The sequence below is a fragment of the Kitasatospora sp. NPDC001261 genome (assembly GCF_042896795.1).
Classification (GTDB): domain Bacteria; phylum Actinomycetota; class Actinomycetes; order Streptomycetales; family Streptomycetaceae; genus Kitasatospora.
In genome coordinates this window covers 1-55234 of record NZ_JBIAXP010000038.1, presented here as the reverse complement: position 1 = coordinate 55234, position 55234 = coordinate 1, and the positions used below count along the sequence as shown (strand labels likewise).

Genomic DNA, 55234 nt, shown 5'->3' with positions numbered 1-55234 from the left:
CGCGGCCGACGCCGGGGCGGCGGACGGCAGCCGCACTCCGCGGTGCTCCGCCAGCACCTCGGCGTAGTGCCGCAGCAGCAGGTCCCCGACCGCCTCCCAGGTGCGCGCGGTCACCTCGGCGCGCCCGGCCTGCCCGTACCCGGCCCGCCGTGCCGGGTCGGCGGCCAGCTCGGCGACCGCCCGGGCCACCGCCGCGGCGTCCCGGGGCGGCACCAGCAGGCCGGTGCGGTGGTGGGCGACCAGGTCCAGCGGGCCGCCCGCCGCGGGGCCGATCACCGGCACGCCGCTGGCCATCGCCTCCTGGATGGTCTGACAGAAGGTCTCCAGCGGACCGGTGTGCACGAAGACGTCCAGGGTGGCGAAGCAGCGCGCGAGCTCGTCCCCGGTGCGCCGGCCGAGGAACACGGCGCCCGGCATCGAGGCCTTCAGCCCGGGCGCCGAGGGGCCGTCCCCGACGACCACCACCCGTACCCCGGGCAGCGCCGAGGCCGGCGCCAGCAGGTCGACCCGCTTCTCCGGCGCCAGCCGTCCGACGTACCCGACCAGCACCTCCCCGCCCGGGGCCAGCGCCCGGTGCAGCGCCTCGTCCCGGTGCCGGGGGTGGAACCGCACCGAGTCCACTCCGCGCGGCCACAGCTGCACCCTCGGCACCCCGTGCGCGGTGAGGTCCTGGGCGGCGGGGGTGGAGGGCGCCAGGGTACGGGCGGCCGCGCGGTGCACGGCCCGGATCCGCCGCCAGGCGGCGGCCTCCCCGAGCCCCCGCCCGGCCCGGTAGGCGTGCGCGTACCCGGCCAGATCGGTCTGGTAGACGGCGACGGCGGGCACCCCGAGCCGCGCCGCGACCTGCATCCCGCGCGCGCCGAGCACGAACGGGCTGGCCAGGTGGACGAGGTCCGGCCGGTGTCCGGCGACGGCGGCCGCCAGCTGCCGACTGGGCAGGGCGATCCGTACCTGGGGGTATCCCGGCAGCGGCACCGACGGGATGCGCACCACGGGAATCTCCGGCGCCGCGCCGCCGCCGAAGGTCTCCGGCGGGCACTCGGCGCCCCGCGCCGGCGAGGGGGTGACGACAAGGGGCCGGTGGCCCCGGCGGACCAGGTGCTCGGCCGTCCGCAGCACGCTGTGGGCGACTCCGTTGACCTCGGGCGGGAAGGATTCGGTGACGATGACGACGCGCATGCCAGTGTTCTGTCCGCGTCCGGCGTGCACCCGGCCAAAGGGATCTGTCGTAGAGGCGAACGCGGGTCGGCGATTTGCACCGCCGACCCGCGCTCCGGAGCCGGGCCCGCCACACCGTCCCGTGCATCGGATCCCGGCCTGTCACACCGTCCCGCGTCCTGGCCCGTCACACCGTCCCGTGCGTCGGGGCCCGGACCGTCACACCGACCCGGCGGTCTCCTTGAGTTCCGCGTACGGCGCGAGCTTGCGGATCGACGCGATGCTCCTCAGGCAGTCGTCCTTGCTCTCCTGCGGGTCGCCGGTGACCACGATCGTCCCGTTGCTCGCCTTGAGCCGGAACCGGTGCATGCCGCCCTCGTCCACGTACAGTTCGAATTTCCCGGCCATGCCAGATACAGCCTTCCGCTCGGATGACCCCCTGGCACCGCAACCTAGGGCCCACCCCACCACGCCGCCCGCCGACCGGACCCGTTCGGGTCACACCGCCGCGCGGCGTCGCCGACCGGCCGCGCTCCCGGGCCCCGCCGGGCGACCGGGCGAGTAGGCGAACGGCCCACGCGCGGAGGCGACGGGCCGGTCCCGCCTCACCCGCGCGTGGAGTCTCCGGCCCGGGGTCCGCCACCCGACCGGAGCCGTCCGCGTCGTCAAGTGTCTTTGACGACACCTCGGTTCTCCGTGTCCGTACCGTCGGGCGCACCGCTCCTCGGGAGCCGCCGACGGCGATGACGGTGATTCGTCAACAAGTCGGGCAGTCGATAAGGTGCGTAGTCAACTGCCGCGCCTCGCACCTGAGGCCCGGTCAGGATGCGCGCCCTGGTGGGGCGGAGCTCCGCCGTGCCCGTCCGTGAACCTGACCGGTCGAGCCGTCGGGCACGGGCGCGGTCTTCGCGGTCGGGCCGACCGGCGCCGCCCGCTCGGGATCAGGAGGAATGCATGGCACAGATCATCGCCGAGGTGTCGCGGACGTTCAACGAGTACCTGCTGCTCCCGAACCGGACTCGGACCGACTGCGGGCCCGCGGCCGTTGATCTTCGGACGCCCCTGGTGCGGCACCGGGTGGGCGAGGCCTCGGCGATCGAGCTGCACGCCCCGTTCGTGTCGGCGATCATGCAGGCGGTCAGCTCCCCGGAGCTCGCGATCGCGCTGGCCCGCAACGGCGGTCTGAGCTTCATCCACCACAACCAGCCGGTCGAGGAACAGGCGGCGGCCGTCCGGAAGGTGAAGAACTTCAAGGCCGGTTTCGTCACCAGCGACACCAACGTCCGGCCCGACGACACCCTCCGCGACCTGGTCGCGGTGATGCGCCGGACCGGCCACAGCACCGCCGCCGTCACCCACGACGGGACGGCGACCGGGCGCCTGCTCGGCCTGGTGACCTCGCGCGACTTCCACCCCCAGCGGCACGACCTCGACGGCCCCGTCAGCGGCCGGATGACCCCCCTCGGCGAGCTGCCCCACGCGGGCGGCGACGTCACCCTCTCCGAGGCGAACGCGAGGCTGTGGGAGGAGCGGCTGGACTGCCTCCCGGTGCTGGACGGAGAGGGGCACCTCCAGCACCTGGTGTTCCGGTCCGACTACGCGGACAACAAGCGCTTCCCGAACCAGGTCGTGGACGGCGGCAAGCGCCTGCGCGTGGGCGCGGGCGTCAACACCCACGACTACCGCGAGCGGGTTCCGGCCCTGTTGGAGGCGGGCGTGGACGTCCTGTGCTTCGACTCGTCCGACGGCTACAGCGACTGGCAGGCGGAGGCGCTGACCTGGACGAAGAAGAACTACCCGGAGATCCCGATCGGCGGCGGCAACGTGGTGGACGGCGAGGCGTTCACGTTCCTCGCCGAGGCCGGCGCCGACTTCGTGAAGATCGGTGTGGGCGGCGGCTCCATCTGCATCACGCGCGACCAGAAGGGCATCGGCCGGGGCCAGGCCAGTGCCGTCCTCGACGTCGCCGCCGCCCGGGACGCCTTCCTGGAGCGCACCGGCGACTACGTGCCGCTCTGCTCCGACGGCGGCCTGGTGGAGGACTACCACGTGGCCCTGGCGCTGGCGATGGGCGCGGACTTCGTCATGATGGGGCGGTACTTCGCCCGCTTCGACCAGGCGCCCGGCGCGAAGGTCCCGACCAGGGACGGCTTCGTCAAGGAGTACTGGGGCGAGGGCTCCAACCGTGCCCGCAACTGGCAGCGCTACGGCCAGGGCGGCCAGGGACTGGTCTTCGAGGAGGGGGTCGACGGCTACGTTCCCTATGCCGGCGACCTCAACGAGGGCCTGGCCACCACCATGGCGAAGATCAAGTCCACCATGGTCTCCTGCGGTTCCGTGACGCTGCCGGAGTTCCAGTCCACCGCGCGGCTGACCCTGGTGTCCGAGCAGAGCTTCCAGGAAAGCCATGCGAGCGTCACCCTGCGGGACACCTCCGGGACGGTCGCCTGAGCAACGGCGTGAGCGGTTGCGACGCGGAACCCCGCTGAAGGGACCCCGCGGGCGTACCCGCGACGAACGGGCCGACGACGAACGGCCCCGCGGGCGACCGGGCCCGTGCATGACCGGACCCGCGGGTGATCGAGAGCCGGGGGCTCGACCACCCGCGGGTCCGGTGCCGTCAGCCGGCGAGGTGGGCGTCGAGCCACCCCGGGAACTCGGTCAGGTCCTTCAGGACGACGTCGGCACCCGCCTCGCGCAGTTGGTCCGCGGTGAACGGCCCGGTGGCCACGGTCACCGCGAGGGCGCCGCCGGCCCGCGCCCCGGTGATGTCGCCGAGGTGGTCGCCGACGTAGACGGAGGCGCCCTGCTCCCGCAGGACGGCGCCCTTGCGGTCGGCGAAGACCGAGCCGAAGACGTCGTCGACCTTGATGCCGAGCGCGGCGAGGTTCAGCCGGGCGTTGGGCTCGAACTTGCCGGTGACGACGATCGTCCGACCGCCGTGCCGGTGGACGGCGGCGATCGCCTCCAGCGCGCCGGGCAGCAACTCGCCCACCGGGGCGCCGTATTGGGGGAACAGCGCCCGGTACCGGTCGGCGGCCGCGTCCACCTCGTCGGCGGGGAACCAGTTGGCCAGCTCCTCCTCGATGGGCGGGCCGACGCGGGTGATCGCCAGGTCGCTGTCGATGGCGACCCCCGTCTCGGCCGCCACCATGTCCAGCACCGCCTTGATGCCCGGCCGGCCGTCGGCCAGCGTCATGTCGAGGTCGAACCCTATGGTCAGTGCGGGTGCGGGGGACGCGTTCTCGGTCGTGTTCATGGCAGCAATGATCCGACCAAGCTTGTGGCGAAGCAAGTTTGAGACTTCGTCAGACATGAGGGGACTGATGTTTGGCGACAGGTCGGGTTCCCGCTGGGCGCGTCGGGGAGCCGCAGGCGGCCGACTCCGGCAAACCGCCCGCAATCCGGCAGACCCGATGATTTCGACGCCAATGCCGGTGCGGCCAGGGCATTTTCGGCCTGACTCACCGTCAATTGTTGTTTCCCTCTGGATGAAAGACCAGGCGATCTTGCCGAGGGGTCGCCCGCGATGTAGCTTCGTCTGTAGCGTCATGAACACGCCAGCTAGCGGTGCGGAATCAACCGGGGGGCTGTGTTTGCCGATGAAGTTCTGGTGTTGACCAGTGATCCGACTGCCACGGGCTGCGTGAACGTGCCCAGGGGGCTCCCGGCTCTGGAAGAGCCCGCCGATGAGATTTCCGGCGTAGGAGAACCGTTTCCCCGGGCAGGCGCATCGGCCGCTTCGGCACGATGGCGGATCGTCCCCCTCACTCTGCAAATCCGGAACCACTTTCAGTAGCAGGCCTTTCCTGGCGTGCCCGCGTGCTCACGTACCCGCGTGCTCACGTGCTCACGTGCCCGACTGCTCACGGGCTCGAGCGCTCGCCGGGACCTTTCACTGTCGTACGGCAGCAAGGAGGACTCATGAAGACCGGTCATCAGCGGGACGGCGAATCAACGGTTCCAGTGTTCAAGGACTTCCGGGCCGGTGTGGCGTTTCGCGACGTCATGCCCGTCCTGGCCAGCCGGGAGTCCTTCGGTGCGGCGATCGACGGCCTCACGGAGTGGTCGACTCCACTCGCCCCGGACTACGTCGCCGGCATAGACGCGCGCGGCTTCATCCTCGGTGGGGCCCTGGCGGACCGCCTGGGCTGCGGCTTCCTGGCCATTCGCAAAGAGGGGAAGCTGCCGGGCGAGACGGTGGGGCGGACGTTCTCCGGCGAATACTCGACCGACCGGATCGAGATTCGCAAGGACCTGGTGCCGCCCGGTGCCCGGGTCCTCATCCATGACGACATCGTCGCGACCGGGAACTCGGTGGCGGCCGCCGTGGAAATGCTCGAGGAGCTGGGCGCCACGGTGGTCGGAATCACGTGCTTGATCGAGAAGTCGTTCCTGAAGGGAAGGTCGCGCGTGAGCGTGCCTCTCTTCTCGGTCTATTCCTTCGACGCGTAAGGGAGTTGCTCGTGGCAGTGGAAACAGCACGGCAGACGTCGGTCCAGGAACGCCTCACACAATTATGGGCCGCCCGGCTGGAGATCTCGTCGATCGGCCTGGACGAGGACTTCTTCGAACTCGGCGGCGACTCGCTGACCGCCGCGGAACTGCAGGGGGACATCGACCGGGAATTCGGGGTGGAGGTGTCGGCCACGACCCTCTTCCTGTCGCCCACCATCGCGGAGTTGACCCAGGTGATCGAAGAGGCGGTGGCGGCGGCCCGGCCCGGGACGGCCGAGGCGTACCCGGGAGGCCGGCAGTGAGCACCGGCACGGCGGGAGACCTCACCGATCCCGCGCTCTACTCCCAGGGCGAACCGCACGAGGTCTGGCGCCGCCTCCGCGAACACGACCCGGTCCACTGGCAGCCGAACTCCGGCCGTGGCGGCGGCTACTGGGTCGTCACCCGGTACGCCGACGTCGAGCGGGTGCTGCACGACTACTCCGCCTTCACCTCCGAGCGGGGCACCCTGCTCAACCTGCTCGGCCGAGGCGACCCGGCGGCCGGGAAGCAGCTGGCGGCGACCGACCCGCCGCACCACGACCGGGCGCGGATCCCGCTCAAGCAGGCCCTCGCCGTCAAGCCGCTCGCCTCGTTCTCCGACCGGATCCAGGCCGGCATCCGTGACCTGCTCGCCCCCGGAGCCGACGGGCAGCCCTTCGACTTCGCGGTCGCGATGGCCCGGCTGCCCCTGGTCGCCCTCAGCCCCATCCTCGGGCTGCCCGCAGAGGACCACGAGCGCCTCATCCGCCTGGCCATGATGTCAACGGCGGAGGAGGACCCGGAGTTCCAGCTGCCGGGCGGCGTGGAGCCGACCCTCAAGCGCGGCCACCGGGAGATCTTCGCCTACTTCTCGGACCTGGTCCGGGCCCGGCTGCGGGATCCCGGCGACGACCTGATCAGCGTGCTGGCCGAGACCGAGGTGGACGGCGAGCCCATCTCGACCGGCTCGGTGATCTCCAACTGCTACAGCATGTTGCTGGGTTCGGCCGGAACGCTGCCGCACGTCCCGATCGCCGCGATCGTCGAACTGGCCGGCAGCCCGCGGTACGAGGACTGGGCCTCGCACCCGGAGCTGCTGGACTCCGGCATCGAGGAGGCCCTGCGCTGGGCCACGCCGGCCAGCAACTTCATGCGTTACGCGCTCCAGCCGGTCGAACTCTCCGGCGTGCGGATCGCCGAGGGCGACGCCGTGGTCGCCTACCTCGCCTCGGCCAACCGGGACGCCGAGGTCTTCCCCGACCCCGACGTGTTCGACATCCGGCGCCGCCCCAACCGGCACCTCGCCTTCGGGGTCGGCCACCACTACTGCGTCGGCTCGCACCTCGCCCGGCTGGCCCTGCGCCTGCTGTTCACCGAGCTGTTCGCGACGTTCTCCTCGATCGAGGTGGTCGGCGGGATCGAGCGGATGCACTCGACGTTCCTGGCCGGCTTCAAGCGGGTGCCCGTCGCGGGCGTGCCCCGCGGGGCCACCGTGAAGGGCTGAGGCGGATGACCCACTGGGTACCGGACCTGCCGGTCGTGCCGCTCGACGCCCCGCCGCACATCCTCGACCTGGTCGAACCGTTCCGGGGCCGGGGCGCGGCGGTCGTGGACGCCGGGGGATCGCTCGACCACGCCGAGCTGGACGAGCGGTCCGCCGTGGTCGCCACCGCGCTGCGGGCCGCCGGGGTGGAGCCGGACAGCCCGGTCGTCGTGCACGCGCGGCTGTCCCGCTGGGCGGTCGTCGCCATGCTCGGGGTGCTGCGGGCCGGAGCGCGGTACGTCCCCGTGGACGCGGGGTTCCCGGTCGCCAGGCAGCGCTACATCGCGGAGGCCAGCGGCGCGCGGTTCGCGGTGTCGGAGCCCGGGCTGGACGTCCGGCTCGACGGCCTCCGCACGGTGCCGGCCGACACCGACGGCCCCCGGGGCGGGACCGTCCGCGGCACCCTGGCGTACACCTGCTTCACCAGCGGGTCGACCGGCCGGCCGAAGGGCGTCACGATCTCCGCCGCCGCGCTGGCGGCCTCGACCGCGGCCCGGCTCGCGTACTACCCGACGCCGGTCTCCACCTTCCTGCTCTGCTCGTCGATCTCCTTCGACAGCTCGGTCGCCGGCATCTACTGGACCCTGGCCTGCGGCGGCCGACTGGTCATCCCGAGCGACCGCCCGGCGGACCTGCTGGCGGTCGGCCGGGCCGCGCGGGACCACCGGGCGTCGCACCTGCTCATGCTCCCGTCGCTCTACGACATCGCCCTGCGCGGCGGCCTCGCCGAGCGGGCCGACACGCTCTCCACGGTGATCGTCGCCGGGGAGGCCTGCCCGCCCGACCTGGTCCGGCAGCACTTCGACGCGCTCCCGCGCACCCGGCTCTACAACGAGTACGGCCCGACGGAGTGCACGGTGTGGAGCGCGGTCCACGAGTGCACCCCGGCGGACGCGGACCTCCCGGACGTGCCGATCGGCGGCGCCGTCCCCGGGACCAGCCTCTACGTCCGCTCCGCCGACGGCGCCGCCGTGCCGCCCGGGGAGCCCGGGGAGCTCCACATCGGCGGCCCGGGCCTCGCCGAGCCGGCCCGCGAGCTCTACCGCACGGGGGACATCGTGTCCGTCACCGCCGGGGCCGAGCTGCGCTTCCACGGCCGGGCCGACCACCAGCTCAAACTCGGCGGGATGCGCGTCGACCGCTCCGAGATCGAACAGGCGCTGCGCACCCACCGGGACGTGGCGGCGGCCGCGGTCGGCGTCTGCACCGTCCAGGGGCGGAAGAAGGTGGTCGGCTTCGTCAGCCCGACCACCGGGGAGGTCGACCGGCGCAGCCTCCGGGCGCACCTCATCGAACGCCTGCCGGCCGTCGCCGTACCGAGCCGCATCGTGGCGCTGCCGCGGCTGCCCGTGCTGCCCAACGGCAAGGTCGACCACGGCGCGATCGACGAGCTGGCCCACGACACGCTGCTGCAGAAGAACTGACCGACGGAAGGAGGTGGGGACGACCGTGGCAGCACCCCGTTGGCTGATGTGCCGTCAGCGTCGCCCCGACGCCGCCCTGCGCCTCTACTGCTTCCCGCACAGCGGCGGTTCGCCCGGCGAGTACCTGCGCTGGGCGGACCGGCTGCCCGCCGAGGTCGAGGTGTGGGGTGTCCAACTCCCGGGCCGCGGAAGCAGGATGCGCGAGCCGGCCATGACCGACCTGCGGGAGCTGGTCGGCGCGTTGACGGAACAGGCCGAGTTCACCGGCCCGTACGCCTTCCTCGGGCACAGCCTCGGCGCGATCGTCGCCTACGAGACGGCCGTCGCGCTGCGGGCGCTCGGACGCCCGGAGCCGGAGCGGCTCATCGTGTCCGTGAACGGCCCCCCGCACCTGCACCGCCCCGGACTGCCGCTCCACCTCCTCGACGGCGTCGACTTCGTCCCCCGGGTCGAGGAGCGGTACGGGCCGCTGCCGCCGGAACTCGGGAACGACCCGCGGATGCGCGAGCTGTACCTGGCCAACCTGCACGCGGACCTGACCGTCGTCGCGACCTACCGGCACGTCCCGACCGCCCCGCTGAGCTGCCCCGTCCTCGCGCTCGGCGCCACCGACGACTGGGAGGACGAGGGCCGGCTGCGCGAGTGGGGCCGGCACACCACCGGCCCGTCCGACGTCCGGATCCTTCCGGGCGGCCACTTCTACTTCCGGGACCACCCGGACCTCTTCTTCGACTGCCTGACGGACAGCCTCGGCGCCCTCACCGGTGCCCCGGCCGTCCGTTCGGCACCCGACCCCAAGGGAGCGCCGTGACCAGCCAGACCATCGACCTGCGGAGCGACACCGTCACCAGGCCCAGCGCGGCCATGCGAGCCGCCATGGCCGCCGCCGAGGTCGGCGACGACACCCTCGGCGACGACCCCACGGTGATCCGGCTGGAACGGATGCTCGCCGACGCCTTCGGGTTCACCGGCGCGCTGTTCCTGCCCAGCGGGGTCATGGCCAACCAGCTCGCGCTCCGGCTGCTGGTGCCGCCCGGGCAGGAGCTGCTGGCCGACGCCGGCGCGCACTTCCTGCTCTACGAGGACGGCGGAGTCGCCTGGCACGGCGGGATCCTGACCCGGACGACGGTCTCCGAGGACGGCCTGATCGACCCGGAGGTGCTCGCCCGGATGATCCGTCCCGCCACCGCCTACGGCAGCGGGACCCGGGCGGTGGCGGTGGAGAACACCCACAACGCCGCCGGCGGCGTGGTGTACCCGCTGGCCGCGCTGGAGGAGATCCGGCGGGTCACCCGCGAGGCCGGGGTCACGGTGCACTGCGACGGCGCCCGGATCTGGAACGCCCACGTCGCCAGCGGCGTCCCCTTCGAGGCCTACGGAGCCTGTTTCGACACGCTGTCCCTCTGCTTCTCCAAGGGGCTCGGCGCGCCCGCCGGCACCGTGCTGCTCCTGGACGCCGACCGCGTGGAGGAGGCCCGGGTCATGCGGCACCGGATGGGCGGCTCCATGCGGCAGACCGGGATCCTGGCCGCCGCCGCCATCCACGCCTTCGAGCACAACATCGGGCGGATGGCCGAGGACCACGCGAACGCGGCCCTGATCGCCGGTCTGCTGCGCGACGGCGGACTGGACGTCCGGGAGCCGCAGACCAACCTGGTGTTCGTGGAAGTGCCCGACGCGGCAGGGGTGCAGGAGCTCTGCGCGGCGTCCGGCGTTAGGGTCTCGGTGATGGGACCGCAAACGGTCCGCCTGGTGGCCCACTTGGACGTCGACAAGCAGCAGTGCGAGCGGGCGGCACTGACGGTCGCCGAGGCTGTCGCCCAACTGGCCACGGGCAACTGAGCACGTGTAGGAGCAGCTTGAGATGTCGTTCCGAGTGTGGCTGTCGGCCAGGTTCTTCCTGTTCTTCCTGACCTGGAGCTCGTACCTCTCCTACTGGGGGGTCTGGCTGCTCGCTTCCGGTTTCGGACCGACGGAGGTCACCGCGGTCATCACCGCCGGTCTGCTGTCGCGCTCGGTCTCCATCGCCGTCGTCTTCCCGGTGCTCTGCCGGACGGTCCCGCTCCGGAGACTGTCGCAGCTGCTCGCCTGGACGGCGACGGCGCTCAGCCCGCTCTATCTGACGCACCCTCAGTTCGCTTCCATGATGGTGGTGTCGGTGCTCGTCGGCGTCAGCTACCCGCTGCTGATGCCGTTGAGCGAGACCCTCGCGACCATCGGCGCGGCGAACGGGCAGGTCGACTACGGGAGCGTCCGCTACTTCGGTTCGGCGGGGTTCCTCTTCGGCCTGGGCGTGTCCGGCGTGGTCGGGCGGACGGTCGGCAGCGGCGCGCTGGTGGGGGTCTTCGTCGTCGGGTGCCTGCTGCTAGCGCTGGCGGACCTGGCGCACCCCGTCGGGTTCCCGACGGTGGCGACCGTGGCCGGCGGCGGCCGAGGCCGCCTGCTGCGCAACCGCGTCTACGCGCTCGGCCTGGGCAGTTCCGTGCTGCTCCAGGGCGCGCACGCGGCCTACTACGCCTTCGGCGTCGAGTACTTCGGCCGGCTCGGCGTGTCGAGCATCAACGTCAGCCTCATGCTGGCGCTGGCCGTGGGGTGCGAGCTGCTCCTGTTCAAGTACGCGGGGCCGATGCTCGGCCGCTACCCGGTCCCGGTCCTCTTCGCCGCCGCCGCGGTGCTCTCGGTGCTGCGCTGGGGCCTGCTCGCGGTGCCGATGCCGCTGGTGTGCGTCGTGCTCACCCAGACGCTCCACGCGGGCACCTTCGCGCTGACCCACGTCGCGCACGCGCGCTGCGTGCAGGGCCACGTCCCCGAGGACCTCTGGTCGGACGCCCAGGCGCTCTACGCCGGGTTGGCCATCGGCCTCGGTGTCGCCGCCGTCACCGCCGTCACCGGCCCGCTCTACGCGGCCTCCCCGCACTGGGCGTTCCTGGCGATGGCCGCGGTCTGCCTGCCCTGCTTCCTGCTGGTCCGGTGGCAGGTCAGGCTGCTGCGGGACGGGGCGGAGGTTCCCGAGCGGGTCGCGTGAGCGCGCCGTCCGGGTGCCGCCGCGCCGCTGTACCGGCGTACCCGGGCGGGGCGCGTACGGCACCGCGGCCCGGCGCGGGGTGAGCGCCGGGCCGCGGGGGCCGCGGGGTTCAGCAGTTGGCGAGGATGCCGGTGAGCGCGTTCTTCTCGGCGCTGTCCACGCTCAGGCCGTAGTACTGCTTCACCTGCACCCAGGCGCGGGCGTAGGTGCAGCGGTAGGAGGCCTGGGGGAGCCACTCGGCCGGGTCGCGGTCGCCCTTGGAGCGGTTGCTGCTCGCGGAGACCAGCAGCAGCTGGGGGCGGGTGACGTCGTTGGCGAAGGCCTGGCGCTGGGGGGTGGTCCAGGCCCAGGCGCCGGAGGCCCAGGCCTCGGAGAGCGGCACCAGGTGGTCGACGTCGAAGGAGGAGGCGTTGGTGGTGGTCGCGCCGTCGTACGGCGAGGACCAGTTGCCGCTGGTGGCCTTGCAGGAGGTGTCGGTGGCGACGTTGCTGCCGTCCCGCTTGACGACCCACTCGCGGGTGTCGCAGGTGCCGCTGACGGTGATCCAGGTCGGGAACAGCGTGCGGTCGTAGGTGTCGCCGTGGGTCTCCGCGGTGGCGGGCATCGCGGCGAGGTACGTGCGGGCGGTGGCCGCGGAGATCGGGGTCGGCAGGGCGGCCTGGGCGGGGGTGCCGGCCGTGACGACGGTCACGGCGGCGAGGACGGCGGCCACCGGTATGCAGGACAGGAACCGGCGTGCGGGTGCGCTGGGGGCCATGGCGGACGCTCCATCATCAGATCGGATGAACTGCTGAATTGCGTGCGCCAGTGTGGCGATTCGATGACCTACGCGGGTAGACCCGGGAAGTGAAATCCTCGTGCACATCGGACGTGCACCGGACAAGTCCGGCGCGCGCCACGGAGGTTCACGAGGATTTCAGGGGATGTGTCGGCTTCTCCGACTGCCGCCGGGAGTTCAGTCGCGGCGCCGGCCCGCCATCCAGACGTAGACCAGGATGCCCGCGAACAGGAACAGGACGCCCTGGTAGACGGCGGCGTAGCCGGCCCCGGCGAGCAGCCAGATCGAGAAGGCGAAGGCGCCCAGGCCGAGGACGGCGTCGCGCACCAGCCGCCCGCCGTCGACCTTCTCGCCGGCCCCGCGCACCAGCCAGTACAGCTGGGCGGCGGTGGAGAGCAGGTACGGCACCGTCGCGGTGAAGGTGGTGACCAGCACCAGCATGTCGAAGGCGCCCTTCGCGCCGCTGGCGAAGTTGAGCACGGTCAGCGCCGAGGCCAGCGCCACGCTGACCAGCACGCCGAAGGTCGGCACCCCGCGCCGCTCCTTGCCGAAGGCGGCCGGGAACAGGCCGTCCTTGGCGGCCGCGTACGGGGCCTGGGCGGAGAGCAGGGTCCAGCCGTTGAGGGCGCCGGTCATCGAGACCAGCGCGGCGACGGCGATCGCCGTGCCGCCCCAGGTGCCGCCGAACATCGCGTTCACGGCGTCCGAGAACGGCGCGGCGGAGTGGACGAGCTGCTGGTGCGCCACGGTGCCGAACACCGCGAGGGTGCCGAGCAGGTAGACCACCGCCGCACCGGCCGTCCCGAGCACGCTGGCCCGGCCGACGTTGCGCTCCGGGTCGCGGACCTTGCCGGCGCTCATCGCCGCCGACTCCACACCCAGGTAGCTGAACAGCAGGATCGCCGCGGCGGCGGACATCCCGCCGGCCCAGCCCTGGCCGCTGGCGTCGAAGGGCCCGAGGTTCTTCGGGTCGAAGAAGAACAGCCCGCCCACCGCGACCAGCAGCAGCGGGACGAACTTCAGCACGGTGGAGACGAGTTGGACCGCCCCGACGTAGCGGGTGCCGGCCAGGTTGGCCAGCGCCGGCAGCCACTGGAAGGCCAGCGCGGCGGTGATCTCCAGCGGGATGGAGTGGTGCAGCGGCAGCAGCACGTCCAGGTACCCGACGGCGGCCACGGCGAGCGCGGCGTTGCTGACCCAGGTGGTGATCCAGTACGACCAGGCGGACAGGAAGCCGGCGAAGTCCCCGAAGGCCTCGCGGGCGTAGACGTACGGTCCGCCGGTGCGCGGGTTGCGGCGGGCCAGCTGCCCGAAGACCAGCGCCAGCGCGATCGCGCCCACGGTGAGCACCACGAAGGCGACCAGGCTGACCGTGCCGAACGGGGCCACGGCGGCCGGGATCATGAAGATGCCGCCGCCGATGATGTTGCCCATCACCAGGGCGGTGGCGGTCGTCAGCCCGAAGCGGCGGCCGCCCTTCCGCGGCGTCGGGCCGGTCGGTGCGGTGCCGGTGGGCGGGGAGCCGGCCGGCCCCGGGGTCTCCGGGCCGCTCGGTCGGGTCGCCTGCCGGGGTGCGGCGGGACTGGTCTGCATGAGGGTGGTGCGCCTTTCGTGGTGCTGCTCCTGCTGCCGCCGGGTTGCGCGGCCGCGCTCGCTGCTGCTCCCGCCCGGTGGAGCGGTGGAGCGCCATGGAGCGACCGTTCATGCTCGGACCGGGCGGCACTGTGCACCAAATCGACGGGATTTGTTCAGTTCGCCGGGTCCATCACCGCAAGACTTGCGGTCGCGGGGCGGCCGGACGGGTACTCGTCCGGCGCCCTCCTCGCGGCTGTTCGACCGGATTCACGGACGTACGCCCGGATTCGTCCGGTCGGGGGAGTTGCCTCACCCGATTGCCTCAGCCCGGTTGCGGCGCGCGCCCGAAGCCGTGCGTTCGTGTGCCAACGTGGGCGCGGCGCCTCCCCGGTGGGGCGCGCCCAGCCCGTCGGGCGGCCGAACCGGCCGGTCGGGGGCGCGGGTTGAGGACCAGAGACGAACCAAAGGACAGCAGATGTCGCTTCGTGGGAAGATCCGCAAGCTCGCCGTGATCGTCGCCGTGGCCGGTGCCGTGGTGGCGGTCCCGACCTCGGCCATGGCGGGGGGCTTCGCTCCGACGCAGTCGGAGGGGCAGAGCCTGGAGTCCGGCTCCGCGGGCGTCGGCCTGTTCGGCCCGCACGCCACCTGGTTCAACTTCGCCGAGCACGGCGAGAGCGACTGCGGCTGCTGATCCCCTCCGCACCCCGAGCCCGGAGGCCGTCCGTCGGCCTCCGGGCTCACCGCTGTCCGGCGACGGGAGGCCCCGGGCTCACGGCCGCCCGGCGGCAGCGGCCTCCAGCAGCCTCGCGGCGCGGGCCCCGGTGCCCCGGACCGCCGCCCGCTCCCGCAGCTCCTTCAGCACCGCGATGTCCATCGCGTGCCCGGTGCCGTCCCCGCCGTGCTTGCGGTCCGGGGTCTCCACCACCAGCGGCACCCCGGCCGTCTCCGGGTGCTCGAACAGCTCGCGGAAGGGCTCGGCGCCGATCATCCCGGCGCCGATGTTGGCGTGCCGGTCCTTGCGGGCGCCGACGACGTCCTCGGAGTCGTTGGCGTGGATCAGCCGCAGCCGGCCCGGCCCCGCGGCGGCGGCCAGGGCGTCCAGGGCGGCCGTCACCCCGCCCGGCTCCGCCAGGTCGTGCCCGGCGGCGAAGGCGTGGCAGGTGTCCAGGCAGACCCCCACCTTCGGGTGATGGTCCAGCGCCTCCATGTACGCGGCCAGCTCCTCCAGCCGCGAGCAGAGCGAGCTGCCCTGCCCCGCCGTCGGCTCCAGCAGCAGCCAGGGCGCGTCGTCGCCGAGCCCGTCCAGCTCCTCCAGCAGCGGCCGGACGTCCGACCGGACCTGCGCCATCGCCTCGGCCCGGCGCGAGCCGCCGCCGGGCGCGCTGCCGACCGCCGAGCCGGTGTGCAGGACGACGCCGAGCGCGCCGATGGCGTGGCCGCGGCGCAGCGAGTGCCGCAGCGAGTCGGCCGAGCGCTCCCGGGTGGCCGGGTTGTCCGAGCCGAAGTTGATCAGGTACGGGGCGTGCACCCAGGCCGGGACGCCCCGCTCGGCGCAGGCGGTGCGGAACTCCTCGTCCTGCGCCGGGTTGCCCGGGGGAGTGGCCCAGCCGCGCGGGTTGGCCACGAACACCTGGACCGTCTCCGCACCGACCCGGCCCGCGTACGCCAGGCCGGTGCCGGCCAGCCCGCGACCGGCCACCGGGACGTGCGCGCCGATCGGGTTGCGGAGGGCGGCGACGGACGGTACGGGTGCGGTGGTCATGGCCCCGAGCATGCCACGCGCCCGGCCCCGGTCGTCGGGCGGGCCGGTTCGGGAGGTCCGGCGGCCGGGCTCCCGGCGGCCCGAGGAAAAGGTTCTCTGTGCTCGATCGAGTGAATCCCGCCTGGAAACCGGGGACCGTGCCGTCCGCATCCGTCACGATCCGGGACCAGAGGACCGCACGACCACCGAGGAGGCAGCCGTGACCACCGCCGAGCCGGCCGAGACCGTCGACCTGCGTGCCGACCACCTGATCCGCGACCCCTTCGCCGCCTTCGCCGACCTGCGCGAGCGCGCCCCGCTCGCCCGCGCCACCATCCCCGGCGTGGAGCCGTTCTGGATCGCCGTCCGCTACCAGGACGTCCGCACCGTGCTGTCCGACCCGCGCTTCGTCAACGACGTGAACGCCGTCGACGGCCCCGTTCCCGACCACCTGACCGCAGACCGGCTCGCCGCCGACGGCCCGACTCCCGACGGGACCGCCACACCCGTCCCCGTGCACCGCACCGAGCAGGTCTGGCGCGCTCGGGGTATGCCGCCCGAGTGCGCGCAGTACCTGCGCGCCGGGGTCTTCGCCGCGGACGGCGCCCGGCACCGCCGGATGCGCGGTCTGGTGCACCCGGCCTTCACGGCCGGCGCCGTGGAGCGGCTGCGCCCCCGGATCGAACGGCTCGCCGAGGAGTACGCCCGGGCGCTGCCCGACCACGCCGACCCGGACGGCGTGGTCGACCTGGTCGCGCACTTCGCGTACCCGCTGCCCGTCACGGTGATCTGCGAGCTGCTCGGCATCCCCGAGTCCGACCGCCCACAGTGGCGCCGCTGGAGCTCCTACCTCGGCCGGGGCGCCGGGCCCGGCCTGGACGAGGCGTTGCGCGCCATGGTCGCCGCCGCCCGCTCGCTGGTCGAGCTCCGCCGGGGCGAACCCGCCGACGACCTGCTCTCCCGACTGGCGGCCGCGGAGGGCGACAGCCTCGCCCCGGTCGAGACCGTCTCGCTGATCCTCAACCTGGTCGTGGCCGGGCACGAGACCACCGCCACCCTGATCGGCAACGGCACGGCCGCGCTGCTCGCCCACCCCGAACAACTGGAGCTGCTCCGGGTCGACCCGGGCCGGCTGCCCGCCGCCGTCGACGAGCTGATGCGCTGGTGCGGCCCGACGATCGGTGGGGTGCCGCGCTACGCGACGGAGGACCTCACGCTGGCCGGCACCCTGGTCCGCAGGGGCGAGGCGGTGATGCCGATCCTGGCCGGAGCCAACCACGACCCGCGGGCCTATGCCGAGCCGGATCGCCTGGACATCTGCCGGGCGAGCACGCCGGACCGCGCCGGGCACCACGAGGCGCACCTGGGCTTCGGGCACGGCACCCATCGCTGCCTGGGTGCGGTGCTGGCGCACCAGGAAGCGGTGGTCGCCTTCGAGACGCTGCTGCGGACGTACCCGGAGTTGGCGCTCGCGGTCGGTCCGGAGGCCGTCGAGCGCGGACCGAACCCGGCCGCCTGGCACCTCGCCGCGCTGCCCGTCCGCCTCGGGCCGCAGGCCCCGGCCCGGGCAGCGGCCGCCGGCTGAGCCGGTCCACCGGGCCGCAGGTACCCGACGTACCCGCCGCCCGGAAACCCCCGAGACACACCCCGACGCGCCCGACCGCCGCCTGCGGTCGGGCGCGTCGCGCTGCCCGCCCCTCCCGACGTCCTCCCGCCGCCCGCGGTCGTCGCGCGCCCCGCCCGACCACCCGCTGCCGCGCCACGCCGGGCCCGTCCCACCCCTGGTCGACGCCCCGTCAGCCCCGCAGCCCAGCCCTGGTGGCGGGCCCACCGGGCCGCCCGTAGCGTCGACACGGCCGCATCCACCGGCCGTCACCGCCCGCGCACAGCGCGTCAGCCCCACCGCTGGACCGAGCGGAAGACCACCGCACCCGTACGAGCGCCGCGCGCGCCGAAAGGAAACAGGTCACCACTCATGCCCACGCGACGGGTCCACCACCTCGCCGCGGCCACCGCCGCCGCCACCGCCCTGACCACCGTCCTCACCTCGCTGGCCGCCGCTCCCGCGGCCCACGCCGCCCCCCGCTTCCCGCTGCACTTCGTCCAGCCCGGCGAATCGATTCAGCAGGCCGTCGACGCCGCCCGGCCCGGCGACACCGTCCAACTGCTCCCCGGCACCTACCAGGGCAGCGTCCGCATCACCACCCCCCGCCTCACCCTGCGCGGCTTCGGCGACGAGAGCGTGATCACCCCCGGGGACGGCGGCGAGAACGCCTGCGCCACCGCCGGGCACGGCATCTGCGTGGTCGGCACCGAGGAGGACCCGCTGTCCGACGTCAGGATCGACAGCCTCGCCGTCACCGGCTTCCGCAAGAACGGCATCGACGCCAGCGGCACCACCCGCCTGACCGTCCGCGGCACCTACGTCCACGACAACGGCCAGCAGGGCATCAGCCAGGAGATGTCCACCCGCGCCGTCATCCGCGGCAACCGCTCGGCCGACAACGGCCAGTCCGGCGTCTTCCTCGCCAACTACGCCTACCGCGAGGGCGGCTCGCCCGACACCGGCGGCACCGTGGTCGAGGGCAACGAGCTGACCGGCAACCGGGTCGGCGTCACCGTCCGCCGGCTGCGCGGGCTGGCCGTCCAGTCCAACGGGATCAGCGGCAACTGCGCCGGCGTCTTCGTGGTCGGCGACGAGGGCGTGCCCCGCGCCGGGGACCTCGACGTCCGGGACAACTCCGTCATCGGCAACAACAAGTTCTGCCCGGCCAACCCGCGCCTGGGCGCCATCCAGGGAGCCGGCATCGTCCTCACCGGTACCGAGGACACCCGGGTGACCGGCAACGAGGTGCGCGACAACACCGGCACCTCGGACTTCTCCGGCGGCATCGTCCTGTTCAAGAGCGTCGTCGGCGTCGCCAACGCCCGCGCCGTGATCGCCGACAACGAGCTGAGCGGCAACGGTCCGGCCGACCTCGCCGACCGCGACTCCGGCACCGACAACACCTTCGCCCGCAACACCTGCGGGCGCTCCGAGCCGGCCGGCCGCTGCTGAGCCCCGGTACCCCCTCGCCGCCCGCCGCCGCACCAGGAACTCCCTAGGACCCGAGGAAACCCAGCCATGACCACCGCACCCGTCCATACCAGCCCCCAGGCCGCGATGCGCCTGCGCGAGCTCGTCTTCGGCGCCGCCTGCGCCGCCGCCGTCCGCGCGGCCGCCCGGCTCGGCGTCGCCGACGTGCTCGGCGACACCCCGGCCACCGTGACCGACCTCGCCGTCGCCCTCGACACCGAGCCCCGCCAACTGCGCCGCCTGCTGCGCGCGCTCGCCTGCTACGGGCTCTTCGCGCAGAGCGGCGACGACCGCTTCGAGCACACCGAGATGTCCCGGCTGCTGCGCGAGGACGCCCCCAACTCGCTGCGCTACATCTCCCTCTGGTGCACCGAGCCGTGGACCTGGGAGGCCTGGCCGAAGCTGGACGAGGCGGTCCGCTCCGGCCGCAACGTCTTCCCCGACCTGTTCGGCAAGGAGTTCTTCGACTACCTGCACAGTGACGCGGGCGACTCGGCGAAGGTCTTCGACAAGGCGATGACCACCTCCAGCCGGCAGTCCGCCGAGGACTTCGCCGACTACCTGGACCTCACCGGCATCGACTCGGTGGCGGACATCGGCGGCGGCCAGGGCCACGTGCTCGCCAGCCTGCTGGAGAAGCACCCGGCGCTGCACGGCACCCTGCTCGACCTGCCCAAGGTGGTGGCCGGCGCCGACCCCCGGCTCCAGGACGGCGGCGCCTTCTCCGCCCGGGCCCGCCTCGTCCCGGGCGACTGCCGGACGGAGATCCCGGTCCGCGCCGACCTCTACATCATCAAGAACATCCTGGAGTGGGACGACGACAGCACCCGCCGCACCCTCGCCAACGTGGTGAAGGCGGCCGGCTCCGGCGCCCGCGTGGTGGTGGTGGAGAACCTGGTCGACAACAGCCCCTCGATGCGCTTCACCACCGCGATGGACCTGATGCTGATGCTCAACGTGGGCGGTGCCAAGCACTCCGAGGAGAGCATGGTCGGGCTGATGGCGGAGGCCGGACTGGTGGTCACCGCGGTCAACCCGGTCAACCCGTACCTGCACGCCTTCGAGGCCGTCGTGAGCGGCTGAGCCGACCCCCGCACACCTCCGTACGACGAGAACGGACCGTACGACCAGAACGACCGCCGGCCCCCGGACATCGGGGGCCGGCGGTCGTCGTGCGCGGGCCGGGTCAGGCGGGGTGCGAGGACTCCAGGTGGGCGAAGACCACCACGTTGTCCAGGTAGTCCCGCCGCTTCTTGTCGTACGCGCCGCCGCAGGTGATCAGCCGGAGCTGGGCGTCGGGGGTCCTGCCGTAGACCCTGGCGTCGGGGAAGGCGTTCTTGGCGAAGGTCTCCACCGAGTCCACCGAGAACACCGCGACCGTCCCGTCCGCGCGGCTCACCTCGACCTTGTTGCCCGGCAGCAGGAAACTCAGCAGCAGGAACACCGCCGGGCCCTTGGTGGTGTCCACGTGCCCGGCCAGCACCGCGCTGCCGCGCTCGCCCGGGGTGACGCCGTCCCGGTACCAGCCGACCAGGTTCTTGTCGTCCGGCGGCGGCGCGTCGAGCTGGCCCGCGGGGTTGAGGGCCAGCTCGGTGAACGGCGCGTCGACGGCGATCTGCGGGATCCGCAGCCGGGTCGGCTTGGCGCGTTTGAGCGCCGGCGTCCCCGGGGCGGCGGCCGGGGCCGCCGGGTCCGGGGCGCCGGCCCCCGCCGGCCCGGGGACGGCCGGCGCGGCGGCCGCCGGGGGAGCGGGCCTGCCGTCCTCCGCGCCCGCGTCCGACCGGGTGTCCACCGAGTTGTAGATCAGCAGCAGCCCGACCGCTGCCGTGCCCATCCCCGCGCGCAGCAGCCGGGGCATTCCAGAGGCGGGACCGCCCGTCATTCCTCTCCTCCGCTCAACCGGTTCCGCGACGGCCCGCCGCCCCCGGTGCGCCCGCCCCGTGCGGGCGGGCGCCCGGAGGCGGCGGAAGCAGGGTGCCCGGCGTCAGGCGACCGCGCCGGGGGCACGGCGGCCGCGGCGCAGGGCGTACGCGCCCGCCCCGAGGCCGCCGAGCAGCAGCACCGCGCCGGAGGCGAGCCCGCCACCGGACAGCGCCAGGCCGCCGCCACCGGTGTGCACGCCGCCGTGCGGGGACTTGTGGTCCTCGTCCCCCCTGGCCTCGCCGCCCTTGTGCTCGTCGGAACCCTTGTGCTCGTCGCCGCCCTTGTGTTCGTCGTCGCCCTTCCGATCGTCGGAGCCCTTGTGCTCCTCGGAGGCGCCGCCCTTCCTGTCGTCGTTGCCCTTGGAGTTGTCGGAGGCCCTCTCGGTCTTCTCCTGCTTCTCCTGCCAGGTCAGGTTCTTGCCCTGGTCGGCACCGTCGGCGAAGGCGATGGGGGTACCGACGGTCAGGACGGCGGCGACGGCCGCCCCGGCGAGCAGCGTGCGTGCAGAACGCATGAGGATGATCCTTCCGGCGCGCAGGACCGCGACTGCCGACACGGTGCCGGACAAGGGGACTCGCGGGGGGTGCGCCTGATCCACCGTCATCCACCGTGCGGCCGCCTGCCACCGGAGTGTGGCAGCGCCGGTGCGCGGCGTGCGCCCTTCGGGTGGAGTCCCGGGTGTGTTCACCCGGTTGGCCGGGTGATCCGGGTGAATCCACCCGGGGGGCCGTCCGGCCGGACGCACGTGGGCCCGCCCCCGGCGCACGGCCGGGGGCGGGCCCGTCGGGTAGCCGCGGGGGCAGCGGCCCCGTCGGGGAGCCGCCGGGTCAGCGGTCCCAGCGGTAGAACTCCCGTGCCATGGCGTCCTTCGGCTCCCGCCAGGTGGCCGGGTCGTACGCCTGCACGTAGGCGGTCAGGCGGTCGCTGACGGTCCGGAACTCCGGGTGCCCGACGACCTTGGCGACGGCGGGGCCCGGCGGGCGGTCGGCCTCGATCAGGTGGAGGTAGACGTCGCCGAACTGGAAGAGGCTGCGGCCGGTGACGCCGATCAGGTGCGGCAGTTCGCCCTGGTCGGACTCGGCGAACACCTCGGCGATGTCCGGCGCGGCCTCGGGCTTCATCCGGGCGACGATCAGCGCCCGGTGCAGGCCGGTCACAGCTCCGCCGCCCGCTTCTCGACCTTCTCCCGGATCAGCTGCATCTGGATCTTCGAGTTGCGGTTGATGTGGCCGGTCATGCCCTCGTCGTCGACCGGGGCGGTCGGCTTCATGGCGAAGTCCTGGATCCAGCGCATCCTGGTGCCGGCCGGCGCCTCCGCGTACTCCCAGCGGATCTCCATGAACTCGAACGGGCCGGGCTCGACCCGGCGGGCGCGCACCGCGAGCGCGTCCCGGTCGGTCTCCCGCTCGGAGACCCAGCTCCACACCTGGCCGTTCTCGTCCGGGTGCATGGTGAGCCGGAACCGGACGAGTTCGCCCTGCCGGTCCAGCACCTCCACCGAGGCGTACTCGCTGAACAGCTGCGGCCAGTTCTCCAGGTCGTTGGTCATCTCCCAGACCAGGTCGAGCGGGGCGGCGATGACGATCTCGTTGTCGGTGTGTCCGGGCATCTCAGGCACCAGCCTTCGTGGCGAGGGAGGAGTTGACCAGTTCCAGGAACTCGGCCGGGGTCTTGGCCGACTCGGCGCCCGAGGTGACCTTGAGGCCGTGCCGGTTCTCCAGCTCGCCGACCACGCCGAGCAGGCCGAGCGAGTCGACGCCGAACGTGTCGAACTCCGCGCCCGGCCGCGCCAGGTCGCCCGGGTCGACGGTGACGCCGGCCCGGGACTGGAGCAGGACGGCGAGTTCCGGATAGCTGAGGGTGTTGCTCACGGGTGTCCCTTTCGGAGGTGTGACGGGGTGGTGCGGGGCGGTGGTCCGGGCGGCGGTTCAGGGCCGCCAGCGCCGGACCACCAGCGCGGAGTTGGAGCCCATCAGCCCGCGGCTGACCACCAGGGCGGTGTTCAGTTCGGCCGGGCGGGCGCGGCCGGTCACCAGGGCGAGGTCGTGGCAGACCTCGGTGACGTTGGGGGTGGGCGGCAGCACGCCGTCCTCCATGGCCAGCACGGCGGCGGTCACGTCGAGCATCGGGGCGCCGCAGTAGGCGCGCCCCGTACCGGTCTTGGGCGCGGTGACCGGGACGCGTTCGGCGGCCGGGCCGAGCGCGTCGGCGAGCGCCAGGGCCTCGGCCCGGTCGGCCTCCGGCACCCCCAGGGCGTCCGCGAAGACCACGTCGATCTCCTCGGGCGCGATGCGGGCCTCGTCCAGCGCGATCCGGATGGCGGCCGCCAGCCCCTCCCGGGACTCCGCCCAGCGGGAGGCCCCGGTGAAGGTCGCGCCGTGGCCGACCAGTCGGGCCCGGATGCGGGCGCCGCGCAGGAGGGCCGCCTGCTCGTCCTCCAGCAGCAGCATCGCGCCGCCCTCGGCGGGGGAGAAGCCGCAGGCCAGCGCGGTGAACGGCAGGTACGCCCGCTCGGCCCGCCCGGCCAGGCTGACCTCGGGGTAGCCGAGCTGGCAGACCATCGAGTACGGCGCCAGCGGGGCCTCGGCGGCGCCGACCACCACCGCGTCGGTGCCGCGCTCGATCGTGCGGGCGGCGTGCGCGAGGGCGTCCAGGCCGCCGGCCTCGTCGCTGGCGACCACCCCGCACGGGCCCTTGTAGCCGCCGCGGATCGAGATCTGGCCGGTGCTGGCCGCGTAGAACCAGGCGATGGACTGGTACGGGCCGACGAACCGGGGCCCCTGGCCCCAGAGCTGCTGGAGCTCGCGCTGGCCGAACTCGCCGCCGCCGGAGCCGGCCGCGGTCACCACGCCGACCGCGAAGGGCTGTTCCGGGTCGGGCCGGAACCCGGCGTCCGCCACCGCCAGGTCGGCGGCGGCCATCGCGTAGTGCGTGAAGCGGTCGGTCTGCACCAGGAAGCGGTTGTCGATCGCCGACTGCGGATCGAAGCCGTTCACCTGGCCCGCGATCCGGAGCGGAAGCCCGGTGCAGCCCTCGCGGGATATCCGGTCGAGGACGCTCACGCCCTGCCTGGTGGCCTTCCAGAAGGCGTCGGCCCCGACCCCGTTCGGAGCCACCACGCCGAGCCCGGTGATCACCGCCCGGCGGCCCTGCTGACGTGACGTCATGGAACTCACCCCGTTCTGTTGAGCACGACGGCGGACTGGAATCCGCCGAATCCGCTGCCGACCGAGAGGATGCGGCTCAGCGGCAGCTCGCGCGCGGTGCGCGGCACGTAGTCGAGGTCGCACTCCGGGTCCGGAGTCTCGTAGTTGGCGGTCGGCGGCACGACCCCGTGGGCGAGCGCCAGGGTGCAGGCGACGACCTCGATGGCGCCGATCGCGCCGAGCGAGTGCCCGACCATCGACTTGATCGAGCTCATCGGGGTCCTGAAGGCGTGCGCGCCCAGCGAGCGCTTGACCGCGGCGGTCTCGTGCCGGTCGTTCTGCTTGGTGCCCGAGCCGTGCGCGTTGACGTAGTCCACCTCGGTGCGGTCCACCCGGGCGTGGGCGAGCGCGTGGTCGATCGCCCGGGACATCTCCAGCCCCTCCTTGGTGAGGCCGGTCATGTGGTAGGCGTTGCCGAAGGTGGCGAAGCCGCCGATCTCGCCGTAGACCCGGGCGCCGCGGCGGCGGGCGTGCTCCAGCTCCTCCAGGACCAGGACGGCGCCGCCCTCGCCGAGCACGAAGCCGTCCCGGTCGGCGTCGAAGGGGCGGGAGGCGTGCCGCGGGTCGTCGTTGCGCTCGCTGGTGGCCTTGATGGCGTCGAAGCAGGCGACGGTGATCGGCGAGATCGGGGAGTCGGAGGCGCCGGCGAGGCAGATGTCGGCGCGTCCCTCCTCGACCGCCTGGAAGCCGTAGCCGATCGCGTCCAGGCCGGAGGTGCAGCCGGTGGAGACGGTCTGCACGGGGCCGTGCGCGCCGGTCCGCTCGGCCACCGCGGAGGCCAGCGTGCTGGGCGCGAAGGCCCGGTGCAGCTGCGGTTCGGCCTGCCGGTGGTCCACGTCCCAGCGGGCGCCGGCCGCGCTCACCAGGGCGTAGTCGTGCTCCAGCCGGGTGGTGCCGCCGACGGCGGTGCCGAGCGAGACGGAGATCCGCCACGGGTCCTCGGCGGCCAGGTCCAGGCCGGCGTCGGCGATCGCCTCGTCGGCCGCGACCATCGCGAACTGCACGTAGCGGTCGGCCCGTTGGACGTCCTGCGGGCCCAGCCCGTGGGCCGCCGGGTCGAAGTCCACCTCGGCGGCGATCCGGGAGCGGAACCCGGTGGGGTCGAACAGCGTGATGCCCCGGGTCGCGGTGCGGCCGGAGGTCAGCAGCTCCCAGAACGCCGGGACGCCGACCCCGCCGGGGGCGACCACGCCGATCCCGGTGACGGCGACGCGCCGGGTCACGAGACCACCTTGGCGTGTTCCGGCGGGCCGGAGGCCGCGGTCCCCTCGGTGCTCACGTGGCCGAGGTCGGGGCGCGGGGCGAGCGGGCCGAGGTGGAAGACCATCCGGGCCTCGGTGTCGCCGACGTTGCGGAAGCGGTGGCGCATGTTGATCGGGATCATCAGGCCCTGGTCCGGCTTGAGCGGATGGGGCTTCCCGTCCAGGTCCACCTCCAGGTCGCCGCAGACGACGAACACGAACTCCTCGGAGTACGGGTGGTAGTGCTCGCCGATCCGCTCGCCGGGCCGGACGATCGCCAGGCCCATGAAGCCGCTGGTCGCGCCGCAGCTGGTCGGGGTGAGCATGGTGCGCAGCTCGGCGCCGTGGCGGCGGTTCTCCGGTGCCTCGTGGACGCTGACGATCCGTGGGGACTGCGTGGTCATGGAGATCTCCCGTGAGATGACGGAACGTCAGTTGTTGATCGGGTCGGCGGAACTGCGGTCGGTGACCGGGTTCATGGCGCGGGCCGCGAGGAAGGCGCCGAGCCCGGCGGCGGTGCGCAGGTCGCCCTGCGGGCCGAGGTCGAGCAGTCCGGCGAGCACGGCGGCCTGCCGGTCGTCGGCCACGCCGAGGGCGGCCGCCGGGTCGGCCTCGGCCGGCACCCGCAGGTCGACCAGGCGCACCACCACGTCCTCGCGGTGGAAGACGGTGGCCGCCGCGACCGGCCCGGTCGGGTCGGCGGTGGCGAGGTTGTCGTGCTCGGCCAGCAGCTCGGCCACCTCCTGCCCGCGGTCCGGGCGCACCGGGTAGAGCACGGCGTGCCGGTGCAGCCGGGCGGAGGCGGGGGAGCTGGCGATCGCCTGGTGCCGGGCGGGCAGCGCGGCCCTGGCGAAGAACGCCCGGGCGGCCTGCGGGTCGCCCAGTTGGCGGCTCTCCTCCAGGTGCGGGTTGAGCGCCTCCTCGACGGCCCGCACCTCGGGCTGCATCGCCACGTGGCGCAGCGCGTCGCCGAGGTTGCCGATCACCTCGACGGCGCGGACCACCCGGTTGCCGAGCATGAACAGCGAGGTGCGGCGCAGCCGGGTGTGCTCGTCCACCTCGGCCCGGGGGGAGGCGTAGCCGGAGAGGATGCGGGCCACCTCGGGCTCGCTGCCGGGCTTGACGGTGAAGGTCAGCGCGTGGCGCACCACCCCGTCCGGGCCGGGGTCGACCCTGGGCGGGCCGACGTGCCCGGCGGGAGTGGTGCGCGGCAGCCCGGGCGGCACCTCCATCGGGGCCCGGGTGCCGGTCGAGCCGGCCGCGGAGGTCTCGCGCAGCACGGCGTAGCGCAGCGAGCGGAAGTTGTCGCTGACGCAGCCGTGCATCGGCTTGACCATCTCCCGGTGGGCCGGGCTGTCCACCCACTCCAGGAAGGTCTCCTGGTCCTTCCACTCGCTGGTGATCAGCCACTGGCGCGGGTCGTTGATCGACTGGCACAGCTGGTCGCTGACGTGTCCGGGGACCGAGGCCACCTGGTGGCGCAGCTGCTCGTACACGTCGAGGAAGCGCTGCTGGGCGCCGTCCTGGATCTCCAGCATCAGCACGACCCGCAGCCGGGTGTCGGCCTCGTCGTGCTGCTTCGGCTGGGGTTCGGACAGAGTTGTCATGATCCACTTTCTGCTCTGGGCCGCACGCTGCGGGCCGTGTCGGCCGTGCCCGGCGGGTGCTCCCCGGCCTGGGAGGGCGGTGCGACGGCGGGTCGGCCGGGCGCGTCGGCGCCAGGCCTGAGGTCGATCGTGGGCGGCGCGGCGGGCGCGGCGCGAGATTTGCGGGCCATCCGGGCGAAGGGGCGCCACGGGCCCCCTCCGGCGGGGGATGGAAGAGCGGGGCCCCCGGTCGAGCGGGCCCGCCGAGGGCGGCGCCGAGCCCAGTCTCCGGGCCGCGGAATCCCCTGACAGGGTGGAGCAATTGATGAATCCGAAGGTTGACGACCGGGTGCCGGTCCTCATCGTGGGCGGCTCGCTGGTCGGGCTGTCGGCCTCGCTCTTCCTCGGGCGGCTCGGGGTCGGGCACCTGCTGGTCGAGAAGCACGCCGACACCTCGCACCACCCGCGGGGGCGCGGCAACAACGTCCGCACCATGGAGCTGTTCCGGGTGGCCGGGATCGAACCCGCGATCCGTGAGGCGGCCTCGATCCTGGCCCCCAACCACGGCATCCTCCAGGCGCCGTCGCTGACCGGCGCCGAGCAGGAGTGGCTGTTCCGGGAGATCGACCCGGGCGGCCGGCTGGCCCGGTTCAGCCCCAGCTCCTGGTGCCTGTGCAGCCAGAACGACCTGGAGCCGGTGCTGCGGCGAGCCGCCCGCGAGCTCGGCGGCGACCTGCGGTTCGGCACCGAACTGGTCTCCTTCGAGCAGGACGCGGAGGGCGTCACCTCGGTGCTGCGCAGCCGGGAGAGCGGCGAGCGGCGGGTGGTGCGCTCGGAGTTCCTGATCGCCGCGGACGGCCCGCGCAGCCCGGTCCGCGAGCGGCTGGGCATCGGCCAGTCCGGCAAGGGCGAGCTGTTCCACAACGTCAGCATCACCTTCCGGGCCAAGCGCCTGGCCGAGGTGGTCGGCGACCGGCACTTCATCGCCTGCTACCTGACCAACCCGGAGGCGGACGGCGCGCTGCTGCCGGTGGACAACCAGGAGGAGTGGGTCTTCCACGCGCCCTGGCACCCCGAGCACGGCGAGCCGCTGGAGGCCTTCACCGACGAGCGCTGCGAGCGGCACATCCGCACCGCCGTCGGCCTGCCGGAACTGGACGTCGAGGTCACCGGCCGGGCGCCCTGGCACGCCGCCGAGCGGGTGGCCGAGCGGTACGGCGCCGGGCGGGTCCTGCTCGCCGGGGACTCCGCCCACGAGATGTCCCCGACCGGGGCGTTCGGTTCCAACACCGGCATCCAGGACGCCCACAACCTGGCGTGGAAGATCTCCGCCGTGCTCTGCGGCTGGGCCGGGCCGGGGCTGCTGGAGACGTACGGGCAGGAGCGCCGCCCGGTCGCCCGGGTGACCGGCGAGCGGGCCTCGGCGCGGTCCGCCGAGCACAGCCACCCGGGCTACGCGGTGGTGCCGGGCGCGGGCCGGCAGGCCGGGGTGCTGGCGGTGGCGCTCGGCTACCGGTACCCGGTGGGCGCGGTGGTCGGTGCGGACGGGGACGGCCCGGTGGTCCCCGAGCAGTTCGAGTCGGCGGGCGAGCCGGGCAGCCGGGCCCCGCACCAGTGGCTGCTGCGGGCGGGGGTGAGGCTCTCCACGCTGGACCTGTACGAACAGGCGATGGTGCTGCTCACCGGCCCCGAGGGCGGTGCCTGGCAGGCGGGCGCCCGGCGCGCGGCCGACCGGCTGGCCGTCCCGCTGGACGGCTTCCGGATCGGCGACGGGGCCGAGGACGACCTGGCGCCGGAGCCCGGCGCGGACTTCGCCGCCCTGCACGGCATCGGCCCGCTGGGCGCGGTGCTGGTCCGCCCGGACGGCTTCGTCGCCTGGCGCTCGCCCGGCCCGCCGCGGGACGCGGAGGCCGAGTTCGCCGCGGCGCTGCGGACGGTGCTGAGCCTCTGACGGACGCGGACGGGCCCGCCGGTCGCACGGCCGGCGGGCCCGTCCTGTCGTTCGTCGTCGGTCAGTGGCCGCCCTCGTCGACCACCTCGACGTCGGCGACCTCCTGCTCGATCTCCTCGGCCGGCAGCGCCACCCGGATCGCCCAGTAGTAGATGGCCACCGAGAACACCGACACCAGGGCCATGTCGGTCCACAGCGGGATCCGGCCGATGCCGTCGCCGAAGCCGCCGAGCCAGGAGATCAGGCCGAGGCCGATCAGGTAGGGCGGCAGCCACTGGGCGGCCTTCCAGCTCAGTCGCGGCGCGTTCGGCAGGCCCTTCCTGATCGCGTACGCGGCGTAGCTCCCGAGCAGGACGTAGCCGAGCACGATCGCGATGCCCAGGCGGGAGAGGGTGTGCCAGCCGGACCAGTAGATGATCAGGCTGGAGACCACGAACGCGGCCGGGGAGATCACGCCGCCCGCCGGCAGCCGGTAGGGGCGCTCGCGGTCGGGCAGCCGGCGGCGCATCGCGCCGAAGGCCAGCGGGGCGCCGGCGTACATCAGCACGCTGGCGGAGGTGATGAAGCCGACCAGCTCCTGCCAGCTCGGGAAGGGCAGGAAGCAGATCACGCCGGTGACGAAGGCGATGACCAGGCCGAACCACGGCACGCCGTTCTTGTCCAGCTCCTCGAAGCGCTGCGGGGCGTAGCCGTTGCGGCTCAGGCCGTAGGAGATGCGCGAGGTCGAGGTGGTGTAGATCAGCCCGCTGCCGCCGGGGGAGATCACGGCGTCGGCGTACAGCACCCAGGCCAGCCAGCCGAGGCCGACGGTGGTGGCCAGGCCCGCGAAGGGGCCGTCGATGCCGGGGAAGTCGAGCTTGTCCCAGCCGTTGGCGAAGGAGCTGACCGGCAGCGCGCCGATGAAGACGACCTGGAGCAGGGTGTAGACCACGGCGCCGATGGCGACCGAGCCGAGGACGGCGCGGGGGATGTCGCGCTTGGGGTTGCGGCTCTCGCCGGCCAGCTGGATGGCCTGCTCGAAGCCGAGCAGGGCGAAGATGATGCCGCTGGTGCTGATCGCCGCGAGCACGCCCTGGGCGCCGAACGGGGCGAAGCCGTGCGAGGTGAAGTTGGAGCCGTGGAAGTTGGTCACGGCGAGCACGAAGATCGTGAACAGCGGGACGAAGATCTTCAGCCAGGTGGCGACGTTGTTGGTGCGGGCCAGGACGCGCACGCCCAGGAAGTTCACCGCGACGAACACCGCCATGAGCACGGTGGCGACGGCGAAGCCGCTGGCGGTGAGGGTGTTGTTGTCGTTGAGCAGGCCGCCCGCCCAGGGCCAGTGCCGGGCGTAGCCGATCATCGCCTCGACCTCGATCGGCGCGACGGTGGCCGCCTGGAGCCAGGAGAACCAGCCGAAGGACATCCCGGCGAGGCCGCCGAAGGCGTAGTGCGGGTACCGCGCGGTACCGCCCGAAACCGGGAACATGCTGCCGAGCTCGGCGTGCACGAGCGCGAGCAGCACGATCGCCACCGTGCCGATGCCCCAGGAGACGACGGCGGCCGGGCCGGCCGCCACGACGCCCTCCTTGGCGCCGAACAGCCAGCCGGAGCCGATGATCGAGCCGACCGAGGCCCACATGAGGCCGACGAGGCCGACGTGGCGGCGCAGTGACCGCTGGGCGGTTCCGGTTTCGGAACCGGTGCCCTGGCCGGGCGGCGAGATCTGGTTGAGGGAAGCCATGAACGATCTCTCTGTGTGTGGGGACTCCGGGGTGGGCGGAGCGATGAGAGTTGCCACACACTAGGACTTTTCAGCCCCCTCTGCACAGATTTCATTACTGAATGTTTACATTCTTTTCTGGACGTCCTTGCAGGTAGGGGGCGTTATGGCGCCCGGCATATTACGTATCCGATCGATCCGCCCGGAATTCGGGCCGCGCCGTGCGGGGTCGCATGATAGGGGAAATTCCCGAGGATGGGAATAGTGGGCTCCGTATAGCGGAGCGGCGCTAGTCCACCAGATCGGACGGGTCGGTGTTGGCGCCGCAGAGCAGCACGGCGACGCGCTCGCCCTCGGCCCGGTCGACGGCGGCGAGCGCCGTGGCGGCCGCGTACTCGACGGCGATCCGGCGGTCCTCCCAGAGCTGCCGGCGGGCGCGCACGATGGCCTCGTCGTCGACCAGCACCGACCGGACGCCCTCGTGCGCGGCGGCGTCCACGGCGAGGGCGGTGGCCCGGCGGGCCCCGAGCGAGTCCTGGGCGACGGAGTCCACCGGGACGTCCACCGGGCGGCCCGCGGCCAGGGCGGCGTTCAGCGCGCGGCTGCCCGTCGGCTCCACGGCGAGCACCCGGATGCCGTGCTCGCGGGCCGCCACCGCCACCCCGGCGAACAGCCCGCCGCCGCCGACCGACACCACCACCGTGTCCAGCCCGGGCACCCCGGCGCGGATCTCCGACAGGACCGTCCCGGCGCCGGCGGCGATCAGCGGGTGGTCGTACGCGTGCGAGGACAGCGCCCCGCTGCCGGCCGCGAACTCCTCGCAGGCGGCCAGCGCCTCCGCGTACTCCCGGCCCGCCAGCCGCACCTCCGCGCCGTACGAGCGCAGCCGCGCCAGCTTCACCGGGGAGGCCGTCTCGGGCAGGAACACCGTTGCGCGGACGCCGAGTTCGCGGGCCGCCCAGGCGCAGGCCAGCCCGGCGTTGCCGCCCGAGGCGATGGTCACCCCGGCGTCCGGGAGGGTGCCCGCCTCGGCGTGCGCCAGCAGGAAGTTCTGCGCGCCGCGCGCCTTGAAGCTGCCGGTGTGCTGGAGGAACTCCAGCGCCAGCCAGGTCCGTCCGCCGTCGTCCCCCGGTGCCACCGCCACCGGGCGCACCCGCCCGGCGATCCGCTTCCCGGCGGCCTCGACCTCGTCGTACGTCAGCTGGTCCATCGTGTTCCGCTCCTTCGTCGAGGGGACGTGCCACCGGGAGTCCCGGCCAGGACGACCGTACGTCCCGTCCGTGGGCGAAGGAAAGATCACGAACGCCGGGGCCGGACCGCGCGTAGGCTGGCCCCGTGCGATTCGTGATCCTCCCCCCGCCGGCCCGCTAGCGGGCGGCCCACTCCACCTCCTCCGGCCCGACGGGACTGCCCGCAGCCGGGGCGATGACTGCCGCCCGCGTACCCAGCGGACCTGAACCGGCAACTCATCGTGGAGTACCGACGCATGACCTCGTACACCGCCGTGCCCTTCCGGCGCGGCCTCCTGTCCATCTCCGCCGCCGCCGTCGCCTGGGGCGTCGGCGGCGCCGTCTCCGCACTGCTGATGAGCACCAGCGGACTCGGCCCGGCGGGCGTCTCCTGCTGGCGCTTCGGCGTCGCCGCGCTCTGCCTGGCCCTGCTGCCGGGCCGCCGGCCGCGCGGCGAGCGGGGCGCCGCCGGGTGGCGCGCCGCCGCGCTGACCGGGCTCGGTCTGGCGGTCAGCCAGTGCGCCTACTTCGGCTCGGTGCGGTACGCGGGCCTCGGGCTGGGCACCCTGATCACCATCGGCGCCGGCCCGGTGTTCACCAGCCTCGGCGCCCACCTGTTGCTCGGCGAACGCCTGACCCGTCGAACGGCGGCCGCGGTCGCCCTGGCCCTGGCGGGCCTCGCCCTGCTGGTGGCCGCCCCGGCGGCGGGCCCGCGCCCGGCCCTCGGCGTCGCTCTGGCCGTCCTCGCGGGCGCCGGCCAGAGCGGCCTCACCCTCTGGGCCCGGGGCGGCGGCTCGGCCCGGGCCGGCACCGGCGCCTTCACCACCGGGCTGCTCTGCCTGCTTCCGCTCGTCGCCGTCCAGGGCCTCCAGGGCGTCCTGCCGGTCGACGGGGACCCGCTGGTGACCGCGGTGGCGCTGCTCTTCCTCGGCACCGTGCCCACCCTGTTCGCCTACCGCTGGTACTTCACCGGCCTGACCACCGTGCCCAGCACGACGGCCGCGGTGCTGGTCCTGCTGGAGCCCGCGACCGCGGCGGTGATCGGCGTGCTCTGCCTCGGCGAGCCGTTGACGGCGGGCCTGCTGGCGGGCTCGGCGCTGCTGCTCGCGGCCATCGCGGCGCTGGCGCGGGAGTAGCGGCTCCGGCGCGGGAGTCAGCGGTTCCGGCGCGGGAGCGGCGGAGGGCGGGGGCCACCCGGGCGGGCGTCCTGTGGTCGCCGGGGGTCCGGTGGCGTGCTGTCGTGGTCCGCATGAACAGCTCACTGCCGGCCCGGGTGGCCGCCGCGACCGCCTCCGCCCTCCTGCTCCTCCCGCTCGCCGTGGCCGGGACCGTGGCCGCCGCCGGACCGGCGGCGGCGACCGGGCGCCGGGACGTCACCGCCGACCAGTGCCGGAGCGCGGGCGGGCACGTCGAGGGCAGCGGCTACTGCGTCGACGCGGACGGTGAGGACGCCTGGGGCGAGCCCATCGACGGCCAGGCGGTCAACCCGAACCCGCGGCCCGGGGAGGAGTGAGCGCCGTACGGGCCCCGCGCCCCGCTCCCGGGCAGGGGAGCGGGGCGCGAAGCCCGTACGGGGTCGGTCAGGGCACCGGGCGCAGGGTGACCGGGGCCGGGGTGAGGGCGCGCAGGACGAGGTCGACGCGCACCTTGGCGGCGCCCGCGCGGTACAGGGCGGTGGAGATCGTCCGTAACTCCTCGGGGCCGGTGCAGGCGAGGCGCAGTTCGAGGTCGGCCTCGCCGGCCAGGGCCAGGCCGCTCTGGACGGCGGGGAACTCCGCCGCGAGGCGGTCGAAGTCGAGCGGGACGGGGCCGTGGCTGATCCGGGCGATCGCGTGCAGCGCCCGGGCCGGGCGGGCCCGCCCCGCCGGGTCCGGCTCGTCCGGGACGAGCCGGAGCGGGGCGGTCACCGGTGCTGGAACTGGACGGTCGGGGCCGGGGCGGAGGGCGCCGCGACGGGGGCGCGGCCGGGCGGGGCGGTCCTGGACGGGGCGGTGGCGGAGGGAGTGGCGGCGGAGGGGGCCGCGACCGAGGGGGCGACCAGCCGCGGGTCCAGTACCAGGGTGTCGATCCCGAGCGGGGCGGTGAGGTCGCGGAGGGCGGCCTCGCCGAGCTCGGTGCGGGCCTGGTCGGGCCCGAGGAGGGCGGCGAGGGCCTCGGGGCTGGAGAATCCGACCGCACAGCGGCGGCCGTCGCGCAGGCGGAACAGGCGGAGTGCGGTGGTGCTTCCGGTGCCGGAGACGGTGACCGGAACGTGCCAGACGGCGCGGGCCATGCGAATGCTCCCGAGTGGGGTGGTGGTGCCTGCCGGAACTACTGCCTCGACGCTAGGTCGACCCGGCCCGGGAGGCTCCGGTCCTGACGCGCCGTTGACCGAATGCGGTCGTGCGTTGACGCACTCCTGACGTTCGGCTCACCCGAGTGGACCAAACCACTGGTCGGGCGCTCCGCTTGCCGAGCGCCCCGACCCGGACGACCGTGGAACCCGTCCCCCGTCACGACCTCCGTTCCGTCCTCCACGCCGCCCGTCGGAACGCCCCTCCGGGAGGGCCGGGCGCCCGCCGGCCGGGCCGGTGCGCGCCCGGAAACGGGGGGAGGTGGAGTCGGAGGCCCGTGACGAGATATCTTGACGTCAAGACGTTGGAGACGTGAAGCGGAGTACCGATGACTGACTCGACCATCATCTATACGCACACCGACGAGGCTCCGGCCCTGGCGACCTACTCGTTCCTGCCCGTGGTGCAGGCGTACGCCTCGACCGCGGGTGTGCGCGTGGAGACCCGCGACATCTCCCTGGCCGGGCGGATCATCGCGAGCTTCCCGGAGCGTCTGACCGAGGCGCAGCGGATCGGCGACGCGCTGGCCGAGCTGGGTGAGCTGGCCAAGACCCCGGACGCCAACATCATCAAGCTGCCGAACATCTCGGCCTCGGTGCCGCAGCTCAAGGCCGCCGTCGCCGAGCTCCAGGCCCAGGGCTACGCCCTGCCGGACTACCCGGACGACCCGCAGACCGACGAGGACAAGGACGTCCGCGCCCGCTACGACAAGGTCAAGGGCAGCGCCGTCAACCCGGTCCTGCGCGAGGGCAACTCGGACCGCCGCGCCCCGCAGTCGGTCAAGAACTACGCCAAGACCCACCCGCACCGCATGGGTGCCTGGACGGCCGACTCCAAGACCAACGTCGCCACCATGGGTGAGAACGACTTCCGGTCGACCGAGAAGTCCGCCGTGATCGCCGGTGACGGTGCGCTGCGCATCGAGCTGCTCGGCGAGGACGGCACCACCACCGTGCTGCGCGAGAAGGTGCCGGTGCTGGCGGGCGAGGTCGTCGACGCCTCGGTGCTGCACGTCGCCGCCCTGAACGAGTTCCTGGCCGCGCAGATCGCCCGGGCCAAGGCCGAGGGCGTGCTGTTCTCGGTGCACCTCAAGGCCACCATGATGAAGGTCTCCGACCCGATCATCTTCGGCCACGTGGTCCGCGCCTTCTTCCCGAAGACCTTCGCCAAGTACGGCGAGGTGCTCGTCGCCGCCGGCCTGAACCCGAACAACGGCCTCGGCGGCATCCTGGCCGGCCTCGACAACGTGCCGCACCTGGGCGCCGAGATCAAGGCCTCCTTCGAGGCCGAGCTGGCCGAGGGCCCGGCCCTGGCCATGGTCGACTCCGACAAGGGCATCACCAACCTGCACGTGCCGAGCGACGTCATCGTCGACGCCTCGATGCCGGCCATGATCCGCACCTCCGGCCACATGTGGGGCCCGGACGGCAAGGAGGCCGACACCCTCGCCGTGCTGCCGGACAGCAGCTACTCCGGCGTGTACCAGGCCGTCATCGACGACTGCCGCGCCCACGGCGCCCTGGACCCGGCGACCATCGGCTCGGTGCCGAACGTCGGCCTGATGGCCCAGAAGGCCGAGGAGTACGGCTCGCACGACAAGACCTTCGAGATCGCCGCCGCGGGCACCGTCCGCCTGGTCGACGCCGAGGGCAACGTGGTGCTGGAGCAGGCCGTCCAGCCGGGCGACATCTTCCGCGCCTGCCAGACCAAGGACCTGCCGATCCAGGACTGGGTCAAGCTGGCCGTCACCCGCGCCCGCGCCACCGGCGTCCCGGCGGTGTTCTGGCTGGACGAGAACCGCGCCCACGACGCGGTGCTGATCGAGAAGGTCAAGAAGTACCTGCCGGAGCACGACACCACCGGCCTGCAGATCGAGATCAAGTCCCCGGTCGACGCCACCACGTTCTCGCTGGAGCGCATCCGCCGCGGCGAGGACACCATCTCGGTGACCGGCAACGTGCTGCGTGACTACCTGACCGACCTGTTCCCGATCCTGGAGCTGGGCACCAGCGCCAAGATGCTGTCGGTCGTCCCGCTGATGGCGGGCGGCGGCCTGTTCGAGACCGGCGCCGGCGGCTCCGCCCCGAAGCACGTCCAGCAGCTGGTCAAGGAGAACTACCTGCGCTGGGACAGCCTGGGCGAGTTCTTCGCGCTGGCCGCCAGCTTCGAGCACCTGGCCACCACCACGGACAACGCCCGCGCCCAGGTGCTGGCCGACACCCTGGACCGCGCCACCGGCACCTTCCTCAACGAGGACAAGTCGCCGAGCCGCCGCCTCGGTGGCATCGACAACCGCGGCAGCCACTTCTACCTGGCCACCTACTGGGCCCAGGAGCTGGCCAAGCAGACCGACGACGCCGAGCTGGCCCAGGCCTTCGCCGGCCTGGCCGCGACGCTGACCGAGCAGGAGTCGGCCATCGTGGACGAGCTGATCGCCGTCCAGGGCTCGCCGGTCGACCTCGGCGGCTACTACCAGCCGGACCCGGCCAAGGCCGCCGCCGTGATGCGCCCGTCGAAGACCTTCAACGAGGCGCTCGCCAACCTCGGCTGAATCCAGGCGAGTTGAGGCACCGGAGGCCCCCGGGTCGGTCCGTACGGACCAGCCCGGGGGCCTCCTCCGTGCTCAGGCGCCGGCCGGCCGACGGCGGCCGAGCAGGCCGGTCTCGTGCAGCAGGAGCGCCTGGCCGCCCCACACCAGCACGGTGCCGACCAGACAGGCGAGCGCGACCAGGATGCCCATGCCGATCCTGACCGGCCGGTGCTCGGCCACCTCGCCGGTCGAACCGTCCGCCCACACCTGCTCCCGATGGCCGTCCGGGTGGTCGCCGTCGCGGGAGCGGCGGACCTGCTCCCAGTCCTGCCCGGCCGCCGTCCAGCGGTAGGTGCAGCTGTAGACGTCGATCGAGCCGATCGGGCCGCGGTCGCTCTCCAAGGTCTCCGAACCGGAGACGTGGCAGCCGCTCAGGGTGGCCGTCACCGCCTTGTCGGTGCGCATCCAGCTCCGGATGTCGTCCGTGGCGGACGCCGCCATCAGGACGCCGACCAGCGGCGGCACGAGCAGGAACAAGCCGATGCCCACGACCGCGCCGGGGGAGACCTCGTACCGCAGGAACGGTCCCGAGGCCGCCGCGCCCGCCAGCAGGGCGGCCCCGAACACCCACCCGTGCCAGGACAGCCACCCCGGGTCGTCGAACACCCACTGCCAGGCGGCCAGCCCGCCCACCACCGCCGCGACCAGGGCGGCCGCCAGGGCCACCAGGACGCAGGCCCGCTGCAACGTGCTCCACTTGGACACGCTCGTGCCCCCTCCGCACTCGGTTCCGCCTCCATCCTGGCGGAGGGGTGCGACACGATCCAGAGCCCGGCACCGGGACCGCTCTGCCCCGGGACCGCGCTGCCCAGGGACCGTTCTCAGGACAGTCCGAGCAGCGCCCCGGCCCCGGCCGCCGCCACCACCAGGAGCAGGGCGGCCCCGTGCGGGCGCCACAGGGCGAGGGCGGTGCCGACGGCCTCGCGCAGCAGGAGGTACGGGCCGTGCGCCAGCGGGCCGTCCGCGCCGAGCACGGCGGCGGGGGCGCCGGCCCGGCGGGCGGCGAGGGCGGAGCGGACGGTGTGGAAGCCGTTGGTGACCACCGTGCAGCGGTAGCCGGGGCGCTCGGCGGCCATCAGGGCGGCGCTGAAACGCAGGTTCTCGGCGGTGTTCACGGCCCGCTCCTCGCGCCGGATCCGCTCGGCCGGGACGCCCCGGGCGACCAGGTAGCGGGCCATCGCGGCGGCCTCGGTGCAGTCCTCGTGCGGGCCCTTCCCGCCGGTCACCACGACCAGCGGGGCGTACCCGGCGGCCTCCTCGGCGGCGAAACGTTCCAGCGCGGAGTCCAGCCGGGCCGCCAGCGGGGGCCCGGGCTCGCAGCCCTCCAGCGCGGCGCCCAGGACCACCAGGTAGTCGGAGCCGGCCGGCACGGGCCGGCGGCGGTGGTACAGCGCCAGGCCGAGGAAGCCGAGCAGCCAGAGCGGGACGGACCCGCAGAGCAGGACGGCGACGAACAGCAGGACGTGCATATACGTTCGAACGCCTGCGGCGGAACGACCGTTCCGAGGCGCTCCCGGAACGGCGGAACCCCCGTTCCGGAGGCGGAACGGGGGTTCCCGGGAACGATCGTTCCGCGGTGAGTGGTGGGGTGGCCTCAGCCGGCCTCGGCCGCCGGGGTGGCGCCCGCCACCGGGGCGGCCGGGGCGGCCGGAGCCGAGCCGGGGCGCCGGTCGCGCTTGTGCAGCGAGGCCAGGTAGGCGTTGTACGCCTCCAGCTCGGCGTCGCCGGTGCGCTCCTCGGAGCGGTCGCGGCGGCGGGCCTGCCGCTGTTCGGAGCCCATCCACTGGTAGACCAGCGCGATCAGCACGATCGCGGTCGGGATCTCGCCGAACGCCCAGGTGATGCCGCCGGCCAGCTTCTGGTCCTCCAGCAGGTTCGTCCCCGGTGGTGCGCCCTCCACGGTGAAGGTGGTGACCAGCGGGTGGCCCGCCATCATCACCGCCACGCCGAAGAAGGCGTGGAACGGCATCCCCATGAACAGCTCGATGATCCGCATCACGTGGCCCGGGCGGTGCGGGCCCGGGTCCACGCCCATGATCGGCCAGAAGAAGGCCAGACCGGTGAGCAGGAAGTGCACCATCATGAAGATGTGCCCGAGGCGGTACTGCATCAGGAAGTCGAACAGCGGGGTGAAGTAGACCCCGTACAGGCTCGCGATGAACATCGGGATGGTGAACGCCGCGTGCGAGACGATCCGCATGTACCGGCTGTGCAGCAGCGCCACCAGCAGCTCGCGCGGCCCGCGCGGACGGCCCTTGCCGGCCGGGCGCAGGGCGCGCAGCGCCAGCGTGATCGGGGCGCCCAGCAGCAGCAGGATCGGCGTCAGCATGGAGAGCACCATGTGCTGGATCATGTGCGCGCTGAACAGCACCATGCCGTAGTCGTTCAGCCCGGTGCAGGTGACCAGCAGCATGGTGGCGACACCCGCCGCCCAGCCGACCGCCCGGCCGATCGGCCAGCGGTCGCCGCGCCGGTACAGCCGCACCACGCCCGCCGCGTACAGCCCCAGGAGGACCAGTCCGCCGAGCAGGAACACCCAGTCGGGGGACCAGGTCCAGACGTTGGACAAGCTGAACGGGCCTAGTTGGGTCATCCCGCCGTGGTGGTGCATTCCTGACATTCCGTCGCCCATCGGCGGGTCCTGCTTTCCGTCCTCGTGGTCCAAAACGCGGGTCCGGTTCGCCCGTTTTGCTTGACATACAGCCTAGGTGGGCCTTACCCCGGGCCATCCCCCCACCCCCTCCGTACGGGTGTCTCCCCACCGGAGCGCCTCCTGGCTAGACTGACCGGCCGGTCGGCGGGGAGGCTCGGGGCTCGGAGTCCGAGGGCTCGGGGATTCGGCAGGGAGGCTCGGAGATGGCGACGGAACACGGTCCCGCGGCGCCCACCACGGTCGCGCTGACCGGGGCGACCGGCTTCATCGGCTCCGGCGTGCTCGCGGCCCTCGCCGCGCGCGGCGTCCGGGTACGCGCCCTGGCCCGCACACCGCCCCAGGACGCCGTACCGGGCCCCGCCTGGGTCCCGGGCGACCTGGCCGACCCGGCGGCGCTCACGGAGCTCTGTACGGGCGCCGGGGCACTGGTGCACCTCGCCTCCCGGGTCGACGGCGGAGCCGAGGAGTGCGAGGCGGTCAACGACCGGGGCACCGCCGCCCTGATGGCGGCCGCCACCCGCGCCGGGGTGCGGCGGATCGTCCACCTCTCCACGGCCGCGGTCTACGGCGAGGGCCCGCACCAGGGCATCGAGGTGGACGAGGTGCCGCCCGCCCCGGTGTCCGAGGCCAGCCGCACCCGGCTGCTCGGCGAGCGCCACGCGCTGGCGGCCGGCGGGTGCGTGCTGCGCCCCGGACTGGTGACCGGCACCGGGGACCGCTGGGTGGTGCCCGCGCTGGCCGAGCTGGTCCGCCGGGTGCCGGTCCGCTGGGAGGGCGGCCGCACCCGGCTCTCGATGGTCGACCGCGCCGACCTGGCCCGGCTGATCACCGCGCTCGCCCTGGACGGGCAGGCCGCCCCGCCGGGCGTCCACCACGCCTCGCACCCCGACCCGGTCCGCGGCGGCGACCTGCTCACGGCCCTGGCCGCCCTCGGCCTGCTGCCCGCCCCGGACGGCCCGGACACCCCCTGGGAGGAGTGCCGCCGACTGCTGGCCGCCGCGCCCGGCCGGGTCTCCGAGCGGCAGTTCGGCCTGATCGCCCGCGACCACTGGTACCGCAGCGACCGGATCTGGCACCTCGCCGCCTGCCCGCCCGGTCCCGGCCCCCTGGCCCGCCTCCCCGAGGCCGCCCCCTGGTACCGCCAGGCGCTCGGCCGGCCCTGAGGGGCCGCCGGGAGGCGGGCGTCGCGGCTGCGGTCCTCCCGGTCCCGGTTCAGGAGGCCGCGTCGGCGAGCAGCGCGGTGGTCAGCTCGTGGAGGCGCCGCGCCGCCTCGGGGTCGAAGGCGGGGCCGGTGAGCTCCAGCGGCTCGCCCGTCATGGAGGCGGAGATGATCTCGGCGGGCGGCGCGTCGAGCGCCGCCAGGACCGGCACGATCCCCTCCTCCACCGGCCTGGCGTTCCGCCGCGCGGCCTCGATCTGCTCGGCCATGACCGGGTCGTACTCACCCGAGAAGCCGGTGCGGACGCTGCCCGGGTTCAGCAGCACGTACCGCACCGGACCGGCCGGCCGCCGCTGGGCGAACCCGACGCCGAGCAGGTCGTTGAGGCGGCTGCCCTGCATCAGGGCGTCGATGCCGCTGTAGTCGCGCTCACGGCCCAGGTCGTCCCAGCGGATCTCGCCGAAGTCGACGCCCGGGCCGCAGACGTTGACCACGACGGGCGCCGGTGCGGCGGCCAGCAGGTCGGCCAGTTCGTGGCTGAGGACGAAGCGGCTCAGGTAGTACAGCGCGAAGGTGTGCTCGAAGTCCTCGGCCGTGACCAGGCGCGACGAGCGGAAGTGCTGGGCGCACAGGACCAGTCCGTCGATCCCGGCGAACCGGTCCCGGATCTCACCGACGGCCCTGCGGGTCTCGCTGACCAGGCTGAGGTCGGCGGCGATGAAGTGTGCGCGGCCCCTGGCGCCGATGCGCTCGGCCTCCGCGAGCACCTCGGCGCCCTTCTCGGCGTTGCGGCCGAGGACGACGACCTCGTCGCCGCGCCCCAGGTACGTCAGGGCAACGGCCTTGCCGATGCCGTCCGTACCACCCGAGACAACAATCGTTTTCACGCTGGGACCTCCACGGAACGGTGAACACGGGAGAACTCGCGGCGGGGAACGCCGGTGCGGCGGGAACCGACCTGTGGGAAGGCGTGCGGATACGCGCGCCGCCGAGTCATCGATTGATGACTCGGTCGAAGCTAATCGCGCCGGGATACCATGTCAACAGCTGATGACTTGATGCCGCAGCACCTGTCGATCCACCGGGAGAACGCCGTGACCGCACCGTCGAGCGGCCGGCCGCCGCGCCACAAGCGCGACCGGGAGGCCACCAGAGCCGCCCTGCTGGCGGCCGCCCGGGTCCACTTCGGCCGCGAGGGCTACGCCGGGGCGAACGTCCGCGGCATCGCCCAGGACGTGGGCGTGGACGCCTCGTTGGTGTTCCGGTACTTCGGTTCGAAGCGGAAGCTGTTCGAGGAGGCGTCGGCCGAGGACGCGCAGGAGGCCGGGGCCGTGCTGGCCGGCCCGCCCGGCCAACTCCCCTACAGGCTGCTGGAGATGATCCTCCGCGAGGAACGGCCGGAGTCGGTGGGCGACCACCCGTTCATCGCCATGCTGCGGTCGGCCGGCGACGAGACGATCCGCGGTCAGCTGCACGACCAGGTGTGCGACACCTACATCGCGGGCCTGCGCGCCCTGGTCGACGGGCCGGACGCGGATCTGCGGGCGGAGCTGTTCAGCGCGTGGCTGCTGGGCATCAGCGTGGTGCGGACCGTGGTGCGCAGCGACGTGCTCGCCGCCGCGACCCTGCCCGAGGTGGCACCGTACTTCGACCAGGTGGCCGCCGCCCTGCTCGGCGGGGGCGGCTCCGCCGATGACCGACGAGGCGGGCCCGATCGTTGAGGGGCCGCCGGTGCCGGGGTGTTCCCGTTGCGGCGGCCGGCGGCCCCCATCGGGCGTGGGACCGTCAGGCCGTGGCCTGCCCGGCGCCGGGGCGCTGGTTCTTCGCGTCGACGACGGCCCGGGTGACGATGGTCGTGCGCTCCACGACGGTGCCGGGCTTGATGCCGTACTCCTCCCGGACCTGCACGCCACGGCTGCCGAGGTACTGGTGGCTCTCCCGATCGAAGATCCACTCCGATCGCTCGCCGGTCTGGGGGTCGAGCCGCGCCAACGCGATCCCGTCGCGGCCGGAGACGTCCTGCGCGTGCTCGACCACCACCACGCCCGGGATCTTGCCGGCGGCCTCGTAGAGCGCGGCGGCGAGGGCGGAGGGGACGAGCTGCTCGCGGATGATGGAGCCGATCTCGTTGAACGCCTGCTGGTCGTGGTCCCGGTCGCCGCTCACCGTCGAGTAGACGGACTTCAGCAGCGCGTCGGGGTCGGCGGGCTGGGCCGCGAGCCACTGGTAGGTCAGCTGCTCGCGGGGCTCCTTGGTGTCCAGCGTGATGCCGCCCTTCGACTGGTAGCCCGGCTCGTCCAGCCAGCCCTTGGTGCCGTCGGGGGACTTCCACACCTCGCGGTCGTGCAGCGGCTGGACCCAGGTGGCGGACTCCCCGGTGTCCGCGTTGTGACGGGTGGCCATGAAGGAGACCTGGCTCTTGACGTAGACGAACTGGCCCGGTCCGGGCTGGGGCGTGGTGCGCGCCGTCGCGGCGGCGGCGATCGCGTGGACCGTCGAGGCGAGCTGGACGGTGCTCCCCTCCTCGATCCGCACGACGGGTGCCTTGACCGGCCGTGGGGAGCCGACGGTGTCGGCCGGGGTGTTCAGGGAGACGACCACGGCGAGGGCCGCGGCCGCGGCGACCGGCGCCGCGAAGAGGACGGTGCGGCGCAGCGGGCGCCGTACCGGGGCGGCCGCGGGGGCGGCCTGGTCGGGCCGGTGGATCTCGCTCATCAGGTGCTCCTCGAGCAGGTCCTGGCGGTCGGCCGCCAGGCGGGGATCGGCCGGCGCCGGCAGTAGACGGGCCAGTTCCGCGTGGTCGAGCGGTTCGGTGTGCCGCCGCGAGTTGCGGATCATCGGTGCGTCTCCTTGTGCGGCCGGGCCGCGGTGCTGCGGCTGCCCTGTACTTGTCCGGGGATCGGGAGCGGTTCCGTGTTCTGCTGCGCGGCGCGCAGTTCCTCGGCCGCGAGTCCGCGCAGTCGGGTGCGGGCGCGGGAGAGGCGCGAGCGTACGGTGCCGACGGGTATGCCGAGGGTGGCCGCCGCTTCCGCGTAGCCGAGCCCGGACCAGACGCAGAGCGCGAAGACCTCGCGTTCCGAGCGCCGCAGGCGCCCCAAGGCCTTGTGGGCGGCGGCGAGTTGCTCGGAGTCGGCGATGCGGCCGACGAGTTCGTCGGCGAAGTCGGGGACCGGGTCGGTCGCGGGCATGCGGGCCAGGGCCGCGCTGTGGCGGCGGGCGGCGCGCGTCGTGTTGCGCAGCACGTTGACGGCGATGCCCATGAGCCAGGGGCGTGGACTGTCGCCCTCGTCGCGGAGTTTCCCGCGCAGGCGCCAGGCCTCGAGGAAGGTCAGCGAGACCACGTCCTCGGCGAGTGCCCAGTTCCCGGTCACGCGCACGGCGTGGCGGTACACCAGGGAGGCGTGGTCCCGGAAGAGGTCGCGGAACGCTTCGGGGTTCCCGGCCCGGAGCCGGGAGTGTGGATGGTTCACGTCATGCCTTGTCCGGGCGGGAGGACCGGTTCCCGTGATCCGGGTCACCATCCGCGGCGTCAGTTCCTGGGGACCAGGGTGTTCTCGTTGCGGCGGCCGGCGGCGTGGTCGTCGATGTTGCGGGCGGTGGCGTCGATGATCTGGCCGACGGCGGTGCGGGTGAAGTAGGCCTGGTGGCTGGTGACGAGGACCTGGGGGAAGGTGACGAGGCGGGCGAGGGTGTCGTCGGTGATGCCCTCGATGGAGCGGTCGGTGAAGAAGACGCCGGTCTCCTCCTCGTAGACGTCGAGGCCGACGCCGGAGAGGCGGCCGGCGCGCAGGGTCTCGACGAGGGCGGCGCTGTCGACGAGGCCGCCGCGGCTGGAGTTGATGAGGATGGCGTCGTCCTTCATGCGGGCGAGGGCGGCGCCGTCGATGAGGTGGTGGGTGGCCGGGAGGAGGGGGACGTGGAGGCTCACCAGGTCGGCGCGGGAGAGGAGTTCGGGCAGTTCGGTGTAGTGCATGCCGAGGTCGAGGCAGGCCGGGTTCCGTGCGATGTCCCAGCCGAGGAGTTCGGTGCCGAAGCCGGCGGCGATGCGGGCGAAGCACTCGCCGATCTTGCCGGTGCCGATGACGCCGACGGTCATGCCGTGGATGTCGCGGCCGAGGAGCCCGTCGAGGCGGAAGTCGAACTCGCGGGAGCGGCTCGCGGCGCGGGTGAGGCGGCGGTTGACGGCCAGCGCGAGGGTCCAGGCGTGTTCGGCCACGGAGTACGGGCTGTAGTGGGAGACCCGGGCGACGGTGAGGCCGAGTTCGGCGGCCGCGTCGAGGTCGATGTTGTTGAAGCCGGTGGAGCGCTGGGCGATCAGCTCGGTGCCGCCGGCGGCGAGGACGGCGAGGGTCTCGGCGTCCAGGACGGCGTTGACGCTGCTGCTGACGGCCGGGTAGCCGGCGGCCAGCGGGGCGGTGTCGCGGTTGAGGAACACGTCGAGGCAGCGCAGCCCGTGGCGGCCGGCGAAGGCCTGCTCCAGCAGCGGCCGCTCGTCGGCCTGCACTCCGTAGGCGAGGATCTCCATGCCGGACACGCTAGCGGCGGGGGCCGCCGGACGCCCGCCGGGTGCGGCAAGCGCCCCTGGGACGTACGGAGGCCCGGGACGTACGGAGGCCCCCGGGCCGCGCGGGGCGGGCCGGGGGCCTCCGGGGAGGGCGGGGGCGGTCAGAGGACCGTCTCGGCCTCCAGGTAGCGGTCCTGCGGCACGGTCTTCAGCTCGGCGACCGCCTCGGCCAGCGGCACCAGGTTGATGTTGGTGCCCTGCAGCGCGGTGATGTGCCCGAAGGCGCCCTTGTGGACGGCCTCGACGGCGTGCCAGCCGAAGCGGGTGGCGAGCACCCGGTCGTAGGCGGTCGGGGTGCCGCCGCGCTGGGTGTGGCCGAGGATCACCGGGCGGGCCTCCTTGCCGAGGCGGTGCTCCAGTTCGCGGGAGAGCTGGGTGGCGATGCCGGTGAACCGCTCGTGGCCGTAGATGTCCTTGGTGCCCTCCTCCCAGTGCATGGTGCCGGGCTCGGGCTTGGCGCCCTCGGCGCAGACCACGATGGCGAACTTCTTCTGGCGGTCGAAGCGCTCGCGGACGACCTCGGTGAGCTTGTCGATGTGGAACGGGCGCTCCGGGACGACGATGGCGTGCGCGCCGGCGGCCATGCCCGCGTTCAGCGCGATCCAGCCGGTGTGCCGGCCCATGACCTCGACGACCATGACGCGCTGGTGGGACTCGGCGGTGGTCTTCAGCCGGTCCAGCGCCTCGGTGGCGACCGAGACGGCGGTGTCGAAGCCGAAGGTCACGTCGGTGGCGGCGATGTCGTTGTCGATGGTCTTGGGCACGCCGACGATCGGCAGGCCCGCGTCGCTCATCAGCTTGGCGGCCTTCAGGGTGCCCTCGCCGCCGATCGGGATGACCGCGTCCAGGCCGAGGTCGGCGCAGTACTTCTTGGCCCGTTCGACGCCGTCCCGCAGGTGGCTCGGCTGGACCCGGGAGGAACCGAGGATGGTGCCGCCCTGGGCCAGGATGCCGCTCACCGAGTCCAGGGTCAGGGGGCGGTGGTGGCCCTCAAGGAAACCGCGCCACCCGTCCTCGAACCCGATGATCTCGTCGCCGTGGTCGACCACCCCCCGGTGGACCACGGAGCGGATCACCGCGTTCAGGCCGGGGCAGTCACCGCCGCTGGTCAGCACTCCGATACGCATTAGCTTTGCAACTCCCGAGCAGAACCGAGGAACGGCCGGACTACAGGCTGGGACGACGAGCCGTCACCGTAACGGGGCGCTCCCTCGCCGTGGTGGCAGGGAGGTGGCCGCGGGGTGAAGGACCGGCCGATCCGGACAGAACGCCCGAAAACGGCCGCGAAGTCGAGCATACGGCCCCTGGTCCGGCCGGGCAGGAGCCGACGCGGGAGCGGCGCCGTCGGCGCCCCCGCGCGGAATTGCAGCCTGCTGCCGAGGAGGGTGTGCAGTAGGCAGCCCCATTGTGGTACGTCCGGGGCCGCCCGCGGACCGGGTGACCGCATGGCGGGCACCCGGCCGGGGCGTACGGATGTACTACTGGGGACGCGTCGCGGCCGCGATGCGCTCGGCGCGCAGCGCGTCGTACCAGGTGGTGTCCGCCGGCGGCAGCGCGGCGACGTCCAGCGCCAGCTTGAGCAGCATGTCGGCCACGGCGGGGTTGCGGGCCAGCACCGGGCCGTGCAGGTAGGTGCCGAACACGGTGTCCCGCCAGGCGCCCTCGGTGCCGTCACCGGTGCCGTTGCCCCGGCCGACGCTGACGGTGGCGAAGGGCTGCACGCCCTGGCCGAGATGGGTGACGCCCTGGTGGTTCTCGAAGCCGGTCAGCTGCGGCAGGCCGAGCCGGGGGTCGACGTCGGCGAGCACGTCGCCGACGCAGCGGGCGCCCTCGCCGCGGGTGGTCCAGACGTCGAGCAGGCCCAGGCCCGGCTCGCGCTCGCCGAGGTCGTTGATGAACTCGTGGCCCATGATCTGGAAACCGGCGCAGACACCGAAGATGATCGCGCCGTTCTCGGCGGCCCGCACCAGGCCGCTGTCGGCGCGCAGCCGCTCGGCGGCCAGGCGCTGCGGGCGGTCCTCGCCGCCGCCGATCAGGTAGATGTCGCCGCTGGTGGGGATCGCCTGGTCGGAGCGGACGTCGATCCGGGTCACGTTGAGGTGGCGCTGGCGGGCCCGGCGCTCCACGACCAGGGCGTTGCCCCGGTCGCCGTAGGTGCTGAGCAGGTCCGGGTAGACCCAGACCACGCGCAGGCTGCTCTCACTCATCCTCGAAGGCCTTCCGTCACGTAAAGACTGGTGTGCGGGCGCGGCATCAGCCGGCCACGACCTTCCGCAGCTGCTGGAAGGCGGTGTAGTTGGCGATGGCCTCGATCCGGCCGGGCGGGGCCATCCGGACGGCCTGCTCCAGCGTGTCGACCACGTGGAACTGGAGTCCGGCGACCTCCAGGCGGACGGCCAGGTCCAGCTTGCGCTGGCCCATCACGAAGACCGGGTGCCCGGCGAGGCGCTCGTAGTCGACGTCCCACAGCCAGGAGGTGTCGGTGCCGTCGGCGTCGAGGGCGTTGACGGAGAGGATCACCGGGGCGGGCGGGCCGTCGATCAGCGAGAAGGTCTCCAGCCAGCCGGCCGGGTTCTTGGCCAGCAGCAGGCGGATGTCCCGGCCCTGGTACTGGACCACGTCGTAGCGGCCGGCCACGGCGGCCACCGAGCGCATCCGCTCCAGGGCGACCTGCGGGGCGACGCCGAACACGGCGGCGACGGCGGCCGAGCTGGTGGCGTTGGCCAGGTTGGCCCGGCCCGGCAGCTGGAGCTGGATCGGCCAGGCGCCGCGCTGCGGGTCGATCACGTGGGTGCCCTGGAGCGCCCAGTGCGGGTTGGGCCGGCGGAAGCCGCAGTCCTGGCAGAACCAGTCGTCGCCGGGGCGCTGCATCACACCGCCGCAGGCGGGGCAGGACCAGGCGTCCTCCTTCCAGGCCTGTCCGGCGGCCACCCAGACCACCTTCTTGCAGGAGGAGGCGGCCCAGGTCACCAGCGGGTCGTCGGCGTTGGCGATGACCACGGCCTCGGTGTTCTGGAGGCCCTCGCGCCACTTCTCGGCCATCATCCGGGTCTCGGCGGCGCGGTCGAGCTGGTCGCGGGAGAGGTTGAGCAGGGCGATCGCCTTGGGGCGGGTGTCGCGGGCGACCATCGCCAGGTACTTCTCGTCGACCTCGATCACGCCGAAGCGGGCGTCGTTGCCGCCGGCCAGGGCGGAGGTGATGCCGGCGGGCATGTTGGCGCCCAGGGCGTTGGAGACCACCGGACCGGCGGCGCGCAGCGCCTCGGCGATCAGGCGGGTGGTGGTGGTCTTGCCGTTGGTCGCGCTGACCAGGACGACGTCGAGGTTCTCGGCGAGGGTGGCGAGCAGGTCGGGGTCGAGCTTGAGGGCGACCTTGCCGCCGATCACCGAGCCGCTCCCGCGCCCGGCCTTGCGCGACACGGCGGCGGCGACCCGGCCGGCGGTGACCGCGATCTTGGCGCGGGCCGGCAGCGAGGCGTCGCGTGCGCCTGTGGGCTCCGATTCGGTGCCTGCCATGCTCAGTGGTTCCTCCTTGCTGCGGCACCACCCGTGGCCGAATAACGGGCCGTCGGGCGGCGGGGACGGGGGTCAGCCTACCGACTCCGTCGCCCGACCGGACGATCCGGACCCCGTGCCGCCTGCTGCGACGCGCTCGCGGGTGCTGCTGACGGCCTGTCGGGGAGAGCGGTGTACGGAGCAGCCCCAAGGGTTCGGCTCCGAACCCCTACTGCTTTGACGACGCTCGACGACCACCGTCGGGTTCCCGACCTGCCCGGGTAAGGATCTGGTGAAGAAATGATCAGCGTCCCGGATGGTGGGCGCAGCCGGCCGGATCCCCGGCGGCCAGCGTGGCGGTGATCACCAGGGTGCCGTCCTCGGCCCGGAAGTCCAGCGGCGCGTCCAGCCGTCGCATCGCGGCGATCAGCCCGGTGTTGCCGCCCTGGGTCACCGCGTACACCGTGCGGACGCCGGCCGCCCGGGCCGTCGCCGACAGCCGCCGCAGCAGCGCCGCGCCCAGCCCGTGCCGCTGCCAGTCGTCCTCGACCAGGACGGCCAGCTCGGCCTCGCCGTCGTCCCACATCAGGTGCCCGAGCGCGAGGATCCGCCCGTCCGGGGCGGCCACCGCGTAGCTGCGGCCGTGCCGCGGGTCCAGCAGGTGGTCCAGGTAGCGGCCGGCGTCGCGGACCGGGCCGTGGTAGCGCAGCCGCAGCGCGGCGGGGGAGCAGCGCCCGTGCATCGCCAGCGCCGCCGCCCGGTCGGCCGGCCCGGCCGGGCGCAGCAGCAGCCCGGTCCCATCCGGCAGGGACAGCCGGGACGGGGCCTCCGGCGCCGGACCGGCGGCGCGGACGGCGGGCGGGTGCGGCCGCACGGTCCGGTACGGGCCGCCGGTGAGCGCGGGCGGCCGGGTGGCCTGGCCCTCGGGCGCCGCGCACCTGCGGTCGGACCTGCGGAAGGGCCGGTGCCAGAGCCGTTCGGGGCGAGTGCGTGATGCCTTCATGCCGCCGACGCTACCGACGGTGCGCTTCCGTTCGGTTACGTGATCGTGAACGGGCGAATGCCCGGGTGCGCGGCCGGGCGGGGTGGGACAGGGCGGGCCCCGGCCCGGGACGGCGGCACGGGTGGCCGGGACGGCATCGGCGCAGGTCGCGACCGGTGCCTCAGGCGGGTGGGACAGCGGGCGGCCGACGGTGGATGGCGTTCCCCGGTGCTCCTGGTGAGCAGGAGGCCACGCCCCGTACGGCCACACCCGTACGTCCACGCACCGAAGGCCGTTTCCATGCGCGACACCCCGTCCGTCCCCACCACCGACACCACCGCCACCACCGAGACCGCCGCCACCACCGGCATCCCCGCCGTCCCGCACGCCCGCCGGGCTCCGGTCGGCACCGCGCTCACCGGGCTGCTCGACCGGCAGGCGCAGACCCGGCCCGGCGCGCCGGCCGTCCTCGGCGAGGGCGGCGGCCTCACCTTCCAGGAGCTGGCCGGGACGGCCCGCCGGCTGGCCGCGCGGCTGCGCCGCCTGGGCGCCGTCCCGGACGGCTGCGTCGGCCTGTACGTCGAGCCGTCCGTCGAGCTGGTCGCCGGGGCCTGGGGCGTGCTGTACGCCGGGGCCGGCTACCTGCCGCTGTCGCCCGAGTACCCCGAGGACCGGATCCGCTACATGGTCGAGGACAGCGGCACCCGGATCGTGCTGACCCAGGCGCACCTGCGCGAGCGGCTGGCCGCGCTGGTCCCGGCCGGGACCGCGGTCGTCACCTTCGAGGCCTGCGAGGACGCCGCTCCGCTGCCGGAGGCGGCGGCGGAGGAGGCACACGAGGAAGCGCCCGAGGCGGCCGCCGAGCCGGAGTCGCTGGCCTATGTGATCTACACCTCGGGCAGCACCGGCCGCCCCAAGGGCGTCATGATCGAGCACCGCTCGGTGGTCTCCCAGCTGCGCTGGATGCACTCCGCCGGGCACCTCGCCCCCGGGACCACCGTGCTGCAGAAGACCCCGATGAGCTTCGACGCCGCGCAGTGGGAGATCCTCGCCCCGGCCGTCGGCGCCCGGGTGGCGGCCGGCACGCCCGGCCTCTACCGGGACCCGGAGGCGCTGGTCGCCGCCGTCCGGCGGCACGGGGTGACCGCGCTCCAGTGCGTGCCCACCCTGCTCCGGGCGCTGCTGGACACCGAGGGCTTCGCCGACTGCACCGGCCTGACCCGGGTGTTCTCCGGCGGTGAGGCGCTCTCCCGGCGGCTCGCCCGCGACCTGGGCCGCGCCCTCCCGCAGGCCGCGCTGGTCAACCTGTACGGCCCGACCGAGTGCACCATCAACGCCACCTGGCACCTGGTCGACCCGGCCGATCCGGCCGACGGCGCCGGCTCGGTGCCGATCGGCCGACCGGTGGCCGACACCCAGTGCCACGTCCTTGACGAGCAGCTGCGGCCGGTCGCCGCCGACGGCGTCGGCGAGCTGTACATCGGCGGCGTCCAGCTGGCCCGCGGCTACCTGAACCGGCCGGAGCTGACCGCGGAGCGGTTCGTCCGCTCCCCGTTCGCCCCCGGCGAGCGGCTGTACCGCACCGGCGACCTCGTGCGGTGGAACCCGGACGGCACCCTCCAGTTCGCCGGCCGGGTGGACAACCAGGTCAAGCTGCGCGGGTACCGGGTCGAGCTGGACGAGATCGCCCGCGCGATCGAGGAGCACACCTGGGTGCGCCGCTCGGCCGCGGTCGTCACCGGGGACGACCGCACCGGGCACCCGAACCTGGTCGCCTGTGTCGAGCTCAACCCGCGCGAGGCCGCCCTGATGGACCAGGGCAGCCACGGCGGCCACCACCAGTCCAAGGCCAGCAAGCTCCAGGTCAAGGCCCAGCTGTCCGACCCGGGCCTGCGCGACCGGGCCCGGCTGGCGGGCCGCGAGCGGGTCGAACTGCCCGGCCGGAAGGAGACCGACGCCCAGCGCCGGGAGGCCTTCGCCCGCAAGAGCTACCGCTTCTACGACGGCGGCGCGGTCACCCGGGACGACCTCACCGCGCTGCTCGCCCCGCGCCCGGCCGGCACCTTCGGCCGCGACCTGGAACTGCTGAGCCTGCCCGAACTCGGCCGCGTCCTGCGGTGGTTCGGCCAGTTCCACAGCGAGGAGCGGCTGCTGCCCAAGTACGCCTACGCCTCGCCCGGCGCGCTGTACGCGACCCAGCTGTACCTGGAGACCGGCGGCCTGGACGGGCTCGCGGCCGGGCTGTACTACTACCACCCGGTCGAGCACGTCCTGGTCCGGATCGGCCCCGCCGGGGCGCGGCCGGGCCCGGAGGACGGGGCCTACCTGACGCTGCACTTCTCCGGGAAGCACGGCGCCATCGAGCCGGTCTACAAGAACAACATCCGGGAGGTGCTGGAGTTCGAGACCGGCCACATGCTGGGCGTCCTGGCGGAGGTGCTGCCCGAGTACGGGCTGGACGTGCGCCCGATCGGCCTCGACCCGGCGGCCAAGGGCCGGCTGGACGTCGCCGAGGAGGACCACTACCTGGGCGCCTTCGCGGTCGTCCGGGCCGGCGGCCCGGCGCGGGACGAGGGCACCGAGCTGTACGTCCAGGCCCACCAGGGCCGGGTGGACGGCCTGCCGGGTGGCCTCTACCGGTACGCCGAGGGCGAGTTGACGCACGTTTCGGAGGAGGTGGTGGAGTCCCGGCACGTGATCGCGATCAACCAGGCCGTCTACGCCCGGGCCTCGTTCGGCATCACGGCCGTCGCCCGTGCCGAGGAGGAGTGGCTGCGGTACATCGTGCTCGGCACGGAGCTGCACCGCCTCCAGCGCAACGGCCTGGGGCTGGGCTTCATGTCCTCCGGCTACAGCTCCAAGTCCGGCCACCCGCTGCCCGCTTCGCGCCGCATCGACGAGATCCTGGCCGGCCGCGGCATCACCCCGGGACCGTCCTACTTCTTCCTCGGCGGCAAGGTGAGCGAGGAGCAGATCCGCAGCGAGGGCATGCACGAGGACACCGTCCACATGAAGGGACCGGCCGAGCTGATCAAGGACCAACTGGCCACCCTGCTGCCCGACTACATGCTGCCCAACCGGGTGCTGGTGATGGACGCCCTGCCGCTCACCGCCAACGGCAAGGTGGACCTCAAGGCGCTGGCCGCCTCCGAGGCCGTCCGCGCGGCCGGCGTGCGCGGCGCGTACGTCGCACCCGCCACCGGGTACGAGCGGTGGCTGGCCGAGGCCTGGGGGCGGGCGCTGGGGTACCAGGAGGTGTCGGTGACGGACGAGTTCTTCGCCGTCGGCGGGAACTCGCTGATCGCCGTCGCCCTGGTGCACCGGATCAACCGCGAGTTCGGCGTCGCGCTGCCGCTCCAGGTGCTGTTCGAGTGCCCCCGGCTGGGCGACCTGGCCGCGCGCGTCGAACGGGCCTGCGGCGAGGGCGGCGAGCGCGCGGGCGGGGACACCGGCGGGAGCGCGGCCTCCCGGCTGGTGCCGCTGCACCCGGGGGCGGCCGACCGGGCCGTGTTCTGCTGGCCCGGACTGGGCGGCTACCCGATGAACCTGCGGCCGCTCGGCCGGGAGGCGAGTGCGGGCCGGGCCTTCTACGGCGTCCAGGCGTACGGCGTCAACCCGGGCGAGACGCCGTACCCGACCATCCGGGAGATGGCCGCCGCCGACGTCGCCGAGCTGCGCCGGGTGCAGCCGCGAGGGCCGTACACGCTGTGGGGCTTCTCCTTCGGCGCCCGGGTCGCCTTCGAGGCGGCCTGGCAGCTGGAGCGCGCCGGGCAGCGGGTGGAGCGGCTGCTGCTGATCTGCCCCGGCAACCCGAAGGTGCGCCGGGACGACGCCCGGTCGTGGGGCCGGGAGGCCTCGTACGCCAACCCGGCGTACCTGACCATCCTGTTCGGGGTGTTCGCCGGCCGGATCAGCGGCCCCGACCTGGAGCGCTGCCTGGCCGAGACGGTGGACGAGGCGACCTTCGTCGCCTCCGTGCACCGGATGCTGCCGGAGCTGGACGAGGAGCTGATCCGGCGGATCACCGGGATCGTCGGCGAGACCTACGAGTTCGAGTACAGCTTCCGCGAGCTCGCCGAGCGGCGGCTGGAGGCGCCGGTGACCGTCTTCAAGGCCGCGGGCGACGACTACTCGTTCATCGAGGGCAGCACCGGCTACTCCGCGACCCCGCCCACCGTGGTCGACCTGGCGGGCGACCACTACGGGGTGCTGCGGGAGCACGGGGTGGCCGAGCTGGCCGCCGCGATCCGGGAGGTGGAACGGACGGGCCCCGGGGAGCCCCCGGGCCGCTGATCGGATGATGTGGACACGCTCACGGATGGCTCAGGATCCGTGAGCGGGGGAGCCCCTTCGGATAGGGATGGCTCGGCTTTTCCGCCGATCCCGTCTCCTCCGAAGGGGCTTTCCGATGTCCGTGAAGAACTCCGCGCTGGCCACCGCCTGTTGCGCCCTGCTGCTCGCCCTGCCGCTCGCCCTCGCCCAGTCGGCCGCCGCCGACAGCAACGGCCCCAAGACGCCCGAGGAGGCCGCCACCTGCCACCAGGTGCTCGGCGCCCTGCTCGGCGGCTTCGGGCCGATGCTCGGCGAGGCCGTCTGCGTCGTGCAACCGGCCGACAAGGGCTGACGCCTCCCGGGAATCCGCCGCCGGCGGTGGCCGCCGTCCTCGGGCCGCCGCCGGCGGAGCCGGATCCCGGGCCCGCGCCGGGTGCGGGGCCGCCGGAGGCCGGCTCCGGATTCGCCCGGCCGGCCCACCGGGTGCGGGCCGGTCGTGGCGGCGGTCGGGTGCCGGGCCGACGATGAGGGGGCGGGGGCGGGGCGGGGGCGAGAAGGGAGCAGGACCGTGCAGGAGTTCCTGGTCGAGATCACCACCAGCGTCCCCGAGGGCACCGCCGAGGAGGAGGTCGACCGGCGGCGCGCCGCCGAGGCCGTCCGCGCCCGCGAGCTGGCCGCCACCGGCCACCTGGCCAGGCTGTGGCGCCCGGTCGGCGAACGGCGCAGCATCGGCGTCTGGCGGGCGGCCGACGAGGCCCGGCTGCGCGCGGAGGTGCTCGGCAGCCTCCCGCTGCGGCCGTGGATGACCGTCGTGGTGACCCCGCTCGAACCGCACCCCAACGACCCGGGCCCGGCCTGAGGCGACGGCTCAGGCGATGCGGGTCGGCGCGTCCTGGAGGGTGTGGCCGGTGGCGGTCAGCAGCGTCGTCAGGACGGCCGGGGTCACCGGGTGCTCGGTGCGGAGGTAGAGCTCGTCGGCGGCGGGGTGGGGGTGCACGGAGAGCAGGGTGATCCGGTGGTCGGCGAGCGCCGTGCGGGTGTGGGCGAGGGCCGTGGTGCGCACCCGCCAGAGCGCGACCGGGGGCGGGGCGTGCGGTGACCACCAGCTGTGGAGCAGGGCGGTGGCGAGCAGGGCGAGCGCGGAGGCGGCCACGACGACCGGGCCGTCCGGGCCGTGGACGACGATCTTGGCGATGAGGTCGGCCGCCGTGACGGAGAGGAAGACGGCGGCGAGTTCGACGGTGTCACGGCGCCAGCGGTGGGTGCGGCGGGCACCGGGGCCGGCGGGGGCACGGAGGGGAGAGGGCTTCGAATGCTCCATGCCACCACCGTGCCCGACCGGTGTTTCCCGGTCGGGCATCCGTCGTGACCGGCCGGTTACGGTCCGCGCCGGGGTGTTACGGGAGGAACGCGCGGGGCCGAGTGGGGAGGCCGGGCCGCCGGTGGTCTAGCCGCAATGCCAGTGACTTTGATGGCTTTGGCTCGTTGGGTGTGGTGTGGCGAGGGTGGGGCAGGTCAAGTCGCCTGCGGGTGAGCGGTTGTCGGACCG

General features: G+C 73.8%; 52 protein-coding genes (1 of these 52 cut by a window edge). 21 read left to right on the top strand and 31 right to left on the bottom strand.

The window, feature by feature from the left end; all coding sequences use genetic code 11:
• A protein-coding gene (locus ACFY4B_RS37740) for a glycosyltransferase family 4 protein (protein ID WP_387975677.1) crosses the window boundary here: on the bottom strand, positions 1-1179 show its 5' portion. The gene continues 39 nt to the left of window position 1, outside the view; 1179 of the gene's 1218 nt are visible here — the first part of the coding sequence; it begins with the start codon at positions 1177-1179; the stop codon falls past the left edge of the window.
• 198 nt (positions 1180-1377) lie between these two features.
• On the bottom strand, positions 1378-1566 hold the full coding sequence (locus ACFY4B_RS37735) for a DUF1508 domain-containing protein (RefSeq protein WP_049652112.1): 189 nt from the start codon (positions 1564-1566) through the stop codon (positions 1378-1380).
• 546 nt (positions 1567-2112) lie between these two features.
• On the opposite strand from ACFY4B_RS37735, the gene ACFY4B_RS37730 reads away from it, so the two are divergent.
• Positions 2113-3609 (top strand): IMP dehydrogenase, encoded by a 1497-nt coding sequence (locus ACFY4B_RS37730; RefSeq protein ID WP_387975674.1) that lies wholly within the window; start codon positions 2113-2115, stop codon positions 3607-3609.
• Between the two features lie 169 nt (positions 3610-3778).
• Here ACFY4B_RS37730 and ACFY4B_RS37725 read toward each other — a convergent pair whose 3' ends face one another.
• The gene (locus ACFY4B_RS37725; protein ID WP_220450140.1) at positions 3779-4417 is read right to left on the bottom strand and encodes an HAD family hydrolase; all 639 of its coding nucleotides are present in this window, start codon (positions 4415-4417) and stop codon (positions 3779-3781) included.
• 665 nt (positions 4418-5082) lie between these two features.
• Here ACFY4B_RS37725 and ACFY4B_RS37720 point away from each other — a divergent pair.
• The 7 genes from ACFY4B_RS37720 to ACFY4B_RS37690 are packed head-to-tail and all read left to right on the top strand — an operon-like array spanning position 5083 to position 11629.
• Complete coding sequence (locus ACFY4B_RS37720) at positions 5083-5613, top strand: adenine phosphoribosyltransferase (protein WP_049652115.1); 531 nt, start codon at positions 5083-5085, stop codon at positions 5611-5613.
• 11 nt (positions 5614-5624) lie between these two features.
• Positions 5625-5918, top strand: coding sequence for an acyl carrier protein (locus ACFY4B_RS37715; RefSeq protein WP_074004520.1), 294 nt, complete (start codon positions 5625-5627; stop codon positions 5916-5918).
• Positions 5915-7141: a cytochrome P450 gene (locus ACFY4B_RS37710; RefSeq protein WP_049652117.1), complete on the top strand. Its 1227-nt coding sequence runs from the start codon at positions 5915-5917 to the stop codon at positions 7139-7141. Before ACFY4B_RS37715 ends, ACFY4B_RS37710 begins: the two co-directional genes overlap by 4 nt.
• A gap of 5 nt (positions 7142-7146) precedes the next feature.
• Positions 7147-8604, top strand: coding sequence for an amino acid adenylation domain-containing protein (locus ACFY4B_RS37705; protein WP_387975671.1), 1458 nt, complete (start codon positions 7147-7149; stop codon positions 8602-8604).
• Positions 8605-8629: 25 nt separating this feature from the next.
• Complete coding sequence (locus ACFY4B_RS37700) at positions 8630-9415, top strand: thioesterase II family protein (RefSeq protein ID WP_387975668.1); 786 nt, start codon at positions 8630-8632, stop codon at positions 9413-9415.
• The gene (locus tag ACFY4B_RS37695; RefSeq protein ID WP_074004524.1) at positions 9412-10446 is read left to right on the top strand and encodes a low specificity L-threonine aldolase; all 1035 of its coding nucleotides are present in this window, start codon (positions 9412-9414) and stop codon (positions 10444-10446) included. The genes ACFY4B_RS37700 and ACFY4B_RS37695 overlap by 4 nt, the downstream gene beginning before the upstream one ends.
• 22 nt (positions 10447-10468) lie before the next feature.
• Entirely contained in the window at positions 10469-11629 is a 1161-nt protein-coding gene (locus tag ACFY4B_RS37690; RefSeq protein WP_079272524.1) for an MFS transporter, read from the top strand.
• Positions 11630-11738: 109 nt separating this feature from the next.
• Here the strand turns inward: ACFY4B_RS37690 and ACFY4B_RS37685 are convergent, their stop codons facing one another.
• Both ACFY4B_RS37685 and ACFY4B_RS37680 read right to left on the bottom strand, forming a co-directional pair.
• Positions 11739-12386 (bottom strand): HNH endonuclease family protein, encoded by a 648-nt coding sequence (locus tag ACFY4B_RS37685; protein ID WP_049652121.1) that lies wholly within the window; start codon positions 12384-12386, stop codon positions 11739-11741.
• Positions 12387-12584: 198 nt separating this feature from the next.
• Entirely contained in the window at positions 12585-14000 is a 1416-nt protein-coding gene (locus ACFY4B_RS37680) for an amino acid permease (RefSeq protein WP_387975664.1), read from the bottom strand.
• Between the two features lie 457 nt (positions 14001-14457).
• On the opposite strand from ACFY4B_RS37680, the gene ACFY4B_RS37675 reads away from it, so the two are divergent.
• The gene (locus ACFY4B_RS37675) at positions 14458-14673 is read left to right on the top strand and encodes a hypothetical protein (protein WP_049652123.1); all 216 of its coding nucleotides are present in this window, start codon (positions 14458-14460) and stop codon (positions 14671-14673) included.
• 78 nt (positions 14674-14751) lie between these two features.
• On the opposite strand, the gene ACFY4B_RS37670 is transcribed toward ACFY4B_RS37675, so the two are convergent.
• Complete coding sequence (locus ACFY4B_RS37670) at positions 14752-15744, bottom strand: deoxyribonuclease IV (RefSeq protein ID WP_259316953.1); 993 nt, start codon at positions 15742-15744, stop codon at positions 14752-14754.
• 199 nt (positions 15745-15943) lie between these two features.
• On the opposite strand from ACFY4B_RS37670, the gene ACFY4B_RS37665 reads away from it, so the two are divergent.
• From ACFY4B_RS37665 to ACFY4B_RS37655, 3 genes are all read left to right on the top strand, one after another.
• Positions 15944-17308 carry a cytochrome P450 gene (locus ACFY4B_RS37665; protein ID WP_387975660.1) on the top strand — a complete coding sequence of 455 codons (1365 nt, stop codon included), beginning with the start codon at positions 15944-15946 and terminating at the stop codon, positions 17306-17308.
• 390 nt (positions 17309-17698) lie between these two features.
• Positions 17699-18781 carry a nitrous oxide reductase family maturation protein NosD gene (locus ACFY4B_RS37660; RefSeq protein ID WP_074004526.1) on the top strand — a complete coding sequence of 361 codons (1083 nt, stop codon included), beginning with the start codon at positions 17699-17701 and terminating at the stop codon, positions 18779-18781.
• Positions 18782-18847: 66 nt separating this feature from the next.
• Positions 18848-19882, top strand: a complete 1035-nt coding sequence (locus ACFY4B_RS37655; RefSeq protein ID WP_074004527.1) for a methyltransferase — start codon at positions 18848-18850, stop codon at positions 19880-19882.
• Between the two features lie 103 nt (positions 19883-19985).
• Here the strand turns inward: ACFY4B_RS37655 and ACFY4B_RS37650 are convergent, their stop codons facing one another.
• The 9 genes from ACFY4B_RS37650 to ACFY4B_RS37610 all read right to left on the bottom strand — a co-directional run bounded on the left by ACFY4B_RS37650 (position 19986) and on the right by ACFY4B_RS37610 (position 26776).
• Entirely contained in the window at positions 19986-20681 is a 696-nt protein-coding gene (locus tag ACFY4B_RS37650) for a class F sortase (RefSeq protein WP_387975657.1), read from the bottom strand.
• 102 nt (positions 20682-20783) lie between these two features.
• A complete protein-coding gene (locus ACFY4B_RS37645; protein WP_387975654.1) occupies positions 20784-21236 on the bottom strand; it encodes a hypothetical protein in 453 nt (150 codons plus the stop codon).
• Between the two features lie 313 nt (positions 21237-21549).
• Positions 21550-21870: a TcmI family type II polyketide cyclase gene (locus tag ACFY4B_RS37640; protein ID WP_049659041.1), complete on the bottom strand. Its 321-nt coding sequence runs from the start codon at positions 21868-21870 to the stop codon at positions 21550-21552.
• Positions 21871-21875: 5 nt separating this feature from the next.
• The gene (locus tag ACFY4B_RS37635; protein ID WP_049659036.1) at positions 21876-22331 is read right to left on the bottom strand and encodes an SRPBCC family protein; all 456 of its coding nucleotides are present in this window, start codon (positions 22329-22331) and stop codon (positions 21876-21878) included.
• A gap of 1 nt (position 22332) precedes the next feature.
• Entirely contained in the window at positions 22333-22593 is a 261-nt protein-coding gene (locus tag ACFY4B_RS37630) for an acyl carrier protein (protein WP_074004530.1), read from the bottom strand.
• A 57-nt stretch (positions 22594-22650) separates the two neighbouring features.
• Positions 22651-23889 carry a beta-ketoacyl synthase N-terminal-like domain-containing protein gene (locus ACFY4B_RS37625; protein ID WP_049659038.1) on the bottom strand — a complete coding sequence of 413 codons (1239 nt, stop codon included), beginning with the start codon at positions 23887-23889 and terminating at the stop codon, positions 22651-22653.
• 5 nt (positions 23890-23894) lie between these two features.
• Positions 23895-25151, bottom strand: a complete 1257-nt coding sequence (locus tag ACFY4B_RS37620) for a beta-ketoacyl-[acyl-carrier-protein] synthase family protein (protein ID WP_375877729.1) — start codon at positions 25149-25151, stop codon at positions 23895-23897.
• Positions 25148-25573, bottom strand: a complete 426-nt coding sequence (locus ACFY4B_RS37615) for a cupin domain-containing protein (protein ID WP_074004532.1) — start codon at positions 25571-25573, stop codon at positions 25148-25150. Before ACFY4B_RS37615 ends, ACFY4B_RS37620 begins: the two co-directional genes overlap by 4 nt.
• A gap of 27 nt (positions 25574-25600) precedes the next feature.
• Positions 25601-26776: a SchA/CurD-like domain-containing protein gene (locus ACFY4B_RS37610; protein WP_375877730.1), complete on the bottom strand. Its 1176-nt coding sequence runs from the start codon at positions 26774-26776 to the stop codon at positions 25601-25603.
• Between the two features lie 208 nt (positions 26777-26984).
• Between ACFY4B_RS37610 and ACFY4B_RS37605 the strand changes: the two genes are divergently transcribed.
• Positions 26985-28706 (top strand): FAD-dependent oxidoreductase, encoded by a 1722-nt coding sequence (locus tag ACFY4B_RS37605; protein WP_387975649.1) that lies wholly within the window; start codon positions 26985-26987, stop codon positions 28704-28706.
• A 61-nt stretch (positions 28707-28767) separates the two neighbouring features.
• Here the strand turns inward: ACFY4B_RS37605 and ACFY4B_RS37600 are convergent, their stop codons facing one another.
• Complete coding sequence (locus tag ACFY4B_RS37600; RefSeq protein WP_049658055.1) at positions 28768-30429, bottom strand: APC family permease; 1662 nt, start codon at positions 30427-30429, stop codon at positions 28768-28770.
• A gap of 268 nt (positions 30430-30697) precedes the next feature.
• Positions 30698-31618 (bottom strand): serine/threonine dehydratase, encoded by a 921-nt coding sequence (locus tag ACFY4B_RS37595; RefSeq protein WP_049658053.1) that lies wholly within the window; start codon positions 31616-31618, stop codon positions 30698-30700.
• 276 nt (positions 31619-31894) lie between these two features.
• On the opposite strand from ACFY4B_RS37595, the gene ACFY4B_RS37590 reads away from it, so the two are divergent.
• Positions 31895-32773 (top strand): DMT family transporter, encoded by an 879-nt coding sequence (locus tag ACFY4B_RS37590; protein WP_387975646.1) that lies wholly within the window; start codon positions 31895-31897, stop codon positions 32771-32773.
• Positions 32774-32886: 113 nt separating this feature from the next.
• Entirely contained in the window at positions 32887-33150 is a 264-nt protein-coding gene (locus ACFY4B_RS37585) for a hypothetical protein (RefSeq protein WP_380782433.1), read from the top strand.
• 67 nt (positions 33151-33217) lie between these two features.
• Here ACFY4B_RS37585 and ACFY4B_RS37580 read toward each other — a convergent pair whose 3' ends face one another.
• Positions 33218-33544: a hypothetical protein gene (locus tag ACFY4B_RS37580; RefSeq protein ID WP_049657428.1), complete on the bottom strand. Its 327-nt coding sequence runs from the start codon at positions 33542-33544 to the stop codon at positions 33218-33220.
• Complete coding sequence (locus ACFY4B_RS37575) at positions 33541-33909, bottom strand: SAV_915 family protein (RefSeq protein ID WP_387975643.1); 369 nt, start codon at positions 33907-33909, stop codon at positions 33541-33543. Before ACFY4B_RS37575 ends, ACFY4B_RS37580 begins: the two co-directional genes overlap by 4 nt.
• A gap of 389 nt (positions 33910-34298) precedes the next feature.
• Here ACFY4B_RS37575 and ACFY4B_RS37570 point away from each other — a divergent pair, with 389 nt between their 5' ends.
• Positions 34299-36521, top strand: coding sequence for an NADP-dependent isocitrate dehydrogenase (locus ACFY4B_RS37570; protein WP_049657424.1), 2223 nt, complete (start codon positions 34299-34301; stop codon positions 36519-36521).
• A gap of 72 nt (positions 36522-36593) precedes the next feature.
• On the opposite strand, the gene ACFY4B_RS37565 is transcribed toward ACFY4B_RS37570, so the two are convergent.
• The 3 genes from ACFY4B_RS37565 to ACFY4B_RS37555 all read right to left on the bottom strand — a co-directional run bounded on the left by ACFY4B_RS37565 (position 36594) and on the right by ACFY4B_RS37555 (position 39171).
• On the bottom strand, positions 36594-37265 hold the full coding sequence (locus ACFY4B_RS37565; RefSeq protein ID WP_375877757.1) for a hypothetical protein: 672 nt from the start codon (positions 37263-37265) through the stop codon (positions 36594-36596).
• A gap of 116 nt (positions 37266-37381) precedes the next feature.
• Positions 37382-38029, bottom strand: coding sequence for a YdcF family protein (locus ACFY4B_RS37560; protein WP_387975640.1), 648 nt, complete (start codon positions 38027-38029; stop codon positions 37382-37384).
• A gap of 125 nt (positions 38030-38154) precedes the next feature.
• A complete protein-coding gene (locus ACFY4B_RS37555; protein ID WP_082346077.1) occupies positions 38155-39171 on the bottom strand; it encodes a cytochrome c oxidase assembly protein in 1017 nt (338 codons plus the stop codon).
• A 245-nt stretch (positions 39172-39416) separates the two neighbouring features.
• On the opposite strand from ACFY4B_RS37555, the gene ACFY4B_RS37550 reads away from it, so the two are divergent.
• Positions 39417-40376 (top strand): NAD(P)-dependent oxidoreductase, encoded by a 960-nt coding sequence (locus ACFY4B_RS37550; RefSeq protein WP_074004541.1) that lies wholly within the window; start codon positions 39417-39419, stop codon positions 40374-40376.
• A gap of 49 nt (positions 40377-40425) precedes the next feature.
• Here the strand turns inward: ACFY4B_RS37550 and ACFY4B_RS37545 are convergent, their stop codons facing one another.
• Complete coding sequence (locus ACFY4B_RS37545) at positions 40426-41259, bottom strand: SDR family NAD(P)-dependent oxidoreductase (protein WP_387975637.1); 834 nt, start codon at positions 41257-41259, stop codon at positions 40426-40428.
• A gap of 171 nt (positions 41260-41430) precedes the next feature.
• Between ACFY4B_RS37545 and ACFY4B_RS37540 the strand changes: the two genes are divergently transcribed.
• Positions 41431-42093 (top strand): TetR family transcriptional regulator, encoded by a 663-nt coding sequence (locus tag ACFY4B_RS37540; protein WP_387975635.1) that lies wholly within the window; start codon positions 41431-41433, stop codon positions 42091-42093.
• A 64-nt stretch (positions 42094-42157) separates the two neighbouring features.
• Here ACFY4B_RS37540 and ACFY4B_RS37535 read toward each other — a convergent pair whose 3' ends face one another.
• The 7 genes from ACFY4B_RS37535 to ACFY4B_RS37505 form a co-directional block, all read right to left on the bottom strand.
• The gene (locus ACFY4B_RS37535) at positions 42158-43210 is read right to left on the bottom strand and encodes a CU044_5270 family protein (RefSeq protein ID WP_387975632.1); all 1053 of its coding nucleotides are present in this window, start codon (positions 43208-43210) and stop codon (positions 42158-42160) included.
• Complete coding sequence (locus ACFY4B_RS37530) at positions 43207-43842, bottom strand: RNA polymerase sigma factor (protein WP_387975629.1); 636 nt, start codon at positions 43840-43842, stop codon at positions 43207-43209. The genes ACFY4B_RS37535 and ACFY4B_RS37530 overlap by 4 nt, the downstream gene beginning before the upstream one ends.
• 59 nt (positions 43843-43901) lie before the next feature.
• Entirely contained in the window at positions 43902-44897 is a 996-nt protein-coding gene (locus ACFY4B_RS37525; RefSeq protein ID WP_049656211.1) for a 2-hydroxyacid dehydrogenase, read from the bottom strand.
• Between the two features lie 140 nt (positions 44898-45037).
• Positions 45038-46063, bottom strand: a complete 1026-nt coding sequence (locus ACFY4B_RS37520) for a 6-phosphofructokinase (RefSeq protein WP_074004545.1) — start codon at positions 46061-46063, stop codon at positions 45038-45040.
• 351 nt (positions 46064-46414) lie between these two features.
• Positions 46415-47143: a type 1 glutamine amidotransferase gene (locus tag ACFY4B_RS37515; protein ID WP_074004546.1), complete on the bottom strand. Its 729-nt coding sequence runs from the start codon at positions 47141-47143 to the stop codon at positions 46415-46417.
• A 46-nt stretch (positions 47144-47189) separates the two neighbouring features.
• On the bottom strand, positions 47190-48452 hold the full coding sequence (locus tag ACFY4B_RS37510; protein WP_049656207.1) for a MurT ligase domain-containing protein: 1263 nt from the start codon (positions 48450-48452) through the stop codon (positions 47190-47192).
• 283 nt (positions 48453-48735) lie between these two features.
• Positions 48736-49434, bottom strand: coding sequence for a GNAT family N-acetyltransferase (locus ACFY4B_RS37505; protein WP_375877750.1), 699 nt, complete (start codon positions 49432-49434; stop codon positions 48736-48738).
• Between the two features lie 279 nt (positions 49435-49713).
• Here ACFY4B_RS37505 and ACFY4B_RS37500 point away from each other — a divergent pair, with 279 nt between their 5' ends.
• The 3 genes from ACFY4B_RS37500 (at position 49714) to ACFY4B_RS37490 (ending at position 54544) form a co-directional block, all read left to right on the top strand.
• Positions 49714-53706: an amino acid adenylation domain-containing protein gene (locus ACFY4B_RS37500; RefSeq protein WP_387975625.1), complete on the top strand. Its 3993-nt coding sequence runs from the start codon at positions 49714-49716 to the stop codon at positions 53704-53706.
• A gap of 115 nt (positions 53707-53821) precedes the next feature.
• The gene (locus ACFY4B_RS37495) at positions 53822-54037 is read left to right on the top strand and encodes a hypothetical protein (RefSeq protein WP_049658393.1); all 216 of its coding nucleotides are present in this window, start codon (positions 53822-53824) and stop codon (positions 54035-54037) included.
• Between the two features lie 216 nt (positions 54038-54253).
• On the top strand, positions 54254-54544 hold the full coding sequence (locus ACFY4B_RS37490) for a muconolactone Delta-isomerase family protein (protein WP_049658392.1): 291 nt from the start codon (positions 54254-54256) through the stop codon (positions 54542-54544).
• A 9-nt stretch (positions 54545-54553) separates the two neighbouring features.
• On the opposite strand, the gene ACFY4B_RS37485 is transcribed toward ACFY4B_RS37490, so the two are convergent.
• Positions 54554-55006: a hypothetical protein gene (locus ACFY4B_RS37485; protein ID WP_375875274.1), complete on the bottom strand. Its 453-nt coding sequence runs from the start codon at positions 55004-55006 to the stop codon at positions 54554-54556.
• Positions 55007-55234: the final 228 nt, after the last annotated feature.

What these genes read in the sequence shown, in the direction of transcription:
- ACFY4B_RS37515 (WP_074004546.1), bottom strand. Translation starts at nt 47,143, where the DNA reads ATGAGTGAGAGCAGCCTGCGCGTGGTCTGGGTCTACCCGGACCTGCTC.
- ACFY4B_RS37505 (WP_375877750.1), bottom strand. Translation starts at nt 49,434, where the DNA reads ATGAAGGCATCACGCACTCGCCCCGAACGGCTCTGGCACCGGCCCTTC.
- ACFY4B_RS37595 (WP_049658053.1), bottom strand. Translation starts at nt 31,618, where the DNA reads ATGGACCAGCTGACGTACGACGAGGTCGAGGCCGCCGGGAAGCGGATC.
- ACFY4B_RS37615 (WP_074004532.1), bottom strand. Translation starts at nt 25,573, where the DNA reads ATGACCACGCAGTCCCCACGGATCGTCAGCGTCCACGAGGCACCGGAG.
- ACFY4B_RS37520 (WP_074004545.1), bottom strand. Translation starts at nt 46,063, where the DNA reads ATGCGTATCGGAGTGCTGACCAGCGGCGGTGACTGCCCCGGCCTGAAC.
- ACFY4B_RS37720 (WP_049652115.1), top strand. Translation starts at nt 5,083, where the DNA reads ATGAAGACCGGTCATCAGCGGGACGGCGAATCAACGGTTCCAGTGTTC.
- ACFY4B_RS37540 (WP_387975635.1), top strand. Translation starts at nt 41,431, where the DNA reads ATGCCGCAGCACCTGTCGATCCACCGGGAGAACGCCGTGACCGCACCG.
- ACFY4B_RS37690 (WP_079272524.1), top strand. Translation starts at nt 10,469, where the DNA reads ATGTCGTTCCGAGTGTGGCTGTCGGCCAGGTTCTTCCTGTTCTTCCTG.
- ACFY4B_RS37650 (WP_387975657.1), bottom strand. Translation starts at nt 20,681, where the DNA reads ATGACGGGCGGTCCCGCCTCTGGAATGCCCCGGCTGCTGCGCGCGGGG.
- ACFY4B_RS37730 (WP_387975674.1), top strand. Translation starts at nt 2,113, where the DNA reads ATGGCACAGATCATCGCCGAGGTGTCGCGGACGTTCAACGAGTACCTG.
- ACFY4B_RS37510 (WP_049656207.1), bottom strand. Translation starts at nt 48,452, where the DNA reads ATGGCAGGCACCGAATCGGAGCCCACAGGCGCACGCGACGCCTCGCTG.
- ACFY4B_RS37655 (WP_074004527.1), top strand. Translation starts at nt 18,848, where the DNA reads ATGACCACCGCACCCGTCCATACCAGCCCCCAGGCCGCGATGCGCCTG.
- ACFY4B_RS37705 (WP_387975671.1), top strand. Translation starts at nt 7,147, where the DNA reads ATGACCCACTGGGTACCGGACCTGCCGGTCGTGCCGCTCGACGCCCCG.
- ACFY4B_RS37570 (WP_049657424.1), top strand. Translation starts at nt 34,299, where the DNA reads ATGACTGACTCGACCATCATCTATACGCACACCGACGAGGCTCCGGCC.
- ACFY4B_RS37605 (WP_387975649.1), top strand. Translation starts at nt 26,985, where the DNA reads ATGGAAGAGCGGGGCCCCCGGTCGAGCGGGCCCGCCGAGGGCGGCGCC.
- ACFY4B_RS37495 (WP_049658393.1), top strand. Translation starts at nt 53,822, where the DNA reads ATGTCCGTGAAGAACTCCGCGCTGGCCACCGCCTGTTGCGCCCTGCTG.
- ACFY4B_RS37550 (WP_074004541.1), top strand. Translation starts at nt 39,417, where the DNA reads ATGGCGACGGAACACGGTCCCGCGGCGCCCACCACGGTCGCGCTGACC.
- ACFY4B_RS37670 (WP_259316953.1), bottom strand. Translation starts at nt 15,744, where the DNA reads ATGACCACCGCACCCGTACCGTCCGTCGCCGCCCTCCGCAACCCGATC.
- ACFY4B_RS37560 (WP_387975640.1), bottom strand. Translation starts at nt 38,029, where the DNA reads ATGCACGTCCTGCTGTTCGTCGCCGTCCTGCTCTGCGGGTCCGTCCCG.
- ACFY4B_RS37575 (WP_387975643.1), bottom strand. Translation starts at nt 33,909, where the DNA reads ATGGCCCGCGCCGTCTGGCACGTTCCGGTCACCGTCTCCGGCACCGGA.
- ACFY4B_RS37680 (WP_387975664.1), bottom strand. Translation starts at nt 14,000, where the DNA reads ATGCAGACCAGTCCCGCCGCACCCCGGCAGGCGACCCGACCGAGCGGC.
- ACFY4B_RS37525 (WP_049656211.1), bottom strand. Translation starts at nt 44,897, where the DNA reads ATGGAGATCCTCGCCTACGGAGTGCAGGCCGACGAGCGGCCGCTGCTG.
- ACFY4B_RS37485 (WP_375875274.1), bottom strand. Translation starts at nt 55,006, where the DNA reads ATGGAGCATTCGAAGCCCTCTCCCCTCCGTGCCCCCGCCGGCCCCGGT.
- ACFY4B_RS37645 (WP_387975654.1), bottom strand. Translation starts at nt 21,236, where the DNA reads ATGCGTTCTGCACGCACGCTGCTCGCCGGGGCGGCCGTCGCCGCCGTC.
- ACFY4B_RS37675 (WP_049652123.1), top strand. Translation starts at nt 14,458, where the DNA reads ATGTCGCTTCGTGGGAAGATCCGCAAGCTCGCCGTGATCGTCGCCGTG.
- ACFY4B_RS37625 (WP_049659038.1), bottom strand. Translation starts at nt 23,889, where the DNA reads ATGACGTCACGTCAGCAGGGCCGCCGGGCGGTGATCACCGGGCTCGGC.
- ACFY4B_RS37500 (WP_387975625.1), top strand. Translation starts at nt 49,714, where the DNA reads ATGCGCGACACCCCGTCCGTCCCCACCACCGACACCACCGCCACCACC.
- ACFY4B_RS37610 (WP_375877730.1), bottom strand. Translation starts at nt 26,776, where the DNA reads ATGACAACTCTGTCCGAACCCCAGCCGAAGCAGCACGACGAGGCCGAC.
- ACFY4B_RS37535 (WP_387975632.1), bottom strand. Translation starts at nt 43,210, where the DNA reads ATGATCCGCAACTCGCGGCGGCACACCGAACCGCTCGACCACGCGGAA.
- ACFY4B_RS37660 (WP_074004526.1), top strand. Translation starts at nt 17,699, where the DNA reads ATGCCCACGCGACGGGTCCACCACCTCGCCGCGGCCACCGCCGCCGCC.
- ACFY4B_RS37635 (WP_049659036.1), bottom strand. Translation starts at nt 22,331, where the DNA reads ATGCCCGGACACACCGACAACGAGATCGTCATCGCCGCCCCGCTCGAC.
- ACFY4B_RS37735 (WP_049652112.1), bottom strand. Translation starts at nt 1,566, where the DNA reads ATGGCCGGGAAATTCGAACTGTACGTGGACGAGGGCGGCATGCACCGG.
- ACFY4B_RS37585 (WP_380782433.1), top strand. Translation starts at nt 32,887, where the DNA reads ATGAACAGCTCACTGCCGGCCCGGGTGGCCGCCGCGACCGCCTCCGCC.
- ACFY4B_RS37555 (WP_082346077.1), bottom strand. Translation starts at nt 39,171, where the DNA reads ATGCACCACCACGGCGGGATGACCCAACTAGGCCCGTTCAGCTTGTCC.
- ACFY4B_RS37600 (WP_049658055.1), bottom strand. Translation starts at nt 30,429, where the DNA reads ATGGCTTCCCTCAACCAGATCTCGCCGCCCGGCCAGGGCACCGGTTCC.
- ACFY4B_RS37685 (WP_049652121.1), bottom strand. Translation starts at nt 12,386, where the DNA reads ATGGCCCCCAGCGCACCCGCACGCCGGTTCCTGTCCTGCATACCGGTG.
- ACFY4B_RS37725 (WP_220450140.1), bottom strand. Translation starts at nt 4,417, where the DNA reads ATGAACACGACCGAGAACGCGTCCCCCGCACCCGCACTGACCATAGGG.
- ACFY4B_RS37590 (WP_387975646.1), top strand. Translation starts at nt 31,895, where the DNA reads ATGACCTCGTACACCGCCGTGCCCTTCCGGCGCGGCCTCCTGTCCATC.